Here is a 56,425-nt window from a genome sequence, read left to right as displayed (position 1 = left end):
TTCACGGTCCTTGCGGCGCTCCGCCCCGCTCCGGCCCCCTCCCCGGCGCGCCTGCCGGCCCAGGCGGCGGCCGAGGTCACCCTGGAGCCGGCGGCCTTCGACCCGGCCGGCCTGGATCCCTCCGGCGAGCTGGTCCTCACGAGCCTGAGGCCGCTCACGCTGCGTGCGGTCGAGACCGCCCTGGCGGTGGAGCCGGCCGTGAGCCTGCGCATCCAGCAGGCCGACAGCGAGGGGACCCGTTTCACCATCGCACCGGCGGCGGCACTCGAGCCCAACCGGATTTACCGCTTCCGGCTCGCCCGGGAGGCCGGGCTGGACCGGGACTACCAGTGGTCCTTCCAGACCAGCGCCGAGTTCCGTCTGCTGGGCACGCTGCCCGCGCACCAGTCGACGGGCGTTCCCGTGGAGACGGGCATCGAGTTCACCTTCAGCCATGACGACTACGAGGACCCGTCTGCGTACTTCAGCATCAGCCCCCCGGTGAACGGACGGTGGGAACGGCATAAGCAGACGGCCGTCTTCGTTCCCCAGGATCCGCTGCAGCCCGGGACCATCTACACCGTCACCCTGAAGGAAGGGCTGGGCCGGATCCGGGGCGAGGAGAAGCTGGGCGAGTACACCTTCGCCTTTGAAACCGCACCCGCGGGCTCCGTCAACCCGGTCTTGTCGTTCCACCTGGCCGACGAGGCGGTGGAGTTCCCGACCGACACGGCCCCGTACTTCCGCATGTGGGACGCCGGCGGCGCCCGGGAGTACGCGATTTCGGTCTACCGGTACCCCGATGCCGCCGCCTACGTCGCGGCGCTGCAGGAGATCCTAGGGCTGCCCGCCTGGAGCAGCGCGGCCCGCGACCGCTACCACGAGTCCACCGAGGGCCTGGAGGTGGTCGCGACCCTCTCCGCCAAGCCCATGGAGCTGGAGTATGACCGTTACCTGGTCCTCCCGGAGCCCCTGCCGGCCGGGTACTACCTCGCCGAAGTGCAGCGGGACGGACAGGTCCGGCAGATCCGTTTCCAGGTGACCGACCTGTCCTATTACCTGGCGGAGAGCACCACCGGGGTCCTCGCCTGGCTGAACGACCTGGAGACGGGACGGCCGGCGGCAGGGGCCACGCTCCACCGGCCCGACGGTTCGCCTGCGGCCACGGCCGGCCAGGATGGGGTGGCGCTGCTGGGTCCATCTGCCGGCCCGGGCGGAGAAGAAACCGCCGTCTCCGGCGGGGACGGCGAGCCCCCGCACAGCTTCTGGATTGCCCGGAGCGGGACCAAGGAGGCCGTTCTGCACACCGGGCGCAGCTATGGGTACTGGGGCGCCCAGGAGTCCCGGTCCGAGTTGTACTGGCGTTACCTTTACCTGGACCGCGCCATCTACAAGCCGACGGACACGGTCCACATCTGGGGCATCCTCCATCCCCGCGAGCCCGATGCCCAACCCGTGGACCGGGTCCGGGTGGAGCTCACCCGGGGGTGGTACTGGGGACCCGACAGCAAGCGGGTGGTCCTGGCCAGCGCCGACCTGCCGGTGGAGCGCTCCAGCTTCATCGGCGGCCTGACGCTGCCGAACCTCACGCCGGGCTCCTATCAGATGGGGCTCTGGGTGGGCGATGAGCTGTTCGCCAGCCGCTGGTTCGAGGTGGCCACCTATGCCAAGCCGGTCTACGAGATCACCGTGACGCCGGACCGGGAGGCGCTCTTCGCCGGCGAGACGGTGAACTTCCGGGTGCGGGCCACCTTCTTCGAGGGGACGCCCGTGCCCGACATGCAGTTGACCTACCGGATCGGCGGCGACGCTGGGAGCGTGACCACGGACGCCAACGGCGAGGCGGTGATCTCCTACACCCCGCCCAAGGAGCCGCAGAGCTGGGGATGGGAAAGCTGGCTGACCCTCTACGTCACCGGAGGCGAGCCGGAGACCGGCGAGGTGACCGCGGAGCAGACCATCCGGCTCTTCCACCGGGATGTGATGGCCCGGGCCGAGACGGTGGTGGACGGCGACCAGGCCACGGTGACCGTCCAGATCAACCGGGTGGTGCTGGACCAGCTCCTGGCCGGCACGGGGACCGACGTCACCGGCCCCGCGGTGGCGGGACAGCCGGTGAGGTTCACGCTCTTTGAGCGGAGCTGGATCCGCATCGAGGAGGGGGAGTACTACGACTTCATCGAGAAGGTCGTGCGCAAGCGGTACCGGTACGAGCAGGGGACCCGCAAGATCCTCGACGAGAGCACAGAGACCGACGGGGACGGGCGGGCGGTCTTCCGGTTCACCCTTGACCCGGAGAAGCAGTACGAGGTCCAGTACGGGGTGCAGGACTCCCGCGGCCTGTGGCTTGTGCGCAGCGCGTGGGTTTCGGGCCAGTGGTACGGCTACGGCCCGGACTGGGGCTGGCCGCAGCTGGTCCCCGAGGAGGAGCGGTACCGGGTCGCCGTCGGGGAGCCGGTGGCGTACGTGTTCCGGAAAGGGGAGCGGCGGCTGGATGACCGGCCCGACGGCTTCCTGTTCTTCACCGCCCGCCGGGGCATCCGAGAGTACGCCGTGCAGGACTCGGCCGCCTTCACCGCCGCGCTGCAGGTCGAAGACCTTCCCAACACGACGCTCTACGGCGTCGCCTTCGACGGCCGCCGCTACCTCTCGGCCGGACGCTCCATCGCCGTCGACCCGGAGGAGATGCGGCTGGACGTGACCGTCACCCCCGACCGGGAGGCGTACCGCCCGGGCGATGCGGTGCAGGTGCAGGTGGCGGTCAGGGACCGCAGCGGGCGGCCGGCCGCCGGGGCGGTGGTCAACCTGAACCTGGTGGATGAGGCGCTGTTCGCGGTGCGGGAGCAGTATGTGGACATCCTCGGCGACCTCTACGGAAGCTGGGTCAGCTCCGGTGTCCTGCGGAGCCGCAGTTCCCACGAGCCGCCGCCCCTGAGCGGGGGCGCGGAGAAGGGCGGCGAGGGCGGCGGCGTCCGGCGTGATTTCAAGGACGCCGTCCTCTTCACCCGCGTCATCACCGACAGCGCCGGCCAGGCCAGCGTGCGCTTCCGCGTGCCCGACAACCTGACCAGCTGGCGGCTGACCTACCAGGCGGTCCTGCCCGACACGATGGAGGCGGAGAGCGGCGCCGTCCGGATCCCGGTCAGGCTGCCCTTCTTCGCCGACCTGGTGATGGGCGAGACGTTCCTGGTCGGCGAGCGGCCCGTGTTCCAGGTGCGCGCCTACGGAGAGGCCCTGGAGCCGGACGCCCGGGTGCGCTTCCGGGTTGAGGTGGAGGGGCCGTCGGATTACCGGCACCGGCTGGAGCTGAGCGGCCGCCCCTTCGACGCCGTTTCGGTGCCGCTGCCGCCGCTGGCGGCTGAGGGGACATACACCGTAAGGGTGACGGCCACGGCCGGCGAACTCTGGGATGCGCTGGAGCGCACGCTTGTGGTGCGGGACACCCATCTGGTGCAGCACCGGGTCGACTTCCGGCTGCTGGAGCCCGGCGCCAGGCTGGATGGGGCCGATGACGGGCTGACTCACGTCACCTTCGTGGACTGGGAGCGGGGCCGGTACCTGGACCTGCTCCACCGCAGTCGCTGGTCCTCGGGCAGCCGTCTTGAGAAGAAGCTGGCACGGGCGCTGGCCGCGGAGCTGCTGCAGGCGCACGCCGGGTGGGAGGATCCCTGGCCCGAGCCGGAGCTGGAGACGTTCCGCTATCAGACTGCCGACGGGTCCATTGCCATCCTCCCGTACAGCGACGGCGACCTGAAGCTCTCGGCCCTGGTCGCAGATCTGGCGCCGGAGCGGTTTGACCGGGCGGCCCTGGCCCTGTACTTCCGCCGGGTGCTGGAGGACGAGGGGGAGAGCCGGGAGCGGAAAGCCATGGCGATCTACGGCCTGGCCGGCCTGGGCGAGCCGGTGCTTCTGGCCGCCCATCAGCTGCTGGCCGAGCCGGAGCTGACGCCTGTGGAGCAGCTCTACGCCATGCTGGCCGCCGCCGCACTGGGCGATCTGGAGGCGGTGCGCCCGCATTACCGGAGCTTCGTGGCGGCTTACGGCGAGGAGGTCGCCCTGGATCTGCGGATCGCTGCGGGCGAGGGCCGGGACGAGCAGCTGCAGGCGACGGCGCTCACGGCCGTTCTCGCCGCCAGGCTGGGCGAGCCGGAGGCGCTCCCTCTGCTGGGCTACTTAGCGCAGAATCCGCCCAGGGAGAGTCTGGTGAACCTGGAGCTGGTCCTGGCGGCCCGCAGCGGGCTGGAGGGCCTGAAGGGCGCACCTGTGGGCCTCACCTACCGGCTCAAGGGCGAGGTGTTCCAGAAGACCCTGCAGCCCGGAGAGCGGCTGGCCATGGCCCTGCTGCCCGATGAACTGGCCTCGCTGCAGATCACCGGCGTGCAGGGGAGCGTGGCCGCGGTGGTCACCTACACCGCGCCGGGGCGCCCCACGGTGACGATGGCCGGGGGCTCGGTGGTGCGGAGCTATTCGCCGGCGCCTGAGACCTGGAAGCCGGGCGACATCGTTACCGTCACCCTGACCTACAGCCTGCCGGCCGACGCGCCGGAAGGGGCCTACGAACTGACCGACACCCTGCCCTCCGGTCTGCGCTACCTGGAGCGGCCCTGGGCCTACGGCCAGTACGTCGACTGGTCGGTGTACAGCGGCTGGGCTCTGCACGTCGATGGACAGCGGGTGACCTTCTGGGCGGAGAAGAAAGGGAAGCCGGTTCAGTACCACGCCCGGGTGGTCTCGGCCGGGCAGTACCGGGCTGAGGAGGCCGTGCTGCAGCACCAGAACAGCGGCCTGGTCTATGGCATGAGCGCCGCGGAGGCGGTGAGCATCGGATGGTAGGGCGGCAGGCCATGCGGCGCTGGCTGGCGGCTGCGGCAGCTGCGGCCGTTGTGGCGTGGATGCTGGGGCTTGCCGAGGGTGCCCCGGAGAAGGCCGGAGGGCCGGCTGGAGCCGCCGGCGAGCCGGTGAAGATGGCGGGTGAACAGCCGGAGCCGGGGCCGGAAGCGGTCCGCCGCTTGCCCCGGAGCGAGGTCGCGCAGCCCAACGTCTTTTTCAACCCCAGGTTGTTCTACGACGGCCTGGCGGCGGCCGGCAGATCTGCGCCGAAGGTTGCCGCCGGGCCCCTGGCCGGGGGGCTGGTGCCGCACCACGACCTCGCGGCGGAGCTGCTCTCGGGCTTCTTCCTGATGCTGGAGGCCGAACCGCCGGAGGTGATCTTCCTGGTGGGCCCCAACCACGAGGCCGCCGGGCCCCGGGTCATTACCGGCCGGCGCCCCTGGCAGACCGACTTCGGTCGGGTGGAAGCGGACCAGGAGGCGGTCGACGCCCTGGTGACCGCCGGCCTGGCCACTGTCGAGGAGGAGGTGCTGGCGCGGGAACACGCGATGGGCACCCTGATGCCGTACATCAAGTACCACGCGCCGGAGGCGAGGGTCGTGCCCCTGGTGCTCCACCGCGGCCTCTCCCTGCCTGAGCTGGAGCGGCTGGCCGGCGCCCTGTCCGCGCAGCTCGGTCCCGGCCGGATCCTGGTGGCGTCCGTCGACTTCTCCCACTACCTCACCCGAGCCGAGGCCGAAGCCCGGGATGCGCAGACGCTGGCCGCGATCCGCGCGGGCGACCTGGACCGCCTTCTGGGGATGGGCCCGGACCACCTGGATTCGCCGGAAGCCGTGTCCGTTCTGCTGATGGCGATGGCCGCGTCCGGCGCCGAGGGGCCGACCGTGCTGGGCCACACCAACTCCGGGGTGATCCTGCGGGACGACCTGATCGAGACGACCAGTTACTTCACATTTGTGTTCACGCGGGAGTAGCCTGCGGGTGAGGAGAACCGATCTGCTGTTGTCGCACAGCGGCAGTTGCGGGCGGAGGATGCACCCTGCCCGGGATCGGGAGTGCCTATTTCGCCCGGAAGTCCGGGGGAGACGGGTAGATTCGGGAGAGGCTGCGGGGCAGATGCCCTTTGAGGGCGTGCACACGCATGATCCGCCGAGGCTTGCTGCTCATGCTCGGGCTGACGGCCGCGCGGGCCATCTGGGTGTATGGGGCCACAAGTCGATCGTAGACCCGACCGGTCCCTTTCCGAGGCGGATCGGGGAGATCCAGTCTTCCGGCCGACGGCTAGCCGGCAGAGAGACAGCGGCGCCGCCGCGGGCTCACCGCGCCCGGACTGAACTTGCCGTGGACGTGCAAGGAATTCCTGTTGCACAGAACCCGCGAACATGGTATAGTATCACATGCGCCGCCGCGGCAGTGGCGGCGGAACGCAGCCTCGGAGAGATACCCAAGTGGCTGAAGGGGCGGCTTTGCTAAAGCTGTAGGGGGCGCAAGCCCCGCGTGGGTTCAAATCCCACTCTCTCCGCCAATCGCCGTGCTCGCGCGAGCACGGCATTTTCCGTCTGCCGGCCGCGCCGGAACGGGGTTCATGCGGCGACTGCCGCGCAGGGCAGAAGTGGTCTCGTTGCCTGTGCAACCCGGTTGCAGAGCTGGAGCGGACGTGGTATAGTATCATCTGCACCGCCCGGAGGCGGTGCTTTGCAGGCCCGGAGAGATACCCAAGTGGTTGAAGGGGCGGCTTTGCTAAAGCTGTAGGGGGCGCAAGCCCCGCGAGGGTTCGAATCCCTCTCTCTCCGCCAGGTGCGAACACGGCGACGGCGGTCAGTGCGGCTGCATTGACCGCCGTCGCTTTGTGCGCCCGGCATGGGCGCTGACTTGGCGGTGAGAGTCCGCTGCGGGCGAGGCAGCACGAGCCCGCTAGCCAAAGGCAAGGGTGTCCGTCGCGAGGCGGAATCTGGAGGAAGCCGGAGGCAAAGCCACGACCCGAGGAACACGAACCTCATACGAGGCTGTGCCGCCTGGGTGAGCTGGCGAACCACAGCAAAACCCGAGGCTGCCAAAGGGCGGTGCAGTAGATGGGGCGGGTGCGGGGCGAAGGTCAGCGTCCTTACCCGGGGAGGTCTGCCGGGAACGCCAGCAACGCTGGTAACCCGGGCCGAGAGGCCCGGCTGAACCGGCAGAAGTCAGCAAAGCAGTCCTGTAATGATGTAGGACGGCGTTGAGAAAAGTAAAGGCCTCCTGATACGGTAGGGTGTGAAAGGTAATCACCACTCGTAACAGGAGGTCACGGAACGCAATGCAATTGAAGCAGCGAGCCAGGAAATTGGCCCTGGTCCGAGGTGAACCCACGGTGGTGGTCGGTATCGACATCGCCAAGCGGAAGCACTGGGCCTGGGTGGTCGACGGACGGACCGAGGTGCCCGTGGGCAGCCCCTTCCATTTCCAGAATAGCAGGGAAGGGTTCGACCGTCTACTGGGAAAGATCGCACGAGCGAAGGAGAAGGCTGGCGCTACCCGCGTGGTGGTGGGGATGGAACCGACCGGGCACTACTGGAAGCCGCTGGCGTGGTATCTCCAGCAGGCGGGCTTCACGGTGGTCATCGTCAACCCGGCCCATGTCAAGGCGAGCAAGGAACTGGACGATAACTCGCCCACGAAGAACGACCGTAAAGACGCCTGGCTCAACGCCCAGTTGGTCCTGCAAGGCCGGTTCTCCGTGCCGTATCTGCCAGACGGGGTCTATGCAGAACTGCGGATCCTAACCCAGGCCCGGCAGCAACACCGGAGGAAGCTGAACGCCGCCCTGAATCAGCTGCAGGCGCTCCTGGACGAGTACTTCCCGGAGTACACGGAGGTGTTGGCCGACCCGCTCGGTCAGGCGTCGCTGTATGTGCTGCAGTACCGGCCGTTTCCACAGGATGTGCTGGCGGTGCCAGTGACTCAGCTGGCGGCGGAACTCCGGGCTGCCAGCAACCGGCGGGTTGGGCTCCGGCGGGCCCAGGACCTGCAGGAAGCGGCTCGGCGGTCTATAGGGGTGCCGTACGGGCTGGACGCCGCCCGGCTCCAGCTGCGGCAGATCCTCCAAGAAGTGATCTTCTGGAAGGAACGGTTGGCGGAGACGGAGGCGGCAATGGCCGAGGCGTTGGAGAAGACGGGCCTCGCCCGGTACCTGCTGAGCGTGCCTGGGGTCGGTGTGGTGACCGCTGCTGCCTTCCTAGGCGAGGTAGGCGACCTGCGCCGGTATGCGGACTGGCGGCAACTTCGCAAGCTGGCAGGCTACAACCTGACAGAGAACACGTCGGGGCAGCGGGACCGCAGCCGGACGCCCATCAGCAAGCGCGGCCGGCCTGGACTGCGCCACGTGCTGTACCAGATGGCGATGACGGCGGCCGCCAAGAACCGGGAGTTTCGAGCGCTGTACGAGCACTTCAGGACTCGCCAGCAGAACCCGCTCAAGGGCAAGCAGGCCCTGGTGGCGCTGGCGTGCAAGCTGTTGCGGGTGCTGTTCACCCTGGTCAGGAAGCAGTGTAGCTATGATCCGGCCAGGGCCTTGGGGGCCTGGCGGGCGGAGCAGTTAGGTCTCGCCGCCTGAGAGGGCGGTGTGCCGATAGATGTGCCGCTTTGGGTGGGGGAAGCCGACTATGGCTGGAAGGGCATGACCCTGCAGCAAAGTACTAGCGCCCCACCCGCCCCCATTTAGGCAGGACGAAGGACTTTGAGGGCAAGGACCCCGGGAGACATGATAGGGTGGCCGGGGGCGGAGTACGTGGGACCCGTCCAGGCGGCAGCATACAGGGCATGTCTGAAGAGTCGCACGGGGCTCTTCTCTGCCACCCCGCGTTTGTCTCGCACCAGAAGTCAGAGTCTTTCGTCCAATGGGTGTGTCTGAGCCAAGTGGCAGGACGCGAAATGGTGCGAACCAGCGAGATTGAGAGAGTTTGAGTGCATAACATCGAGATAGGCCATAGTACCGGCAGGGGGACGCCCCGACCGGGAAGGGCCGAACGTCAGGAGAGGGGTGAGCCCGTTGCGTTCGAGCAGCCCGCGACAAACGCAGAAAATCCCGCACGGGGCCTGCTCGCCGGAGGTAGCGGTGAAGCCGCAAGGGACGGCGGGAGGGCGGAGTGGGCAGCCGGCACAAGGCGGAGCGTCACCCCGCGGGGAGCAAGGCAAGCTGATGGAGCAGGTGGTGGCCAGGGAGAACATGCTGGCCGCCCTGAAACGGGTGGAGCGGAACGGAGGCGCCCCAGGCGTGGACGGTGTCCCCACCGAACGGCTGCGGGACCAGATCCGCGCGGAGTGGGAGCGCATCCGTGAAGAACTGCTCCGGGGGACCTACAGACCGCAGCCAGTCCGCCGGATCGAAATCCCGAAACCGGGCGGCGGCAAGCGGATGTTGGGTATTCCCACCGTGATGGACCGCCTGATCCAGCAGGCACTCCTGCAAGTACTGACGCCAATCTTTGACCCGACATTCTCCGAATCCAGCTACGGCTTCCGGCCGGGGCGGCGGGGTCATGACGCGGTCAGGAAGGCACGTCAGTACGTGGAGGAAGGGTACGACTGGGTCGTGGACATGGACCTGGAGAAGTTCTTCGACCGGGTCAACCACGACGTGCTGATGGCCCGCGTGGCACGGCGGGTAACGGACAAGCGAGTGCTGCGGCTGATCCGGCGGTACTTACAGGCTGGGGTCATGCTGAACGGGGTAGTCGTGGCGACGGAGGAAGGGACGCCGCAGGGCGGTCCGCTGAGCCCGCTGCTGGCGAACATCCTGCTGGATGACCTCGACAAGGAGCTGGAGCGCCGCGGGCACCACTTCGTCCGGTACGCCGATGACTGCAACATCTACGTCCGCAGCAAACGGGCGGGAGAACGGGTCTACAGGAACGTGCGCCACTTCCTGCAGGAGCGGTTACGGCTGAAGGTCAACGAGGAGAAGAGCGCAGTAGACCGGCCGTGGAAGCGGCAGTTCCTCGGGTTTAGCTTCTACAAGCACCGGGGAGTGCGCATCCGGCTGGCCCCGAAGAGCCTGAAACGCGTGAAGGACAAGCTCCGCACGCTGACGGACCGCAACCGCAGCCAGAGCATGGAGGACCGAATCCGGCGCCTGAATGCTTACTTGCGGGGCTGGGTTGGGTACTATGCGCTCTCCGATGCCAGGTCAGCCTTTGAAAGACTCGAAGGATGGCTGAAGCGTCGGCTGCGAGCATGCGTATGGAAGCAGTGGAAGCGTGTACGCACGCGCTTTCGGGAGTTGCGCGCCCTCGGTTTGCCCGAATGGGTAGTCTACCAACTCGCCAACAGCCGCAAAGGCCCGTGGCGAATGGCAGGTGGCCCACTAAACAGCGCCCTGGGCAACGCCTACTGGCGTGCCCAGGGGCTGATAAGCCTGACCGAATGCTATGAAGCGACTCGTCAATCCTGGCGAACCGCCGGATGCGGACCCGCATGTCCGGCGGTGTGAGAGGACGGGGGTTAGCCGCCCCCTCCTACTCGATTGCGTAGTCCTTTGGCGCCGCGGCCTGTGCGCGGGGATCCGCTTTCGAGCCGGAAGTTTCTATCCGTAAGCGCTATGCGAGGTTTACAGGGAAGCGCCCTGCCGGGGCGGAAGTGGTCGTCGGAAAACAGACGCTGCCCCCCGGAGGCGATGGAGTCATGCCAGGCAAGACCATCGGGATACTCGGCGGAATGGGACCCGAGGCCACGGCCGACCTCTTCCTGAAGATTATCCGGTCCACACCCGCCCGCACGGACCAGGACCACATCCGCGTCGTCATCGACAGCAACCCTGCCATCCCCGACCGCACGGCTGCCATCCTGGGAAGCGGGCCCGATCCCGTTCCACTGCTCACCCGCACCGCGCGGCTGCTGGAGCAGTGGGGCGTCGACCTGATCGTGATTCCCTGCAACACCGCCCACTACTTCTACGACGAGGTGCAGGCCAGCGTGCGCGTGCCGGTGCTGCACATCATGAAGGAGACGGCCGCCTACCTGCGGGAGCGGTACCCCGCGCTGCGGGACGTCGGGCTGCTCGCCACCACCGGCACCGTCCGCACCGGCCTGTACCAGCGCTTTCTCGCCGAGCACGCGCTGAACACGCTGCTCCCGGACGATGAGGGCCAGCAGGTGGTCATGGACTGCATCTACGGCGAACAAGGGGTGAAGGCCGGCCACACCGGACCCGAGGTGACGGCGCGCCTGGCCGGGGTCGCGGCTTCGCTCATCGCCCGGGGCGCAGGCGCGGTGATCGCCGGCTGCACGGAGCTGCCTCTCGTGCTGCGTGAGGGCGACCTGCCGGTGCCGGTCATCGACCCCACCCGCATCCTGGCGGAAGCCGCGGTCCGGGCCGCGCTGGCCGAAGGTTGAACCGTCTCATGACAAACCCTCTGGAGAGACCGGCGCCGGTCTCCCCAGAGGGTTGTGCTTTCGGCCCGCGGCACTACGCCGTGACCGGCTTGTAGAAGCCGCTCTCGGCCAGGTCCGTGACGACCGCCTGAAGGCCGGCGGCCTCCACGGCCCGCCGCCCCCGCTCCGTGGTGATGAACCGGGTCGAGCGGCCCAGCACGACCCCGTGGTGGGCGACGACCTGCCCCGCCGCGATGGTGGTGCGCACCTCTGCGGCCGCGGCGTCGACCACGGCGATGTCGGCGTCGGCGCCTTCGCCCAGGTGGCCCTTGCCGGGGAGTCCCAGCAGGCGGGCCGGCACGGTGCAGGCCTTCAGCACGAACTCCGCCAGCGTCAGCACTTCCAGCTCGACCAGCCGGAGGCCGGCAGAGACCGTGAAATTGCGCGGGATGCCGCCGCCGTCGGTGGCCAGGGCGTCCACCACGAAGCGGCCGCCGGGCTTCTTGGCTGCGGCCAGCATGAGCCGGGGCAGCGGGGGGTTGACGGGAAAGCTGATGCCCACGTTGGTGCCTGCCGCTTCCCACACCACGACGGCCTCGGGGCCGGTGCGCAGCACCGCCCGGTCGCCCTCGATCACGTTGACCCGGCCGAACCCCTCCAGAATGGCCCGGCGCAGTCCCTCCTCGGTGGCCGGGTAGCCGCCCTGCTGCAGGCAGGCGCGCGTGCGGTCGCTCTCGGGGATGCCATCCTTGCAGATGCCCGACGTGCCGTTGATCACCGCCAGGTACGACTCGGTGACCAGGTTGTCGGCCTCGGTGAGCCATTCGATGGCCTGGAGAGCCTCCAGCTGGGGCTCCTTCACCGTCCCGCGGCAGTAGCTGTTGATGTGGGCGATGTGGAGGTGATTGTCGCCCTTCAGGTCCAGCGCCTCCCGGAGGCCGGTCAGGTCGCTGCGGCTCTCGGTGCTGCCGCAGTGGATCGCGACCCAGCCGCCCAGCCGGTTGGCGATTTCGAAGACACGGCCGGTGGCCTCGGGCGTCAGGGGGTAGTGGCCGCCCATGATCTTGACCCCCAGGGCCCCCCGGTCCATGGCGGCGGCGATGCCGTCCTGCAGCTCACCGGGCGAGGGATCCGCACTCTGCACCATTTCGCCCGGCTTCACCCGATTGAGGCAGGCCAGATGGATGCCGGCCCCGTGATCCCGGGCGATGGCCAGCACGTCGTCGATCGGGCCGGCCATGTCCAGGGCGGTGGTCACCCCGGCGAGGGCCAGCATGCGGTGGGCGACGCGCCCCTGGAATTCCGAGGAGGCGTGAATGTGGATGTCCACCAGCCCGGGAAGCACCAGCAGGCCGCTGACATCCAGCACCTCCGCAGCCTCGGATCTGGCGATTTCGGGGGCAACCCGCGCGATGGATCCCCGGCGGATGGCGATATCAAACCGTCCACTGCGACCGTTGGCGGGATCGACCAGGTATCCGCCCTTGAGCAGCAGATCGTACACAGCATCCAACCCCCAGTCTGACCATTCTGCTTCCCCACTTCGGGATCCGCATGGCCGATTCCCGCCCTGCGGGCCGCAAAGGGCGCGAAGGTCCAGCAAGATCAGTCCCACGGGAGAGCGCGTAGTTACTTTGCCCCATGTCCGGCCGCGGCGCACCGGCCCGAAGTCGGTCGGCCCGCATCAACGCTCGCCGGCTGGCGAACGATAGGGACAAAGGTGAGCGATGGCCAGTGGAGGGGGATTTCGTACGGTGCGTTCACGGTGGATCGCCATGGTGCTCTGCGCCCTGCTGCTCCACGGCTGCATGGGGCAGCCGCAGCCGCAGCAGTCGCCGGAACCCAGCTCGGAGCAGGTGAGGAAGGCCGTCAGGGAGACCCTGAGCGAGCCGGAGATGAAGGATTTCATCCGCACCCAGGTCCGGGAGCAGGCCGGGGTGGAGATGCTGGAGATGGCCCTGGACACGCAGGAAGGGAAGGACGCGCTGAACGACGCCGTGAAAAGCGCCATCAGCTCGGCCGTCGGTGAGCAGATGATCCAGAAGAAGTTTGTGGAGATGCTGCAGGATCCGATCGTGCAGCATCAGCTGCAGCTGGCCGTCCGCCAGACGCTCCAGGACATCCTCTCGAAGGGGACGCAGGGCGGTCAGCAGGGCGGCGGCCAGCAGGGCGGTGGCCAGGGCGGCGGTCAGCAGGGCGGAGGAGGCGCGGGAGGCGGCGGTGGCGGCGGCGGAGCAGGTGGCGGCGGCAGCTAGTCGCCTCCCCGTCGCCGCAGGCGTGCACACACAGAGGCCCCCGGCCGCAGGGACGGCCGGGGGCTGGTGCGCGCCCGCATCAGGACGCCTTTTCCTCGATTCCGGGATAGGAGGAGACGGGCCGCGCCCCGTAGGCCGCCAGCACTCGCCGCCGGTAGGGGTTGGATGCCCACCCTTCGGCCGCCCTGGGGCCGCCGTTGTACACGCTGAGGGCGACATCCACGGAGCCGTACTCCCGGATGAGCGCGGCCAGGTAGAAGGTGCCCATCTCCACCGAGGTGGCGGGATCGCTCAGGTCATAGGTCTCCAGCCCCATCACGCCGGCCAGCCACTCGCCGGTGGAGGGCAGGATCTGCATGAGGCCGCGTTCGCCGTGGGCGCCCACGGCGTCGGGATCCCAGCGGGTCTCCACGGTGATGATGGCCGCGATCAGCCGGGGGTCGACCCCGTGCCTGTCCGCGACCTCCACCACCAGGGGCCGGTACTTCTCCGGCGCCAGGTCCGCGATGTGCTCGGTGAGCGCCTGCAGGCGAGCCCGCTCGAGCTCTTCCGGGTCAGGAGGCAGTTCAGCAGCCGGGTTGAGTTCAGGCTCCGGCTGAACCGGTTCGGCGTCTTCGGCAGGGGCGGCAGCCGTTCCCGGGAACATGGCGGGCACGGCCGCAAGCCCCAGCGCCAGCGCTGCCCAGAGGCCGCGGCGCCGGCGGAGCAGTAGAAGCACAGTGGGTTCCTCCTTCAGACCGCATGCGGTCTAAATGTCGAAATAGTTAGAACTATCGTGTGTTCCGGTATGGCAACGGAACCCACTTTACCAGCATTGCCATCGGACTGTCAACCCTTTGTGCCAGGTATTGGAAGTGCCTGCGATGGGACCGGCGCAAGTGCGGGGAGGAAGGAGGAGCGGCCGGCCGGCGAGAAATCCCCCTGACGTGAGGAAGGTGACCCGCGAACATGCTTGATCCCTCGTTGGTTCCGGAATACCAGCGCCTGCGGGACGCGGTGCGCAGCAAGCTGCTCGCCGGCCTCAACGAGCAGCAGCGGGAGGCGGTGCTGCACGGCCGGGGGCCGCTGCTCATCCTGGCCGGCGCCGGCAGCGGCAAGACCCGGGTGATCGCCCACCGCATCGCCCATCTGATCCTGTTCGGTCCGGACTACGATCCCGGCGCGCCGCCTCCGCCCGACGTGACGGCGGAGGACCTGGAGGACCTCCGGGCCGCGGCTGAAGCGCCGGGACCCGTCGACACCGCCGCCATCGCCCACCTGCTGGGCGGCGGGGTGGACCCCTGGCGGATCCTGGCCATCACCTTTACCAACAAGGCCGCGAATGAGATGCGGGAGCGGGTGGAGCAGCTGGTCGGTCCCAAGGCCCGCGACGTGTGGGCCGCCACCTTCCACTCCACCTGCGTCCGCATGCTCCGGCGCGATATCGAGCGGCTGGGCTACGGCCGCAACTTCGTCATCCTCGATGCCGAGGACCAGCAGGCGGTCATCAAGGACTGCCTGAAGCGGCTGGGCCTCTCCGACCGGCAGTTCCAGCCCGGGGCAGTGCTGGGCACCATCTCCGGCGCCAAGAACGCGATGCTGGACCCCCGCCAGTTCGCCGCCCGCGCCGGCGACTACTGGCGGCAGCAGGTCGCCAAGGTGTACACGCTCTACCAGGACCAGCTCCGGTCCAACAACGCGCTGGACTTCGACGACCTGCTGCTGAAGGCCGTCGAGCTCCTGGAGCGGTTTGACGACATCCGCGAGCACTACCAGCGCAAGTTCGAGTTCATCCTGGTGGACGAGTACCAGGACACCAACCACGTGCAGAACCGGTGGGTTTTTCTGCTGGCCGGCGAGAAGCAGAACCTGGCCGTCGTCGGCGACGACGATCAGGGCATCTACTCGTGGCGGGGGGCCGACATCAGCAACATCCTCGAGTTCGAGGCCCAGTTCCCCCGGTGCCGGTCCATCAAGCTGGAGCAGAACTACCGCTCCACGCAGAACATCCTCTCGGCCGCGTATGCGGTCGTGCGCCACAACACCGGACGCAAGGACAAGCGGCTGTGGACGGCGGCCGGCGCCGGCGATCCCGTCTACCACTACACCGCCGCCGACGAGCGGGACGAAGCCGCCTTCGTGGCGCAGCAGGTGGAGCGGCTGGTGGCCGAGGGCCTGCCCGACGGCACGCGCCTGGACTACCAGGACTTCGCCGTGCTGTACCGCACCCACGCCCAGTCCCGCGCGCTGGAGGAAGCCATGGTGCGCCGCTCCATCCCCTACGGGATCTACGGCGGCCTGCGCTTCTTCGAGCGCAAGGAGATCAAGGACGTCCTGGCCTACCTGCGCCTCATCGCCAACCCGGCCGATACCGTGTCGTTCCGCCGGGCGGTGGGGGTGCCCAAGCGGGGCATCGGGCCCGCCACGGTGGACAAGCTGGTCGACTACGCGGAGCAGTGGCAGGTGCCGGTCGCGCTGGCGGCCCTGGACTGCTCGATGGTCCCGGGGCTCTCCGGCGCCTATCAGAAGCGCATGGAGGCGTTCGGCGCGCTCATCGAGGAGCTGACCAACCTGAGCGCCCAGTGCACGGTGGGCCAGCTGATTGACGCCGTGCTGGAGCGCACGGGGATCCTGGAGGAACTCCGGGCCGACACCTCGCTGGAGGCAGCGGCCCGGCTGGAGAACGTCCAGGAGCTGCGGTCGATGGCGGCCGAGTTCGAGCCGCCGGCGGGCGAGGAACTGGATGGCCTCCGGGACCTGGACAGCTTCCTGGCGACGGTGGCCCTGCTGACCGACGCCGACCAGGTGGGCGAGGGACAGAACAAGGTGACCCTGATGACGCTCCACTCGGCCAAGGGGCTGGAGTTCCCGGTGGTCTTCCTGGTCGGTCTGGAGGAGGGGGTCTTCCCCCACAGCCGGGCGCTCACGGACGAGGTGCAGATGGAGGAGGAGCGCCGGCTCTGCTACGTGGGGATGACCCGGGCGCGCCTGCGGCTCTACCTGACCCATGCCGTCAGCCGGAACCTCTGGGGGCAGCAGAACTACAACGCGGCCAGCCGCTTCCTGCAGGAGATCCCGGCGGAACTGGTGGAGGAGCTGATGCCCGGCGGCGGCTTCGGGGCCGGCGCCCGGGACCGCGACCGCGGCCGATGGGCGGACCAGGGCCCGTGGGACCACGGCGGCCCGGCGCGGGCCTCCGGCCGGCGCGCGTGGGATGACGACGACGACTTCTCGCCGGCTATCGGGTCGGCGGGCTGGGGGAAGACCCTGCAGGCCCGCCGGCTCCAGGAGGCCCTGGAGCCGCCTGCGGAAGAGGCGCCCCGGTTCCGGCCCGGCGACCGGGTGCGCCACGACCGGTTTGGCGAGGGCGTGGTGAAGGCCGTGATCGGTGACACCGTGACCGTGCAGTTCGCCGGGGCGGCGGGCCAGCGGGTGCTGGTGGCCAGCTACCTGCGGCCGGCCGCCGATGCGGAGTGACAGGTGGAGGGAAGCAGGATGGATCGTGCCTGGGCGGAGCAGCGGATGGCGGAGCTGACCGAGACGATCCGCTACCATGAGTACCTGTATTATGTAAAGAATGAACCGGAGATCAGCGACGCCGCCTTCGACGAGCTCATGGAGGAGCTGAAGCGGCTGGAGGCGGCCTTTCCGGACCTCCGGCGGCCCGACTCGCCCACGCAGCGGGTGGGCGGCGCCGCCGCGCCGGACTTCGCCAAAGTGCCCCACCAGCCCCCCATGTACTCGCTGGACAACGCCTTCAGCGAGGAGGACCTGCGGGACTTTGACCGCCGGGTGCGGGAGGGGCTGGGCGGCGAGCCGGTGGCGTACGTCTGCGAGCTGAAGATCGACGGGCTGTCGATCTCGCTGCGCTACGAGGACGGGCTCTTCGTGCAGGGCGCGACCCGGGGCGACGGGGAGACCGGCGAGGACGTCACCGAGAACCTGCGCACCATCGGCTCCATCCCGCTCAGGCTGGACGGGTCCGAAGCTCCGGTCCCGCCCCGGCTCATCGTGCGGGGCGAGGTCTACATGACCAAGCAGGTGCTGGAGGAGCTGAACGCCGCCCTGGCCGCAGCGGGCAAGCCGCTGCTGCAGAACCCCCGCAACGCCGCCGCCGGCGGCCTCCGGCAGAAGGATCCCCGCAAGACCCGGGAGCGGCGGCTCGACGCTTTCCTTTACCAGGTGGCGGACGCGGAGGCGCTGGGAATCACCGATCACTGGTCCGCGCTGGAGCGGCTCGCGGCCTGGCGGTTCAAGGTGAACCCCCACCGGCTCCTGGCCCGGTCGATCGACGAGGTCATCGAGTGGGTCGCGGGCTGGCGGGAGCGGCGGCACGAGCTGCCGTACGAGATCGACGGCCTGGTCATCAAGGTGAACGACCTCGCCCAGCAGCGGCGGCTGGGCTTCACCTCCAAGTTCCCCCGGTGGGCCGTCGCCTACAAGTTCCCCGCGGAGGAGCGGGAGACCACGGTGGTGGGCATCAGCCTGGAGGTGGGGCGCACCGGCGTGGTGACGCCGTCGGCGGATCTGGCCCCCGTGCGGATCGCTGGCACCACGGTGAAGCGGGCGACGCTGCACAACGAGGACTACATCCGGGAGAAGGACATCCGCATCGGCGACACGGTGATCGTCCGCAAGGCAGGCGAGATCATCCCCGAGGTGGTCCGGGTCGTGCTGGAGAAGCGGCCGGCTGATGCACAGCCCTGGACCTTCCCGAAGACGTGCCCCGCGTGCGGCGCGGAGCTGGTGCGGACCGAGGGGGAGGTGGCGGTGCGCTGCACCAACAACCTCTGCCCCGCCCAGCAGTACCGGGCGATCCTGCACTTCGCTTCGCGGGACGCCATGAACATCGAGGGGCTGGGTGAGGCGCTGGTGCAGTCGCTGCTGGACCACGGCCTCATCGAGGACGCCGCCGACCTCTACCGGCTCCGTGAGAAGCGGGATGCGCTGGTGAACATGGAGCGCATGGGCGAGAAATCGGTGGAGAACCTGCTGGCGGCCATCGACGCCACCCGGCAGAATCCGCTGCACCGGCTGATCTTCGCCCTGGGCATCCGCCATGTGGGCGAGCGGGCCGCGCGGCTGCTGGCCGACCACTTCGGCTCCATGGAGGCCATCGAGCAGGCCAGCCTGGACGAACTGATGGCCATCCCCGGCCTGGGGCCGAAGATCGCCGAGTCGGTCCGGAGCTACTTCGCCTCCCCGCGCTCCCACCAGCTGCTGGCGAAGCTCCGGGCCGCGGGGGTCAACATGCAGGGTCAGAAGAAGGCGGGGGCGGCGGAGGGACCCCTGAGCGGCATGACCGTGGTGGTCACCGGCACGCTCACCCGGTGGGGCCGCAAGGAGGTGGAGGAGCTGATTCAGCAGCTGGGCGGCAAGGCCAGCGGCTCGGTCAGCCGGAAGACGAGCTTCGTCGTCGCGGGGGAGGCGGCGGGCTCCAAGCTGAAGAAGGCTCAGGAACTGGGCATCCCGGTGCTCACCGAAGACGAGTTTTACGAGCGCTACGTGGCCCAGGCGTAGCGCGGGGCTGCCGAAGGCGCAGCCGCAGAGCGGCGCGAGCCCGGCCGGGCCGGGCTCGCGCCGCTTTCTCGAATTCGAGCCAGGATGATGCAGCCGCGGCAGGGAGGAATCCTGCTCTGAGCAAGCGAAAAAATCTAAACCAACCGCCTCGTCATAGCGTCTCATGAACGCAGAGCCGCGAGACGAGGACCCGTGTCGACAACACCCGGCTCCATCGGCGGGTATTGGAGAAGGTAGAAGAGGAGTGAGCCTGTGAGCGAGAAGCTGGTCGAAATCCGTAACCTACAGACCCACTATTTTACCGAAGACGGCGTCGTCAAGGCTGTCGACGGGGTGGATCTTTACATTAAGCGCGGTGAAACCCTGGGCGTAGTGGGTGAATCCGGCTGCGGTAAGAGTGTGACCTCTCTCTCCATCATGCGGCTCATTCCCAATCCGCCCGGCAAGATCGTGGGCGGCGAAATCCTGTTTGAGGGCGAGGATCTGCTGAAGAAGTCCGAGGCCGAGATGCGCAAGATCCGGGGCAACGACATCTCGATGATCTTCCAGGAGCCCATGACCTCGCTCAACCCGGTCTACACCATCGGCGACCAGATCGCGGAGGCCATCGAGCTCCACCAGGGCCTGTCGCACAAGGAGGCGCTCGAGAAGGCGATCGAGATGCTGCGGCTGGTCGGCATCCCGCTTCCGGAGCAGCGGGTGAAGGAGTATCCGCATCAGCTGTCGGGCGGCATGCGCCAGCGCGTCATGATCGCGATGGCCCTCTCCTGCAACCCGAAGCTGCTCATCGCGGACGAGCCCACCACCGCGCTCGACGTGACGATCCAGGCGCAGATCCTGGAGCTCATGAAGAAGCTGAAGAAGGAACTGGGTATGGCGATCATGCTCATCACCCACGACCTGGGCGTCGTGGCCGAGATGTGCGAGCGCGTGGTCGTGATGTACGCGGGCAAGGTGGTGGAGGAGGCCGACGCCGTCTCGCTCTTCAAGAACCCCATCCACCCGTATACAGAGGGTCTGCTGAAGTCCATCCCGCGCCTCGACCAGGAAGTCGAGAAGCTGCACGTGATCGAGGGCGCGGTGCCCAATCCGCTGAACCTGCCCGAAGGCTGCCGGTTCCATCCGCGGTGCCCCGTGGCGACGGATCGGTGCCGCGCCGAACAGCCCACCCTTCAGCAGGTGGCGCCCGGGCGCTACGTTGCCTGCTTCCTCGCCGAAGAACGCACCGCGAAGGGGGTTACGGCCTGATGAGCACTGCCGTTGGTACCAAGGCGCAGCAGCGCGACGTCCTGGTCGATGTGCGCAACCTGAAGAAGTACTACCCGGTCACCGGCGGGAGCATCATCGCCCGCACGGTGGGCTGGGTCAAGGCGGTGGACGGCGTCTCTTTCCAGATCCGCCGCGGCGAGACCATGGGGCTCGTGGGCGAGTCCGGCTGCGGCAAGACCACGCTGGGCAAGGTGCTCCTGCGGCTGCAGGAGCCCACGGAAGGCCAGGTCTACTTTGAGGGCCAGAACATCTACGACCTCAACCGTGAGGAGATGCGCCGCCTCCGTCGTGAGATGCAGATCATCTTCCAGGACCCCTACGCCTCGCTGAACCCCCGCATGACGGTGGGCGACATCATCGGCGAGCCCCTGGAGATTCACGGCGTGGCCAGGGGGCAGGCCAAGACCAAGCGGGTCCACGAGCTGCTGGACGTCGTCGGGCTGGCGTCCTTCCACGCCCGCCGGTACCCTCACGAGTTCTCGGGCGGTCAGCGGCAGCGCATCGGCATCGCCCGCGCCCTGGCGCTCAACCCGAAGCTGATCGTGTGCGACGAGCCCGTCTCGGCCCTGGACGTGTCCATTCAGTCGCAGGTGCTGAACCTGCTGGAGGACCTGCAGAAGGAGTTCGGGCTGACCTATCTCTTCATCGCCCACGGCCTGGCCGTGGTGAAGCACGTCTCCGACCGGGTGGGCGTGATGTACCTGGGCAAGATGATGGAGATCTCGCCGGCGAACGAGCTGTACAGCAATCCGCTGCACCCGTACACCGAGGCGCTCATGTCCGCCATCCCGATTCCGGACCCGACGCTCCGGCGGGAGCGCATCGTGCTGGAGGGTGACGTGCCCTCGCCGGTCAACCCGCCCACGGGCTGCCGGTTCCACACCCGGTGCCGGTACCAGCCGCAGGTCGGCGACATCTGCAAGGAGGAAGAGCCGCCGCTGGTGGACGTGGGCAACGACCACTGGGTCGCCTGCCACATGCGTACGAAGTAACCGGGAGAGAACAGCCCCGCCCACCTCAGGGCGGGGCTTGGCAATGGCGCCGCGAGCAGTCCCTGCCAATCACGTTGCCGGGTTGGGACACCATGTGTTAGAATCAGGTAGTTGCGCACACGCTCCGGCTCAATCGGTTGTGCGAATTACTGGATGGTGGTGATCGACAGTGGCGATTACGCGGGATGAGACTGAGCACGTTGCCCGCCTGGCCCGCCTGAGCCTCACCGAGGAGGAGATTCAGGCCTTCGCGGAACAGCTCAGCCGCATTCTGGAGCATGTGGAGCGCATGAACCAGCTGGACGTGGCGGATGTGCCTCCAACCTATCACGCGGTCACCTTGCAGCATCCCTTCCGGGAGGACAAGCCTCAGCCCTCCCTGGACCGGGACGCGGTTCTGGCGCTGGCCCCGGAGACCGAGGCCGGCTGCTACAAGGTGCCGAAGATTACGGAGGGCTAAAGGATGTCTGGGATCACGCATAAGCTGAGCGCCGCCCGGCTGAACAAGCTCTTTCTGGCCGGTGAGCTGTCGGCGGTGGAGATCGCGGAATCTGCGCTGAACCGCATCGCCCAGGTCGAACCCGCCGTCGGCGCGTTCATCCACGTCGCAAGGGAGCACGTCCTGGAGCGGGCGAAGAAGCTGGACGCCCGGCGCAAGGCCGGCGACGCGGAACTGGGCCCGCTGGCCGGCGTGCCCGTCGCGGTGAAGGACAACATCTGCACCTGCGGGATGGAGACCACCTGCGCCTCCCGCATGCTGAAGGGCTACGTCTCGCCCTATGACGCAACCGTGGTGGAGCGGCTGCGGGCTGCGGGCGCGATGATCATCGGCAAGACGAACATGGACGAGTTCGCCATGGGCTCCTCCGGCGAGACGTCCGCGTTCGGCGTCACCCGCAACCCCTGGGACCTGGAGCGGGTGCCCGGGGGCTCGTCCTCGGGCTCGGCCGCGGCCGTGGCCGCCGGGGAAGCCCCGCTGGCGCTGGGTACCGACACGGGCGGCTCCATCCGACAGCCGGCCGCCTTCACCGGCATCGTCGGTCTGAAGCCGACCTACGGCTACGTCAGCCGCTACGGGGTGGTCGCCTTCGCCTCGTCGCTGGACCAGGTCGGTCCCATGGGCCGGGACGTCGAGGACGTCGCCCGTCTCTTCGAGGTGATCGCCGGGCCCGACCGGCGCGACGCGACCAATGCCGGCCGCACCCCCCCGCCGGTGAAGTTCGGCGGCGACCCGTCGCTCGCCGGCCTCCGGCTCGGCGTTCCGAAGGAGCTGTTCGGCGAGGGCATCGACGCCGGGGTGAAGGCCCGCGTCCAGGAGGCCATCGCCCAGCTGGAGGCGCTCGGGGCGGCGGTGGAGGAGTGCTCGCTGCCCTCCACCGAGTACGCCCTGTCGGCGTACTACATCATCGCCGTCGCCGAGGCCTCGTCCAATCTGGCGCGGTTTGACGGCGTGCGCTACGGATACCGCGCCGCCCAGACCGGCGGGCTGCACGACATGTACAGCAAGACCCGGGGCGAGGGCTTCGGCAGCGAAGTGAAGCGCCGCATCATGCTGGGGACCTACATGCTCTCCTCGGGCCACTACGACGACTACTACCGCAAGGCGCAGCAGGTGCGGACCCTGGTCATCCGGGACTTCAACCGGGCCTTTGAGCGGTTTGACGCCCTGGTCACCCCCACCACCCCGTTCACCGCGTGGCGGGTGGGCGAGAAGGTCGCCGATCCGGTGGCCATGTACCTGGGCGACATCTGCACCACTCCCATCAACCTGGCGGGTCTGCCGGCGCTGACCGTCCCCTGCGGCTTCGTGGACGGGCTCCCGGTCGGGATGCAGCTCATCGGCCGCCACTTCATGGATACGCTGCTGCTGCAGATCGCGTGGGCGTACCAGAAGGTGACCAAGCATCACGAGGCCCGCCCGGCCCTGAATGAGGAAGGAGGTCGGTAGCCGTGTCCACCAGGTGGGAAACCGTTATCGGCCTCGAAGTCCACGTGGAGCTGTCGACCGAGACGAAGATCTGGTGCGGCTGCAAGAACGAGTTCGGGGCCGAGCCCAACACCAACGTCTGCCCGGTCTGCCTGGCGCTGCCAGGCGCCCTGCCGGTGCTCAACGCCAAGGCCCTGGAGTACACCATCCGGGCGGGACTGGCCCTCAACTGCAAGATCCAGCGGCACACCAAGTTCGACCGCAAGAACTACTTCTACGCCGACCTCCCGTCGGGCTACCAGATCAGCCAGTTCGACCTGCCGCTGTGCTACGACGGCTACGTCGACATCACCAAGAAGGACGGCACCACCCGGCGGATCCGCATCCAGCGCATCCACCTGGAGACCGACGCGGGCAAGCTGCTGCATGCCGGCGACGATGTGGCGGCGGCGGACTACTCGCTGGTCGACCTCAACCGCGCCGGGGTGCCGCTGATCGAAATCGTCACCGAACCGGACCTGCGCTCGGCCGAGGAGGCCGGCCTCTTCCTGCAGAAGCTGCGCACCATCCTGAAGTACTCCGGCGTCAGCGACGTGAAGATGGAAGAGGGCTCGATGCGCTGCGACGTGAACCTGTCGGTGCGGCCGGCGGGCTCCACTGAGTTCGGGGTGCGGACGGAGCTGAAGAACGTCAACTCCTTCTCCGCGGTCATGCGGGGCATCGAGTATGAGGAGAAGCGGCACATCCGCATCCTGGAGGAGGGCGGCCAACTCGAGCAGGAGACCCGTTCCTGGCGCGATGCCCAGGGGATCTCGGTGCTGCTGCGCTCCAAGGAGGATGCCGAGGATTACCGCTACTTCCCCGAGCCCGATCTGCCGCCGCTGGAGGTGTCGGCCGCGGAGATCGAGCGCATCCGCGCCACCCTGCCGGAGCTGCCCGACGCCCTCATGCAGCGGCTGATGAACGAGTACGGCCTCTCCGCCTACGACGCGTCGGTCATCGTCGCCGAGCGGGAGTACGCCGAGTGGTTCCTGCAGGCGGTGCAGCTGGCCGGCGCCGGCCAGGCCAAGACGGTCGCCAACTGGCAGATCAACGAGCTCTACCGGGTGATGAACGAGAAGGGGCTGGGCCCGGACCAGATTCCCGTCACCCCCGAGCAGCTGGCGGGCATGCTGAAGCTGATCGACAAGGGCACCATCACCGGCAAGATCGCCAAGACCGTCTTCGACAAGATGGTGGAGACCGGCAAGGACGCCGAGACCATCGTGAAAGAAGAGGGGCTCACCCAGGTGGCCGACGAGGGCGAACTGCTGGCCATCGCCCGGGAAGTGGTGGCGGCCAACCCCAAGGTCTTCGAGGACTGGAAGTCCGGGAAGCAGTCGGCCGCCCAGTGGTTCGTGGGTCAGATCATGAAGCGGACCCGCGGCCGGGCCAACCCGCAGCTGGCCCTGAAGCTGGTGACCCAGGCGCTCGAGGAGCAGGCGCAGAAGTAGCCCGGGCGTCCGGAGCGCCCCCCGGGAAGGAAGTCGTCCCCCGCCGTAGGAACTGCGGCGGGGGCGTCTAATTTTTTTGGTATAGCTTGAAGGGAGGCGGGGTCCGTGGACCTGGTAACCGGCGCCACCGGCTTTATCGGCTCACAGCTGGTGCCTTATCTCCTGCAGCAGGGGCGGAAGGTGCGCATCCTGGTTCGTTCCCGTGAGAAGGCGGAGGCGGTCTTCGGCCCGCTCCTCCCGTCGCTGGAGGTGGCCGAGGGCGACCTGGGCGACCCGGCTTCCCTCGCGCGGGCGGCGGCGGGGGCGGAGCGCGTCTACCACCTGGCGTCGCGGATCAACTTCCAGGGGTCGCTGCGCCGGATGCGGGCGATCAACGTCGAGGGCACCCGCCGGCTGCTGGACGCCTGCGCGGCCGCCGGCGTGAAGCGGGTGGTGCACATGTCCTCCATCGCCGCCGGCGGACCGGCGGTCCGGGACGAAAACGGCCGCTACAGGCCGCGCACCGAGGAGGATGTGCCGGCGCCCCTGCCGGACGCGTACGGCATCACCAAGCTGGAGCAGGAGCGGCTGGCACTCTCCTACCGGGACCGGGGGCTGGAGGTGGTGGTGGTCCGGCCCAGCGCCGTCTTCGGCCCGGGGGACCCCGACGGCATGAACACCCTGATCTGGATGGTGAAGACCGGCCGGCTGCCCTTCTACCTGGGCTCCGCCCAGACGGTGGCCAACCTGGTCTTCGTACGGGATGTGGTGCGCGGCACCGCCCTTGCGATGGAGCGGGGACGGGACGGCGAGGTGTACCACCTGGTGGGGCCCAACCTGACCCAGGAGCAGCTGTTCGCCCTGCTGGCGCACGTCTGCGGCGGCCGTCCGCCCCGGTGGGCGATGCCCGTGCCGGTCCTCATGGGCGCGGCCCGTCTGGTCACGGCCGGCGCGCGGCTGGCGTTCCGGCGGCGCTCGCCGGTGCACCCCAACGAGATCCGCAGCTGGACCGCACCGTGGATCGTCAGCGACGAGAAGGCCCGGAAGGAGCTGGGGCTGGTCCCCACCGACACCGCAGCGGCCTTCCGGGAGACGCTGCACTGGCTGCAGGCCTACAAGGCCGGCCAGGCCGAGGCGGGGGCCGCACGCGCAGGCTCGTGAGGCGGCGGAGAGCGCGGCGGCGCCTGCCGCCCGCGTCTGCACGCGTCCGGCCCGGATGTGGTACACTCTGCCTATGAGCACGCAGGAGACGGTGAAGCCCCCGGTCCGTCCGGGGCAGGAGATTGCAGTGACGGTGCACGGCCTCGGCAGCGGCGGCGAGGGCGTGGCCCGCTATGAGGGATTTACGATCTTCGTACCCGGCGGCGCCCCCGGCGACCGCCTGCTGGCGCGCGTGCAGGAGGTGAAGCGGAACTACGCCCGGGCTGCCGTCGTGGCGGTGGAGGCCCCATCCCCGGACCGCGTGGAGCCTGCCTGCCCCGCGGCGGGGGAGTGCGGCGGCTGCCAGCTGCAGCACATCGCTTACGAGGCGCAGCTCAGGCTGAAGCGGCAGCAGGTGGTCGACGCCCTGGAGCGGCTGGGGAAGCTGACCGGGGTGACGGTCCATCCGACCCTGGGGATGGCGGAGCCCTGGGGCTACCGGAACAAGGCGCAGTTTCCGGTGGGCTGGCGCTCGGGCCGGGTGATCGCCGGCTTCTTCGCCCCGGGGACCCACCGGATCATCGATATCGAGCGGTGCGCCATCCAGCATCCGCTGGCCAACCGGATCATGGCCGAGGTGAAGGAGCTCGCCCGGCGCTACGGCGTGCGCATCTACGACGAGCGCAGCCACACGGGGGTGCTGCGCCACGTGCTGGCCCGGGTGGGGCGGGGTACCGGCGAGGCGATGGCGGTGCTGGTGACCAACGGGCCCCGCTTTCCCCACGGCAAGGAGATCGCCCGGGAGCTGATGGCCCGCATCCCTGAGCTGGTCAGCGTGGTGCAGAACATCAACCCGGCCCGCACCAACGTGGTGCTGGGCCGGGAGAGCCGCGTGCTCGCGGGGCGGGATGCGATCACCGACTACATCGGCGACCTGCAGTTCAGCATCTCGCCGGTCTCCTTCTTCCAGGTGAACCCGGCGCAGACCGAGGTGCTGTACGGCAAGGCCCTGGAGTACGCCGGCCTCACCGGTTCGGAGACGGTGATCGACCTCTACTGCGGCATCGGCACGATCTCGCTGTTCCTGGCGCGCCAGTGCCGGGAGGTCATCGGCATCGAGTGGGTGGAGGAGGCGGTGGCGGACGCCCGGGAGAACGCGGCCCGCAACGGCATCGGGAACGCGCGCTTCATCGCCGGCGACGCGGCGGTGGAGATGCCCCGGCTGGTGGACGAGGGGGTGCGGGCGGACGTGATCGTGCTGGACCCGCCCCGCAAGGGCTGCGACGAGCCGGTGCTGGAGGCGATCGCACAGGTGGCGCCGCGGCGGGTGGTCTACGTGTCGTGCAATCCCGCCAGCCTGGCCCGGGACCTGGGCCGGCTGGCGGAGATGGGGTACCGCACCGCCGAGGTGCAGCCGGTGGATATGTTCCCGCACACGGCGCACGTGGAGTGCGTCGCGCGGGTGGAGCCAACCCGTCTCATCTGAGAGCAAAGTACCCGGCGAAGATCACCAGGTTTTCACGGATCTGCCAAACGTTCGCCAGCACCAGAGAGACAGCCCGATAAGCAGATCCTTCCGATGCCTCCGCTTGCGCCATGATCTCTGCGGGGGCTTCCGTTACGTCGATCGGTCTCGGTCCCGTCCCGTCAGTCGATGTGGGAAGCCATCCCCAGAGCCGAGGCGATTGTCAGAAAAACACTGGCGAGATCAACTGGCAGCTCGATCCGGTATTCGACGGAGCCGAACGCGTGGATACGCGACTCCGAGGCCTGCCCGTTCCGTTCACCCGCGCGCTGCGCCGCCCCGCCGGTCAGGTAGCCCGCTCTGGCTCCTCAGCAGCGCCAGCGGGTAGAAGGTTCCCCGCCAGGCGATGCCGCCCCGGCGCAGGGTGAGGCAGGTGGCGCGGGCGATGGCATAGGCAAAGAGGAGCGCGGCAACGGGGTACGCGAGGGCGAGCTGGTACATCCGGGGCGCATCCGCTCGGTTTGTCAGGACGTAGAGCGCCAGCTGCAGCAGGATAGACCCGGCGTAGAGGGCGAGGGTCCAGCCCTCGGTGAGGAAGAGGGCCACGTACGGCCAGACCATGATCGCCAGGATGCCCACCACGGAGGCGAAGGCCGTGCCGAGGTTGTACTCCATGCCTGCGAAGGCGTTCTTCTCCAGCCCGCGTATCGCCTCCGACAGCGAGGTGTACCACTCGACGGAGACCAGCCCCCGGCCCATGGCCACGCGGGACGAGTGCCCCATCCGCTTCAGCCGCTGCCCCAGGCGCAGATCGTCATCGGGCCGGAGCGAGATCGCCCGGTGCGTGCCAATCGCTTCGTAGGCCGTCCGCCGGATCATGTTGAAGGCGCCGATCCCCGTCCCGACCTTCGAGCGCGGGTCATTGGCCCGATACGGGGTTTTGTAGGCGAGGAAGGCCATGACGAAGAAGGCGACCCAGGCCTCCAGCCAGTAACCCCGGACCGTCAGATCAGGGGCGAGGGTCAGATGGTCGAGCCGGCGCTGCTCCATAAAGGCGACCGCCCGCCTGACGGTGGTCGGGTCATAGTGGACGTCGGCGTCGGTGAAGAGGAGGATCTCGCCCGAGGCGTCCCGGGCTCCTACCCAGAGGGCGTGATTCTTCCCCAGCCATCCCTCGGGGAGGCGGTCGATGTGGACCACGGTCACCTGCGGAAACTCCCTGGCAAGCCGGTCCATGATCGCGCCGGTCTCATCGGTGGAGCGGTCGTTGACCAGCACCACCTCCAGATTCGGGTAGTCCTGCCGGAGCAGGGAGCGGACGGCGCTCTCGATCGACCGGGCCTCGTTGCATGCCGGAACGATCGCAGATACCCGGGGCGGCGGGTTGGATCCGAGGGAGGCGTTCGGGGGCACCTCGCGGGCCAGGCTGGGCACCGCTCGGATGGCGTAAAGCCCTTCCAGAAGCTTGGCCAGGCTGGCGCCGAAGATGAGGACGGCCAGCCAGAAGAACAGCGACTGCATCTGTGAGGTCACCTCGGTCGATCGGGCTTGCCGCCCTGCATCCGCCGAAACTCCAGCAAGGGCTGAAGCGCGCGGAGCCGCTCCGGTTCCAGGAGCGACCAGTCGATTTCGGTGGGCTGCGGGTGAGCCCGCCGGACGGCGATGGTTCGGGTGGGGGTGACGATGTAGTCCACCGAGATGTCATGCGGGTCCCACGGAAGCGCCACCCCGAGCGGGTGGTCCGGCGCATCCACCACCTGCAGGTCGTGGACGGCGGTCACCACCGGGGTGTCGGGCCGGAGCTTTCCCAGCCGGCAGAGCAGGGCGAACTCCATGTCGCCGTACCCGGCCCCCTTCCCGATCCGCACCCCCGTAGACTGGCTGACGGCCACCGTCCCGGCGACGACGAGATCGATCGGGTCGATCTCCTCCAGCCGCACCTCCCGGCCGAAGCGCCGGAAGTTGGACAGGCTGGTCGCCTCCCGCTCCCGTCCGGGTTCCACGCCCTCAAGGACGACGAAGCCGCCCGTCAGCCGCGGCGTCGGCATGTAGAGCTTCTTGCCGTGACGCAGGACCATCGCACGGATGGGATGGAGCGGGGAGTCCGGGCCGACCTTGACCACCCTGGCCCGCTGGTAGACCTCCAGCTCCCGCAGGCGCGCCGCGGCGGCCGCGCTGCCCACGAAGTTCGGGATCCGCCCGTGAACCGGCTTCGGAAAGGCGGTCTGGCCGCGACGGGTCAGCTCATCCCACACCCACTGGCGGATCTGTCCTTTGTCCATCCTGGCACCTCCCTTCTGCTGACCGCCGCCCCCGCGAACCGATCGTCAAGAGTGTTCCGCTTTGCCGGCGGCTTTCCTCCAGCCCAGACGGGGATGGCAGGCTGGACGGGCGGCTCCGGCCGGGCTCGAGGCACTGGGAATGGGCCCGGCCGTAGACGAAGCCGGTCCCGATCCGGTGCTGGACGACCCGACTCCCCTGCTGCAGGTCCTGGCGCAAGCCGAGTGGCGCCCCGCGCCGGGTGACCTGACGGGCATCCGCCTGGACCTCGTGTGGGAGTCGGGCTGGTGGCGTGAACCCACGCTCTATGTCCCCTCGCGGGGCGGTGAGGATTCCCTCCTCGTGGTGAAACAGTCCTTCCTGGCCGGGCGGGCGACCCGGCGAGCGGCGAGTGATGAACGGGAGGCTGCTGCTCCATACTGGTTCCATCAGACGCCCTCAGGAGGAAGATCCATGAACGAGCTGTTTGTTCCCCGCGTTGGCGGAGTCCTCAGCGCAGACATCGCGGTTCCCGAACACGAGCGAGAGGTTCGTTTCTACTCCCGCGTGCTCCGGACGGGCGAAAACCCGCTCTGGCGGGAAGACCTGATGAACAACCTGGGCCTGCCGATCATCGGCCTGGGGCCGCGGTCCCCTGAGTATGCCGAACTCCCGCTCCAGTGGATGCCCCATATCCAGGTTGCGGACGTCGCTGCCAGCGTGCGCCGCGCGCTGGAGCTGGGCGGGCGTGAGATCATGCACCAGAAGGACGAAAACGGCAACAGCCAGTGGGCCGTGCTGCTGGACCCGAACGGGGCGGCCTTCGGGATGATCCCGGTCGTTCCGCAGGAGGCGATTCCATCGTTTCCCGCGGACGGCGAGGCCGCTTCCGGCGGCGGTGCTGCTCCGGGCGGGGCCGCCGCCGGTGCGGTCGGCCGCATCGCCTGGCTCGACCTGACGGTTCCCGACGCAGGCGCCACCCGTGATTTCTACCGGGAGGTCATCGGCTGGACGGTACAGGACATCCCGATGGAGGACGGCGGCGAGCGCTATGCAGACTACGCCATGCTGGGCGGCGACGGGAAAGCCGCGGCGGGCATCTGCCACGCCCGCGGCGCGAATGCGGACCTGCCGCCGGTCTGGCTGCTCTACCTCACCGTTGGCGACATCGCGGAAAGCCTCCGCCGGGTCGAGGCGGAGGGCGGCAAGGTGATCAAGAAAGTGAAGGACAGGGATGGCGCGTACGTGTACGTGGCCATTCAGGATCCGGTGGGCGTCTACGTGGGGCTCGTGCCGGGATAGGCGGTGATCAGCTTCAGCAGGTTGCCTTTCACTGATTCCACCCGCTCCACCGTCAGGCCCGCCAGGCGGACGTTCTCCACCGTCCGGCGGTTGATGTGGCAGCCGACCAGCCCCGCGATCACGGGGGCCGCCAGGTCCATGAGGGTCCCGACGACGGGCCGGTCGATGCGCACGTGTTCCAGGAGCAGGATGCGCCCGTCGGGTCGGCAGACCCGCGCGGCCTCCCGCAGCGCCGTGATCGGGTCGGGGATGGTGCAGAAGACGTAGCTGGCCACCACCGTGTCGAAGCTGGCGTCGGGGAACGCCAGCTTCTGGGCGTCCATCTCCAGCAGCGTGACGGGCACCCGGCAGGGCCTGGAGCGGGCGCGGTCCAGCATCCGGGGGCTGAGATCAATCCCCACCAGTTCCGTGGTGATCGCCGGGTCGTAGAGCGGCAGGTTCCTGCCCGTGCCGACCCCGATTTCCAGCACATGGCCCTTCGCCTGGCGGATCAGCCGCTCCCGCCACGGGGCCTCTCCGGTCCGCTCCCCCACATCGAACCAGCGGGCGTTCCGGTCGAACTTCCGCCGCACCGCCTCGGTCTCCCGCTCCCGGATCATCCCCTGCTCCTCCTCCTGTGGCAGATACGTACGGCAATTCTACCCCCAGAGGTATCCTTCCTGCCGGGGCAGACCGCGCAAGGGTCCTTTCGCAGTCGGAAGGACCCTTGCGCTTTTCACAGAATTCATCCTTCTGCTATCAGAAACCGCATCGACACGACCTGAAAGGTGGGAGCGGCTTGGGGAGCCTCATGGAACGCGGAATTGCGCTCTGGCGGCGGCACTGGCGGGGGCTCTTTCTGGCCTGCCTGGTGGCGGCAATGGTGCCGGGACTCACCGCCGCTGTGGTGGGCACGGGGCTGGGGATCCTGCCGATGGAGACGTTGGATGGGCTGCGCCTGCTGCTGCCCGGGCAGACTCTGGAGCAACCGGTGGGCCTGGTCCTGGGGGGCGGGCCATCGGGCTGGTGGGTACCCGCCCTGATCTATCTGGCGCTGCTCCTGCTGGGCGCGGCAGGCCTCCTGGGCATCCTGCGGCCCATCGTGCACGACGGGCGACCGCCGAAAATGGCGGACTTCATCGAGGGCATAAGACGGTACACCGGCCGTCTGCTCGTGGTCCGGGTGCTGTGCAGTCTGGTGCTGGCCGCGGGCGGGCTGGTCGCACTCCTGGTGCATGTGCCCGGGGCGGCTACGGCGCGATGCGGATCCTGAACCGGATCGACTGGAATCTGATCCGGCAGAACCCCAAGTTCTTCTGTGGCTTCTCCGACATCACGGCGCTCCACCTGGCCCTGCAGCGGGAGGCCGGCCTGGTCACCTTCCACGGCCCGATGGTCGCCGCCTTCGGCGGTGCCGAAAGGTACAACGCCGCGGGATTGCGCCGGGCGCTGCAGGAGACGGGGCCGCTCGGCGAGGTACCGTGGCCGGACCCGGCGGAGGCGGGCGCGCCCCGTCCTCGGACGATCCGGCCCGGCGTGGCCGAAGGCCGGCTGACCGGGGGGAACCTCACCCTGATCGTCTCGCTGCTGGGCACCCCGTGGGAGCCGGACTTCACCGGGCGGATCGTCCTCCTGGAGGATGTGGACGAGGCCCCGTACCGGATGGATCGGATGCTGGTCCAGCTGCTGCTGGCGGGGAAGCTGCAGCGGGCGGCAGGCATCCTCATCGGCGACTCGCCCACCTGCGTGCAGGAGCCGCCGGACCGGCCCTCGCTGACGCTGCCCGAAGTCCTGGAGGAGCTCCTGGGCCCGCTGGGCATCCCCGTCCTGTACGGCTTCCCGTGCGGACACGGACCCCACCGGGCGACCCTGCCGCTGGGCGTGCGGGCCCGGCTGGATGCGGAGGCCGCCGCGCTGACGATCCTGGAGCCGGCGGTGGAAGCATAGGTCGGGCCTGTCCGGCGGCGGACGGGAGACCGCCGGCGGCCCGGTGAACATAAGCTGGGGGTAAAGCGCTGAAAGGAGTATGGATGTGTACAGTCAGGCGCCATACCCCTATCCCTGGTACGTGATACCGCAGTACGGGTGGCCGGGCGGCCGCGGGACCGGCAGCCCGTGGATCGGCACGCCCCGGTTCGGCAGCCCGTGGGGTGCGCCCGGCCCCGGGCCCGCGATCCGGGATCACGGACCCCGGCCGTATGTCGTGAACATCGCACAGGCGGCCAGGCAGAACCGCAACTTCCGCACCGCGCTCTGGACCGGCGAGCACTTCCAGGTCACCTTGATGAGCATCCCCGTGGGCGAGGACATCGGCCTGGAGGTCCACCCGACGACGGACCAGTTCATCCGGATCGAAGAGGGGCAGGGGCTCGTGCAGATGGGGCCCGGCCGGGACCGCCTGGAGTTTGAGCAGATGGCGTACCCCGGGTCCGCCGTCATGATTCCGGCGGGGATGTGGCATAACCTCACCAACACGGGCAGTCGCCCGCTGAAGGTGTACGTGATCTACGCCCCGCCGGAGCACCCCCGCGGCACCGTCCACCGGACCAAGGCCGATGCCGAGTAGCGGGGAGAGGCCCGAGCCGCGCTGCAGAGGGAACAGGAGTACCTTCCGGGGAGGGAGGTACTCCTTTTTCACGGGGTTCGGCGGGCCGCCCGGCGTGATGGATACCCTCGCGGGGCAGGCAGCCGGTGAGCCGGCTGGACAGTCGACCCGTCGCACCAGGTCTGTTTTCATGCTAAGGTGGAGGTATCAACCGAGATGGCGAGAGTCATCTCGAGAAGGTGGGATGACGAATGAGGAGACTGGCTGCCCGCCTGGCCGCGGGGGTGCTGAGCGCGGTCCTCGTCTGCCTTTGGGCGATGCCGGCGGCCCTGGCCGTAGATCCCTTCACCGACATCGCAGACAGCTACGCCCGCGAGGCGATTCTGGCCCTCCACGCAGAGGGCAAGGTGCAGGGGGTGGGCGACGGGCTGTTCGCGCCCCGGGCACAGATGACCCGCGAGCAGTTTGCGGCGATTCTGGTGCGGGTCATGGGCCTCGACGAGGTTGCCGGCCCCGCACCCTTCACGGACAACGCCGACCCGGCCGCGTGGTACTACGGCGCCGTGAACACCGCGTGGGCGCACGGCCTCATGATCGGGCTCGACGACAGCACCTTCGGGGTGGGCCAGCCTATCAGCCGGGAGCAGGCTGTGGTCACCCTCGTGCGGGTGGCCGGCCTGGAGCCGCAGGTGGACCCCCAGGCCGCGCCCGGCTTTGCCGACGCCCACCAGCTTTCCCCATGGGCCAGGGGCTACGTGGCCCTGGCGCAGGCGAAAGGGCTCATCGTCGGCATGGGCGACAACACCTTCGCAGGCAGCCTGGAGATGACCCGCGAGATGGCCGTCCAGACGCTCTACCGGGCGCTGACCCATCTGGACGAAGGGGCCCGGATGGAAAGGGCGATCGGGCCGCGTGCCGCCGCCGTGCTCCACGCCCTGGAGCAGGCCGACCTGGCGGGCCTTGCCGACCTGGTGCACCCGGTGAAGGGCGTGCGCTTCTCCCCGTATGCGTTCGTGGACGTGGACCGCGACCAGGTCCTCCTGCCGGAGCAGCTGCGGGAACTGGACCCCGCGCAGGTCTTCCTGTGGGGGTACTACGACGGCAGCGGGCACCCTATCGAGATGACTTTTCCGGAGTACCTGCGAAGCGAGTTCGTGTGCGGCCGGGACTACATGAACGCGCCCGAGGTGGCCTTCGACCAGGTGCTGGGCAGGGGCAACACGATCAACAACATCCGTGAGGCGTACCCCGAGGGACACTTTGTCGAGTACCACTTCCCGGGGACGCCGGAGATGGACGGGATGGACTGGTCCAGCCTGCGCCTGGTGTTCGAAGAGGTCGGCGGCCAGTGGTACCTGGTCGGCGTGATCGGTGATCAGTGGACGATTTAGGCGGTGTCGCAAGTCACTCGTACCGCAGCGCATCCACCACATCCAGCCGTGCGGCCCAGCGGGCCGGCAGCAGCCCGGCCAGCGGCGCCAGCAGCAGGGCCACCGCGGCGGCCATGGCCAGCGAGCCCCAGTCCACCACCCACTCGGTGGCGGCGCCGTTGATATACTGGCTGGCCGCCACCATCACCCGCTGGAGCGTGAGCCCGGCCACAGAGCCGATCAGGCCGCCCACCAGGCCGATGCTCAGGGCCTCGCCCAGCACCACCTGCAGCACCTCGCCGCGACGGGTGCCCACGGCCCGCAGCACGCCGATCTCCCGCTTGCGCTCCAGAATCGCGGCGAAAAGCGTGTTGGCGATGGCCAGGCCCGAGACCAGGACGGCGATCCAGGTCAGCGCCTCGTTCAGCCCGTAGAAGCTGTCGTATGAGACCTTCAGCTCCTGCCAGAACTCGTGGTTCAGCCTGATGGCGAGCGGCATCGTGTCGCCCCACCGGTCCAGGATGCGCTGCCTGACTGCCTCCGGCGAGTGGCCCGGCTCCACCAGCACCGCCACGTTGGAACTGGTCGCGTCGTTCCAGTAGCGCAGGTAGTCCCGCCGGTCGATGTTGAGCGTGCCGCCGTACGGGGTGATGTCGGTCATGATGCCGGCGACCGTGAGCGTGAGCGTGCCGCCGGGAGAGGGCAGCTCCAGCGTGTCGCCCAGGCCCAGCCCGAGGCGCGCGGCGACGGCCGGGGAGATGATCACGTGGCCTCCCTGCTCCATGAGGTCCGCGGCCTCGGGCCAGCTGCCTTCCTCCAGCGGCGTCTCGGAGTACTGGCGCAGCAGGCGATGGTCGAAGACCTGCATGAAGGCCTGCTCGCCGTCGCTGAGGATCACCCGCAGCATCTTCTGGGGGCTGACCAGCCGGACGCCTTCCACCTCCGCCAGCTGCTGCACGAAGCCGTCGTCCATCTCCACCAGTGCGCCGATGCCCGAGTAGGAACTGGAGACGTTCATATCCCACCCGATGTTCTTCTCGAACCACCGGTTGAAGGCGGCCATCTGGCTGGCCTCCACGCCGCCCATGGCGACCATGTAGGTGAGGGCGACCATCAGCGCGCTGACGGTGGCCGCGGTGCGCCGGGGCATGCGAATCAGATTGTCGGCGGCCAGGCGGCCCGTCACCCCCAGCACGCCCGTGAGCAGGGGCCGAAGCACCGCCCGGGTGAGCAGGTTCAGCAGGAGCGGCAACAGGAGCACAGCCCCGAGCAGCAGCACCGCCAGCATCAGTCCCCAGAGGCGGAGCACCGGCGGCGAGACCATCTCGTTCTGCGGCCAGGTGAGCCAGATGGTCAGGCTTCCTGCCAGCATGAGCGCCAGCCCGGCGGCCCCGCGGCGCCAGTCGAGCCGGGCGCGGTCAATTCCGGGACTCTCCGTCGGGCGCATCGCCTCCATGGGGCTGACCATCACCGTCTCCCGCGCGGGGCCGAACGCCGCAACCAGGGCAGCCCCGATCCCGACCGCCAGCGCCGCGGCCAGGGCGGCGGGGTCCATGGTGACGGCGGCCCGCTGCACGCCGTAGGCGTTCAGGAACTGATCGGTCATCTGCTCTGCCATCACCCAGGCCATGCCGAAGCCGTTGGCGAGGCCCGCGAGCGCGCCCAGGCAGCCGAGGAGACCCGCCTCGGTCAGCACGACGGCCATGACCTCGCCCCGCCTCATGCCCAGGGCCCGCAGGATCGAAAGCTCGCGCCGCCGCTCGGCCACGCTCATCGAGACGTTGGTGTAGATGATGAAGGTGCCCGCGAAGAGCGAGACCGAGCCGGCCACGGTGAGCAGGAAGACGACGGCGTCCAGCAGCTTCTCCATGTCGCGGGAGCGCTCCGCAGGGGTGGTCACCCGCACCTGGGGGTCCAGGGCGTCCGCCAGCCGCTCGCGCAGGGCGGCCAACGATTCGCCCGGGGCCGCGATCACGTCGATGTCGTCGAGCCTCCCCGCCTTGCCGAACGCCTCCTGCGCCGCCTCCAGCGTGAGCACGCCGAAGGGGCCCAGCGCGCCGCGCACCGTGCCCCGCGCGTCGAATACGCCCACCACCCGGAATTCCTTCAACCCTTGCGTCGTCAGGAGGCGGAAGCTGTCGCCCTCGGCGAGGCCCAGGCCCTCGGCCAGGTCCGTGGTGACGGCGGCCTCGCCGTCCGCGGCCGGCAGCCGCCCGGCGGTGAGCCGGTAGTCCCGCACCTTCTGGTCCAGCTCCACATCGATGCCGTAGAAGGTGGCCCCCGCCTGCCGATCGCCGGCGAAGACCGGCGCGGCGGAGGAGATGACCGGGGCCGCCGCGCCGACGCCGGCGGTCTCCCGGACCGCGGCCAGCAGCCGCTCGTCGAAGCCGAAGCCGGTGGTGGCCGACACCTGCAGGTCGGCCCGCCCGGCCGCGGCGGTGAGCAGGTTCTCGTAGCTGCCCAGGATCGCCTTGTTGAGGAGGAGGACGGCCACCACCATGGTCACGCCCAGCGCGATGCCCGCGAGGGTCATGAAGGCGCGGCCCTTCCGGCCCCACAGGTAGTGGCGGGCCATCTGGAGGGGCTGGGACACAGAGCCGAGTGGGGTGCGCATCAGGCTCCCTCCCCTGTCACCTGGTCGTCGATCACCCGGCCGTCCTGCATCCGGATGAGCCGGTCCCCGTAGGCCGCAGCCTTGGGGTCGTGGGTCACCATGACGATGGTCTGGCCCCGCTCCGCCTGCATCTGCTTCAGGAGGAGCAGCACCTCCTCGCCCGAATGGGAGTCCAGGTTGCCGGTAGGTTCGTCCGCGAAGAGGAGGGGCGGGTCGGTGACCAGCGCCCGGGCGAGGGCCACCCGCTGCATCTGGCCGCCTGACAGCTCCTCGGGCTTGTGGCCTTCCCGGTCGCTGAGACCGACAGTCGCCAGGGCCTCCCGGGCCCGCGCCTCGGCCGCGCTGCGCTTCACCCTGGCCAGCAGAAGCGGCAGGGCCACGTTCTCCAGCGCGGTCAGGGTCGGCAGCAGGTTGAAGAACTGAAAGACAAAGCCCACCTGCTCCCGGCGGAGCAGGGTCAGCTCGTCATCCGAAAGTCGGGAGAGGTCGCGGCCCAGAAGGTGTACCTTCCCGGAGGAGGGCTGCTGGAGCCCGCTCATGAGGTGGAGCAGGGTCGATTTGCCGGAACCCGACTTGCCCATGACGGCCACGAACTCGCCCTGGGCAACGCTGAGGCTCACCCCGTCCACCGCCCGGACGGTGGCGCCGCCCCGCCGGAACTCCTTGACAACCTGGTCCAGACGGATCATCTCTCTCGTCACGCTTCCATGCCTCCCCTCGCCCGCAGACGGGCCTCACAGTTGTCCAGCCACTTGAGCTCCGCCTCCACGTGGAGCAGCGCCGCGTCCAGCATCATCTCCTGCCGGAGGCGCTCCGGGCCCCGCTCCTTTGCCAGCTGGATCTTGGCCCGGGTCAGTTCCGCCATCTGCAGGTGGTAGACCCGGCGCTGCGACTCCAGGAGGTCCAGGGCCCGGCGCAGGTCCTTCTCCACCAGCAGGCCGAGCCGGACGTAGATCTCGTTGCGCATGGGGCGGGCCTTCAGGGGCGGGCGTGCCAGCCAGCGCTCGAGTTCGGCCAGCCCGGCTTCCGTGATCCGGTACGTCTTGCGCTCTTCATCGGCCCCTTCCGCCCCGGCCAGCTCCACCAGGCCGTCTTTCAGCATGCGGTCCAGGGTTGAGTAGATCTGCCCCACGTTCAGCTCCCAGAGTCCGCCCGTCAGGCTCTCGAACCGGGTCTTCAGTTCGTAGCCGTGGCAGGGCTGCTCGGCCAGGATGCCGAGGATGCCGTGTTTGACCGCCAGGCTGGTTCCCCCCTTTCATCGCCCCGCAATACGAGTATAGTATACGAGTATATACGGGGTAAACGGGGGCGTGGCAGGTCAACGATTCCATTGAAGAATGGCACGAATGCCCCCGGTGTGTGTCTCTATTTTTGGACTAGCTAACCTTGACAGATTAAGTTGTGCTATTCCATTATCGTAGTCAGGTGTGTTCATGGGTGGCCTGGGCTGGGCTCTCGGGCCCACCGGGGGGTGACGGATTGGGCGGGCTCATCGTGGTGGCGCTTTGGATCGCCTCCATACCTGATTTTCCTGTGGATTTGGGACGATGCCACGCGAAGGCACGGGAAGAACATCGGCTGTCTCTGGGCCCTCGCGGTGCTGGCTCTGGGGCCGATTGCGATCATCGCCTACTTTCTCTTCGGGCGGTCTGAGGATTGACACCGAAACCCCCGCTCCGCGCTGGAGCGGGGGCCCATTATTCAGCCGCGAACCCTTGCCGGCGGCTTCGGTCTCCAGCACAACATCACAGCGGCTGCCAGGACTGCAGGTACGCACCCCGTGACTGCAGGATCGGCAGGTCACACGGGATGCGGCGCCGAAGAGACACAGCGTACACGAGGAAGGAGCCGATCACTCCCATGCCGCAGGCCAGAGTTACCGAAGCCCTTTCTGCCGTGAGGGGCGTTCAGGCCATCGCGCTCGGCGGCTCCCACAGCCGTGGCGAGGCGGGCCCTCACTCCGATTACGACTTCGGCATCTATTACGACGAAGCAGATCTCGACCTTACCGCGCTCGAGCAGGCCCTCACCGCCCTGGACGATGACCACCGCACCGGGCTGCTCCACCCGCCGGGGGCCTGGGGTCCCTGGATCAACGGCGGGGCCTGGCTTACGGTGGGCGGCGTGCCGGTCGACATCCTGCTCCGGGAGATCGGGAAGGTGGAGCAGACGATTCGCGACTGCCTGGCCGGAAAGGTGACGATCGACTTTCAGTCGGGCCATCCCTTCGGCTTCGTCAACACCATCTACGCCGCCGAGACCCACTACTGCCGCCCGCTCTGGCAGTCGGCGGCCGCGCCGCTGGACCGGCTGAAGGCCCTGCTCTACTCTGAAGGTCCGTACCCGCCCCGCATGCGGGAGGCCACCGTCAGCCGGTTCCTCTGGGAGGCCTGGTTCTCCCTGGCGTGCGCCCGCAGGGCGGCCCACAAGGGCGACTTCCACTACGCCGAAGGGTCGCTCTTCCGGACGGTCTGCGCCTGGGTACAGGTGCTGTTCGCCCTCAACGGCCGCTACCTGATGAACGAGAAGGGCGCCCTGGCCCGGGTACGGGAGCTGTCGCGCCGGCCCGACGAGATGGAGGACCGGGTGCGGGAGGCGTACCGGCTGCTGGCCGACGGCGAGGCGGCGGAGGCCTATGCACGCCTGGACGCCCTGCATGGGGAGATTCAGGCCCTGGCGCAGGGGTTCGGGGCGGTGCAGACCGAGATCCGCTGAGTCGCTGGTGCAGTCGTCGGCGCCGTCCGAGTCGCTGGGCCGGGTCTTTGCCCTGATGACCGCGGTCATGTCGCTGGTGACCCCGGTCGGGCTCTTCGTCGCCGGTCCCGCTGCCGAGGCGGTGGGCGTGGCAGCCTGGTTCTGCATCTCCGGCCTGCTCATCCTGGCGGCCGGGATCTGGACGCTTCTGAGGTCGAGAGTGATCCGATCGTGACGAAAAGGCCGGCCTCCCGCTATGGGGGCTGGCCTTGTTCTCCTTATTGATCGTCCGTATCGGTTTGATTCCGTTTTTTTTCTTGGCACGGCCCGGGGTGCACCATTATACTAACAGCCTAAAGGCGTAAAGTGAGCAAGGTCACGAATGGGGGGAGAAGAGATGGGCGGCGCGCAGAATCCGTTTTTGATTGCCCAGCAGCAGGTTCGGAATGCGGTGGCGGCGTTGGGTGAGAGCGAGGAGCTGTACGAGCTCCTCAAGGCGCCGGCCCATTTCGTCGAGGTGCAGATCCCGGTGCGCATGGACGACGGCACGGTCCGCGTCTTCACCGGGTACCGCAGCCAGCACCTCACAACCCTCGGGCCCGCGAAGGGAGGCATCCGGTTCCACCCGCAGGTGACGGCCGATGAGGTGAAGGCCCTCTCCATGTGGATGACCTTCAAGACATCGGTGGTCGGCCTGCCCTACGGCGGCGGCAAGGGCGGCGTCGTCGTGGATCCGCGCAAGCTGAGCACCGGGGAACTGGAGCGGCTCTCCCGCGGCTACGTCCGGGCGATCTGGCCCTTCCTCGGGCCGGACAGGGACATTCCGGCTCCGGACGTCAACACCAACGCGCAGATCATGGCCTGGATGACGGACGAGTATGAGACCATCGTGGGCGGCAGCTGTCCGGCGGTGTTCACCGGCAAGCCGCTCGCCCTGGGCGGGTCGCTGGGCCGCACCGAGGCCACCGGCCGGGGCACGGTCATCGCCATCCGCGAGGCGCTGAAGGTCCTCGGGCTGCCGCTGGCCGGCGCCCGTGTGGCGGTCCAGGGCTTCGGCAACGCGGGGCAGCACGCCGCGCGGCTCCTGGAGGAGCAGGGCGCCGTACTGGTGGCGGTCAGCGACAGCCGCGGCGGCATCCTCTGCCCCGGCGGCGCCCGCACCGCCGACCTCATCGCCTACAAGCAGGCGACCGGCAGCGTGGTGGGCTTCCCGGGGAGCCGGCCGACGGACCAGTACGGCGTGCTCACGGCCGACTGCGACATCCTGGTGCCTGCCGCCCTGGAGAACCAGATCGACGCCGAGGTGGCCCGGTCGGTGCGGGCGCGGGTGATCGCCGAGGCGGCCAACGGCCCGACGACACCCGATGGCGACCACGTGCTGGCGCAGCGAAAGGTCTTCGTCATACCCGACATCCTGGCCAACGCGGGCGGCGTGACCGTCTCCTACTTCGAGTGGGTGCAGAACCGGAACCAGTTCTACTGGACGGAGGAGGAGGTCAACGCCCGGCTCGAGCAGCGCATGGTGGCCTCTTTCCACCAGGTGCTGGACATGGCCGGGCGGTACGGCGCCTATACCCGCACCGCGGCCTATATGTACGCCATCCACCGCATCGCCGAGGGGCTGCGGATGCGCGGCCTGCTGCAGGCCCCGGCCCGGCCCGTACGCCGGGCAGCGGCCGGGTAGCCGGGCGGTTCGGAGAAGAGGGGGCTGCTTGCGGCGGCGCCTGCTGCCGCGGCAGCTCTCTTTTTTCTGCGGCCGTGACGGGATTCAGCGCATCGGGCGGAGAATGAGTGTATGGGCGGAATCACCCGGAGGAGGTGAACGCGCGTGCCGGACATCCCGTCCTGTGCCAGAGGCGTCCCGATTTTTCAGGCCCTGTCGGCGGCAGGCATGGAGGAACTGGGCAAGGCCATGCACCACAGGGCGTTCGGCCGGGGAGAGATGGTGGTCGCGGCCGGCGACCCGGTCCGCCATCTGATCGTGGTGGCCAGCGGCCGCCTGAAGCTTGTGCACACCACCGCACGGGGCCGGGAGCAGGTGGTGCGGCAGCTCGGGCCGGGCGAGTTTCTCGGCGAGATGGCCCTGTTTACCGAGGCCCGCCACGAAGGCGACCTGATCGCCATGGAGGAGACGCAGGTCTGCATGATCGCCCGGGAGGGCGTGCAGGCGATTCTGCGGAAGTACCCCGAGGTGGCCCTCGCCGTCGTGGAAGCCCTGGCCTGGCGGCTGGCCGAAGCCGAGCGGCTCATCGGCGACCTGGGCCTGCGGGACGTGGGCCAGCGGCTCGCCGCCGAACTCTTGCGGCTGGCGGGGCCGGAGGCGCAGGACGGTGTCGAACTGCGGCTGCCCGTGCCCTGGGCGGAGCTGGCCGTGCAGCTGGGCACGACGCCGGAGAGCCTGAGCCGCCGCCTGAAGGCCCTGGTGCAGCAGGGGCTGGTGGAGCAGCGGGGCAGCCGCACGGTGCGGCTCCCCGATCTGGAGCGCCTGCGCCGGGTGGCGGATGGATAAGGGCGAAGTTGCGAAGGAAGGGGGAACTGGAATGGAAGCGAGGCATGAACCGGTCGCAGCCATTCCCGAGCGCAGCGTACGGGCGCTCCCGGGCTGGATCGGTCTGGTGACCGTGCTGTTGCTCCTGGGCCTCTCTGTCTGGGTCTTCGTGTCGGGCCTGCCCACCAGCGTGTGGGAGGATCCGTCGCCGTTTCTCCTGGTGGGCGGTTCCGTACTGTTTGTCCTCGCGATCGTGACGGCCAACGGCCTGTTCATCGTGCAGCCGAACCAGGCGCGGGTCCTGGTCCTCTTCGGACGGTACATGGGTTCGGTCAAGTCGGACGGGTGGTACTTCGTCAACCCGCTGGCCGCCAAGAAGCCGATCAGTCTGCGGGTCCGCAACTTCACGTCCCCGCAGCTGAAGGTCAACGACGCCAACGGCAACCCCATCGAGATCGCCGCGGTGGTGGTCTGGCGCGTGGTCGACACCGCCCGGGCGCTGTTCAGTGTGGAGGACTACAATGCCTTCGTCGAGGTGCAGTCCGAGACAGCCATCCGCCACCTGGCCAGCCAGTACCCGTATGACGACGGCCTGAACGAGGGCGAGTCCTCACTCCGGGGCTCGGCGGAGGAGGTTGCACAGGCGCTGCAGAAAGAGCTGCAGGAGCGGCTGGAGATGGCCGGCATCGCGGTGATCGAGGCGCGCATCTCCCACCTCGCCTACAGCCCCGAAATCGCCGGTGCGATGCTGCAGCGGCAGCAGGCGTCGGCCATCATCGCCGCCCGGCAGAAGATCGTGGAGGGCGCGGTCTCCATGGTGGAGATGGCCCTCGACATGCTGGACCAGCACCAGAAGGTGGAGCTGACGCCGGAGCGCAAGGCCGATCTCGTCGCCAATCTGCTCGTGGTGCTCACCAGCGACCGCGCCGCCCAGCCCACGCTGCCGCTGACCCGTTAGGGCCGGCTCCGGGGCTGCCCGCCGGGAACGTCCGGGCGGGGTGCCGGCGGCCGGGCGGGCCACACTAGGCTCGAGGTGAGCCTGCGTTGAACGAGCACCCCGCGATTGCGACTCCGTGCTATGATCATCTGGGCGGACGGCTGGGCGAGCGGCTCGCCCGCCGCCTGATCGAGCTGGGCTGGGTGACCGGCGAGCCAGACCCGGGCATCACGCCGGTGGGCTGGGCCGGGTTCGCCGAGCTCGGCCTGGACCTCTCCCCGCTGACGGCGGGCCGCCGGAAGCCCGTGGCCATGTGCGGCGGCCACCTCGGCGCCCACCTGGGCTATCTGCTGCGCCGCCACCTGCTGGAGTCGGGCTGGCTGGCGCGCACGCCGGACGGGCTGGACCTGACCGAGGCAGGCGAGGCTGCCCTCAGACGACTCGGGGTTGACCTGGAGGCCTGATCATGAACCGGATTCTGCACGAAACCCTGGCCATCGTCGGCTGGAGTTTCCTGAGTTCGGTGGCGATCGGCGTTGTCGCCGCGCTGCTGCTCAGGTGGCCCATCACGGTGACTTACATGCTCAGTGTGCTGACCATCGGGCCGACCCTGGCGATTCTGCGCGGCCGCGACCGCAGCCGGGACCGGCTGGAACTGGGCGAGCGCGCCGGCGTGGAACTGCTCGCCATCCTCATCCTCCTGGCGATCGGCTGGCTGGCCGGACATTACCTGGGCGCCTAGGCAATGATCGGCAGAGCGGGGTTTTTCCGCCGCGGCATGTGCCTCCCGGCACACGGGCACCCTATGGGCGTGCCCTGTCGAGAGGAGGTTTGGCGAGCATGCAGTACCAGACGGGCAGAATGACCCCGCTCACCGAGAAAGACCTGGCGTACATGAAGGACATGATGTCCTGGGAGCTGTTGGCGGCCAAGAAAGCGTATCACTACGCCAACGAGACCCAGGACGCGGAGTGCCGGCAGGCGATGATGCAGATCGCCGAGCAGCATCAGCGCAACCTGGAGCGGCTGCTCACGCATCTCCAGGAGCACGTGAACCAGGCCACGCAGATCACCGTGTCGGGCGCCGGCAGCCCGACCACCGTCATGTGAGGAGGGGGAGCCATGCAGCAGAAGGGCGTTCAGCCCCAGTTCAGCATGCAGGGCGGCCACCTGATCATGGCGCACCAGGAGCAGACCGGCCTGCCGAAGGTGAAGGATGCGTCGATGAACGACCGCGACCGCATGCAGGATCTCCTGGCTCAGGAGAAGTACGTGACCTCCGGTTACCACATGGCCATGATCGAGGCGAGCCACCAGGCGCTTTTTGATGTCATCAAACAGAACTGCGACGACTGCTTCCGGCTGCAGCGGCAGGTCTACAACCTCATGTTCAAGAAGGGCTGGTACAAGCTGCCCGTGGCCAGCGCCCAGTCGGTGCAGCACGCGTTCCAGCAGTTCGCCCAGTACCAGACCCAGTTCCCGTTCCCCCCGAGCCCTGAGGTCGCCCGGATGGCCGCCGAGACGTCCGGGCAGACGGGCGGCCAGTCCGCAGGCCAGACGTACGGCCAGGCGGGCACGCAGACGGTGGGCCGGCCGTACGGCCAGACCGGCAGCCAGACCGTGGGGCAGACGTTCGGCCACACCAGCGGACAGACCATGGGCCAGTCGTTCGGGCAGACGAGCGGCACGCAGGCCCGTCAGTAGACAGACGGCAGCACAACGGCGGCGGAGCTTGCTCCGCCGCCTTTTCTGAGGAGGGATTCCATGCGCGCACCCATCACCCTGGCCGTGGTCGGGCTGGGAAACATCGCCCGCAAGGCCCATCTGCCGGTGCTCACCAGCCACCCGGAGGTGGAGATCATCGGCCTGGCCAGCCGCACCGGGCGGAAGGTGGACGAACTGGCCGCCCAGTACCGGCTGCGCCTCCGCGCCCGCACCTTCGAGGAGGTCCTGGCCGTGCGGCCCCGTGCGGCGTACCTGCTCAGCGCCACGGCGGCGCACAGGGAACAGGCGGTGGCGCTGCTCACGGCCGGCATCGACGTGTTCATGGAGAAGCCCCTGGCCTCCACCCTGGCCGAGGCGGAGGCGATCGCGGACGCAGCCGGCCGCACGGGCCGGCTGCTGATGGTCGGCTTCAACCGCCGCTACGCCCCCGCCTACCGCAGGGCGAAGGCCCTGTTTGCCGAGGCGGGGAAGAAGATCGAGTACATCCTGGTCCAGAAGCACCGCACCGGCGGCGGCGCGACATGGCCGCTCCGCCATTACGTGACCGATGACGTGATCCACATCATCGACCTCGCCCGCTTCTTCGCCGGCGACCTGCAGCTGCGCACGGTCTGCGCCCGCACCGGGCTGGTGGCCGCGCAGATGGAGTCGGCGTCCGGCACCCTGGTGCAGCTGGCCCAGTGCTTCAGCGCCGGTGCCGTGACCGAGCGGGTCGAGCTGCAGGGGGGCGGGCTGACGGTGATCGTGGAGGAGATGGAGCGGGTCATCGTGCGGGAGGACGGCCGCGAGCGGGTGGAGCCGCTCTTCGGCTCGTGGACCTCGACCCTGGAGAAGCGGGGCATCGCGCCCGAGCTGGAGCACTTCCTCGCCTGCCTGCGGGAGGGGCGGACCCCCGAGACTTCCGCGGCCGAGGCCCTGGCCACGCAGCGGCTGGCGGAGGAGATCCTCACGTCCGCGGGAGCGTAAGTGGAGGGCTAGGCCGCCGCGGCAGATTCCTTCTCGCCCTTGGTCACCATGAGCATGCAGAGGGCGGCCAGGGCCATGAACAGGATGCCCAGCGGGAAGAAGAAGCGGTAGCCGTAGTGGTCGAAGACCCAGCCGAACAGGGGCGGGCCGGCGATGTTGGCCAGCGAGGAGAAGAGGTAGTACATGCCGGTGTACGCGCCGATCTGGCCGGGACTGGCCATCTGGGTGATCATCGGGTAGGAGTTGATGTTCACCCAGGACCAGGCGAAGCCGACGAAAGCGAACAGGTACCAGGCGGATTTCAGGTTGGTCTGCAGATCCAGGAGGAAGAAGGCCAGGATCATCATGAGGAGGCCGCCGATGATGGTCCGCTTGCGGCCCAGGCCCTTGAAGCGGCCCGCGCCGTCGGCCAGGAAGCCCGAGGGGATGGCGAAGAGCAGGAACGCGCCGCCGGAGAACGTGAGCAGGCCGGCGACGTCGGCCTCGTGCATGCCCAGGAACTCGCGGCCGTAGGTGGTCACCCACGTCTCCAGGGAGTTGTAGGCGACGAACCAGCAGAAGATGGCCAGGAGCATGAAGATGGCGCTGCGGTCCCGGATGAGGGCGAACTGGAACCGCTCGGCTTTTTCGGTGCTGTGCTCCGGCTCCCGGATGAAGAAGTAGAAGATCGCCGTGATCACCAGCAGAAGCAGGGCCGAGCCGACGAAGGGCAGACCGGGGTAGATGCGGTAGAGGATCGCCCCGCCGAACATCGCCACGATGTAGGCCAGGCCGCCCATGAAGTTGATGATGCCGTTGGCCTTGGAGCGCAGGGGCGGCGGGGTGACGTCGGGCATGAGCGCCACGATGGGCGACCGCCACGAGGCCATGGAGAGGTTCATCAGGATGGCCGCCCCCAGCAGGACCCAGAGGCCGGTCTCCCACCCGACGGGGATCAGCATGAGGAAGAGGGCGGAGAGCGGGGCGAAGACCAGCAGGTACGGAATCCGGCGCCCGAAGCGGGTGCGCGTGCGGTCGCTGAGGAAGCCGACCAGCGGCGTGAGGGTGAGCGCGAGCCAGTTGTCGATGGTCATCAAATAGCCGATGACGGTCTTGGACTCGATGAACTTGGAGTAGAGAATGGGCATGTATGCGTTGTAAAGCGGCCAGACCAGACCCACACCAAAGAAGCCGAGTCCGATAATAAAGGTATTCTTCCAGTTCAATCTCAGTTGTGTCATCGCCGTGCTCGCCTCCGTTCGCTATTGTCTCAAGGATTCGTTTCACTGTCAGAGAATCCCTGCCAAGAGGAAATGCGCGACAGGTTAACGAATTGGGCTGACATACAGACCGAACGGAGGAGACGCCATGAGGGAGAGAAGCGGCACCCTGACCGGGGTCGGCGGGCTGAAGCTGTACTGGCGCTGCTGGGAGCCCGAGGTGGTTCAGGGCAGCCTGGTGCTGGTGCACGGCGCCGGCGAGCACGTCGGACGGTACGAGCACGTCGCGGCCTGGTTCGCGGCCCGGGGCTTCGCCGTCTGGGGCATGGACCACCGGGGGCACGGGCGGTCCGAGGGCAGGCGGATGTATGTGGACCGGTTCGACGACTATCTGGCGGATCTGGCGGAGTTCGTGCAGCTGGTCACGGAGGCCCACGGCCGGCCGGTGATGATCGGCCACTCCATGGGCGGCCTCATCGCCTACCGGTACGCGGCGGCGCATCCGGAGACGATACCGGCCCTCGTGCTCTCTTCGCCCTGGTTCCTGAGCCGGGCCAAGGTGAGCCGGCTGGAGCAGGCGCTGGCGCCACTTCTGGCCGTCGTCGCCCCGCGGATGCAGGTGAAGTCGGGCATTCCGCCGGAGATCTGCACCCGGAATGCCGAGCGGATCGCCCTGGACAGGCAGGATCCTCTGCGCGGCCAGACGGCCACGCCCCGCTGGTTTGTGGAGTGTACCCGCGCGGCGGAGGCGTGCCGCACCACCGTCACCTTCCCCGCCGGGCTCCCGGCCCTGTTCCTGGTAGCCGGCGCGGACCAGCTGGTGGATCCGGACGCCACCCGGGCGGTCTTCGACCGGATCGAGCACCCGGACAAGCAGTTCAAGCTGTACCCCGAGAAGTACCACGAGATCTTCAACGACCCGGGCCACGAGGCGGTCTTCGCCGAAATCCTGACCTGGCTGCGCGCCCACGGCCTGGCGCCGCAGGCGGAGTGAGGGGGTTCGGCCTGCCATGTTCCCGAACCCGATGCGTACGATTGCCGATTTCCAGGCCTTTCACCGGTGGCTGGACGCGCAGAAGGGGTGGGGCCCGGATCTGAAGCTGAACATGGTGCTGCTCACCGGCGAGGTGGGCGAGGTGGCCAACGAGCTGCGCAACATCTTCTGGCGGCAGAGTCTGCTGGAGCCCGAGCTGGGAACGGCGGCCGCCTGGGAGGCCGCCCTGGCGGAGTACCGGGAGAACCTGGGCTTCGAGCTGGCAGACTGCCTGGCCTACATCTTCAAGATCGCCAACAACGCGGGGATCGACCTGGAGGCAGCCTACAAGGCGAAGATGGCCCGGAACGTTCAGCGCCAGTGGACCGCGCCGCCTCCGGGGAACGGGAATCAGGAATAGGCGCGGCCGCTCCCTGCCTGTGGCAGGGGAGCGGCCGCCGGCTTGTATACAGAAAAAAGTCCGGCGGGGTGAAAGAAAACCGCGGAACCCCCGGTAGATAAGAGGGGAAGGAGGGAAAGGGGTGACCGAGCAGGAGTGGATCCGGCGGGCGCAGGGCGGCGATGCCGAAGCCTTTGCTGCGCTGGTCCGGCTGCACCAGGAAGGCGTCTACGGCTTCTGCCTGCGGATGACGGGGAGGCGGGAAGACGCGCTGGACCTCACCAGTGAGGCCTTCCTCCGCGCCTACCGGTCGCTCGCGGGTTTCGATGTCACCCAGCCCTTCCGGCCCTGGCTCCTGCGCATCGCCGCCAACCTCTGCCGCGACCATCTGCGGGCCCGGCGGCAGCATCCCGCCCCCGTGGAGGACGCGGTGCTGGCTCACTTGCCGGATCCTGCCCCCCCGCCGCCCGGCCAGGTCCTCGCGGCCCACGACCGGGCCGCCGTCCGGCAGGCGGTGGCAGAGCTGCCCGAGCCCTACCGGACCACGATTACCCTGCACTATTTCAACCAACTGTCGTACCAGGAGATCAGCGAGGTCCTGAACATCCCGGTGGGAACGGTCGGCACACACCTTTACCGTGCCAAACGACTCCTCCGGAAACGTCTGGTGGAACAGGAGGTGGTCACGTGAACGCCAGGGGCTGCTGGGACGACCTGACGCTGGATCTCTTCCGTATGGGGCTCCTGGAGGTCGCGGAGGCCGAGGCGGTCCGCAGCCATGTGCAGGAGTGCCCGGCGTGCCAGGCCCGCCTGGGCGCGCTCGATCTGGAGGACCTGCGGCTGGAGGCCGCCCTCGCGCTGACGCGGGAGGAGGCAGACGTCCTGCTGGCCGCGGACCTGCCGGGTCGGCTGGCCGCCCAGGTCAGCGGCGGCCGGCAAGGGGCCTGGGGGCTGGCGGCGGGGCTGGTGGGCCTGGGCTTGGCGGCTGCGGCCGGGCTGCAGGGCGCGGTTCTCCCCTGGCTGCAGGGTGCGCCCCTGGCAGGGTGGATGCGCGCGGGCCACTGGGCGCCCCATCTCGCCAGCCGCCTCCTGCGGTGGGTGCAGTCGCTGCTCTGGTCGCCGCGGGAGCTGCAGCTCGACGTCCTCTTCCCCCTGCTGGCTGCCGGCGTGGTCATCATCCTCCTCAACCTCCGGCAGCACCGGCGCGGGCTGTCTCCTTTTCATCACTGAAGGCAGGTGAACGGTATGCGCCGATGGAGAATCCTGGTTGTACTGACCGCGGCCTTGCTCGCCGTCGCGGCGTCGGGCGCCTGGGCGGCCGCCTCCGCCGGCCGGCCCGGGGCGGGCCGGCCTCCCGTCGCCGCGGGCCCGGAACCGGTCATCATCCCGGCGGGCGAGACGCTGGAGGATGACCTGATCGTCACCTCGGACCAGGGGGTGGCGGTGCACGGCACGCTGGCCGGCGACCTCATCCTCCTGGGCCCCGAGGCGGTGATCACCGGTACGGTGGAGGGCGACGTGATCGGCATCAGCGAGCGTGTGCGGATCTCGGGTCAGGTCCTGGGAGACGTGCGCGTGCTGTCCCTGGACTCGGTGGTCATCGAGGGCCGGGTCGGCCGCAGCGCCCTCACGGTGAGTCAGCGGGCGGTCCTGAGCCCGGGGGCGGAAATCGGGACGACGTGGATCGCCCTGAGCGGCCACGCGGAGCTGAGCGGCACGGTCCGCCGCAGCCTGTTCGCCGCGGCCACCACCTTCACGGTCGCGGGCGAGGTGGGCGGCGACCTCAGCATCCATGCTTACGAGAAGGCCCGGGTGCTCCCGGGCGCCGTGGTGCGCGGGGACGTCGTGGCCACGGGCGCCGAGCCGCCGGTCATCGACGACGGGGCGAGCGTCGGCGAGGTGCGCTTCACGCCGTCGCAGGCGGAGGTGCGCCCCCGGCTGAGCATGGATGGCTTTGCGCTGGGGCGGCTGGCCGGCTTTGCGGCGGTCGGACTGCTGGTCACGTGGCTGGCGCCGGGGCTCCTGAGCTCGTTTCACCGCCGGCTCAACGGCCACTTCTGGGCGACGCTGGGCGCCGGCGTCGGGCTCCTCGCAGGCGTGCCGCTGCTGGCCCTCGTGCTGATGCTCACCGTGGGCGGCATCCCCGCAGCCCTCATGGTCGTGCTGCCGCTGTACGCGGCGGCCGTCTACCTGGGCCAGGTCTTCGTCGCCGGCTGGCTCGGCCGCGCGATTCTGGCCCGGGTGCGGGGCGACGGGCAGGTCCCGCGCTTCGGCGCCTTCCTGCTGGGGCTGGTCTGCCTCACCCTGCTGACCCGCCTGCCCTACGTGCGGTACGTGGGCTCGTTCCTCTCGGTCAGCCTGGCCCTCGGCGGGCTGAGCCTCACGGTGGCTCCGTGGATCAGACGCATGGCTCGAGAAGACTAGGCGAGAGCGTACACATCTGTTGTAAGGAGTGAAGGACAACATGAAGCGTTGGATTGCGGCTGGCGTGATCGTCGCCATCACCGTGCTGTCGCTCGTCGTGGCCTTCTGGCAGGGGCCGAACCCGCGCGGGGGGCGGCAGGCGGGGACCTCCGGCGGGCAGGTGGCCCTCGTGCGGGTCGAGGGGTCGATCGTGTCGGGTGGCAGCGGCACCAGCTTCCTCAGCGGCGCCGCCGCGGGTTCAGACGACATCGTGAAGCACCTCGACCGGGTGGCGGAGGATCCGTCGCTGAAGGCCGTCGTCCTCCGGGTCAACTCCCCCGGCGGGAGCGTGGTCGCCTCCTGGGAGATCGCCGAGGCGATCAGGCGGGTGCAGGCGGCCGGCAAGCCGGTGGTGGTCTCGATGGGCGAGAGCGCCGCCTCGGGCGGGTACTGGATCTCGGCCGGGGCGGACCGGATCATCGCCAGCCCGGACACGCTGACCGGCTCCATCGGGGTGATCATGCAAATTCAGAACCTGTCGGAGATCTATGAGAAGATCGGCTATAAGACAGACACCTTCAAGAGCGGTCCCTACAAGGACATCGGCAACCCGGCGAGGGAGATGACGGACGCGGAGCGCGAGCTCATGCAGCAGCTGGTGGATGAGACGTACGAGGCGTTCGTCCAGGTCGTGGCCGAGGGGCGCGGCTTGAGCCGCGCGGAGGTGCTGCAGATCGCCGACGGGCGGGTCTTTTCGGGACGGAAGGCCCTGGAGCTGGGGCTGGTGGATGAGCTGGGCGACCTGAAGCGGGCGGTGCAGGTGGCCGGCGAGCTGGCCGGACTCACCGGGGAGCCCGCCGTCCGGGAGATGAACCGTTCGGACTGGCTTCTCGGCACCCTGCTGGGCCGGCTGTTCGCACCGCCGGTTTCCGGGGGGACGGCGGCGGGCCTGTACGCCGTGGACCCGAACCCTGCAATCCTACGCTAGTGTAAGTGGAGGGCTGAACCGATGACCGAGCATATGACGGACCCCCGTCCGGAGACCGGGCGCACCTCAGTCTGGGAGCTGATGCTGGACGTGTTCGTCGCGCCGGGCAGGGCGATGGCCAGGATCGCCGACGAGCGGCCCGTGGGGGCGGCCGCCGTGCTGGTGACCGGGCTGGCGGCCTTCACCGGCATCCTCGGCGTCGCCGGCGCTCGGGGCGCCGGGGCGGTGGACCCGAGCCTGCTGCCGTCTGATCTGCCCCCGGAGGTTCTCGATCTGATGAACGCCTTCATGGGGCCCGCGGCGGTCTTCGGCGCCGTTTTCGGGGTCCTGGGCAGCCTGCTCTGGTGGTTTGCGCGGGCGGCCATCTACGGGCTGATCGGCGAGCTGGTGGGGGCACAGCGCGACGGCCGGGCGCTGCTGGCCACGCTGGGCTTCGCGGCGCTTCCGATGCTGCTCCGGGCGCCGGTTGACCTCATGCTGAGCCGCCTGGGCGCCACCTGGCCCGCCATCCTGGTCGGGCTGGTGTTCTGGGTCTGGACGCTCATCCTCACCGTGCTGGCCATCCGGGCGGCTCTGCGCACGGAGACGGGCTGGGCGATCGTGATCTACCTGATCCCCGTGGGCGTCGGGATCGCCCTGGCGATGGTGGCCGGCCTGGCGTTCTTCATCGCCATCGTCAGTGCGGCCAGCCAGATGCCGCTGCCCTGACGGGCCTTCGGGCGGATGCCGGCGCGCAGCGGAAAACGCAGGAGGAGCCAGGGGTTGCCCTGGCTCCTCTCCCGCTACATCTGCGCAAAGACCTCATCCGCGATCTGCAGCGTTTCCTCCAGGTCGGCCCGGGTGTGCTGCACCGTGAGCATCCACGCCTCATACCGGCTGGGGGCGAGCGCAACGCCCCGGTCCAGCAGCCCCCGGAACATGGCGGCGAACTGCCCGGGATCCGACCGCTGGGCCGTCTTGTAGTCGACCACGGGCGCATCGCAGAAGAACAGGGTGAACATCGAACCGGCGCGGCCCAGCTGCACCGGGAATCCGTGCCGCCGGGCGGACGCCACCAGCCCGTCGGCCAGGTACGCGGCGTCGGCCTCCAGCCGCTCGTAGACGCCGGGGCGGCCCAGGACGTCCAGCGCCGCCAGGGCGACCTGCATGGAGAGCGGGTTGCCGGCCAGGGTGCCGGCCTGGTAGGCGGGCCCCAGGGGCGCCACCCAGTCCATGATCTCCGCCCGCCCGCCGTAGGCCGCCAGCGGCAGGCCCCCGCCGATGATCTTGCCCAGGGTGGTCAGGTCCGGTTCGACCCCCAGCACCGTCTGGGCGCCGCCGTAGGCCACCCGGAATCCGGTGATGACCTCGTCGAAGATCAGCAGCGCCCCGTGCTGGTGGGCGAGCCGCCTGACCCCCTCCAGGTAACCCGGCCCGGGCTGGACCACGCCGAAGTTGCCCACGATGGGCTCCAGCAGCACCGCGGCCACCTCCGGGCCCCAGGCGTCCAGCGCCTCGCCCAGGCTGTCCAGGTCGTTGTACGGTACGGTGATGACGTCCCGGGCGACCCCCTCGGTGACCCCGGCGGAATCCGGCGTGCCCAGCTGCGACGGGCCCGAGCCCGCGGCGATGAGGGCGAAGTCCGAGTGGCCGTGGTAGCAGCCTTCCATCTTGATGATCTTCGGCCGCCCCGTGAAGGCCCGGGCGACCCGCACGGCGGACATGACCGCCTCGGTGCCCGTGGTGACGAAGCGGATCCGCTCCATGGACGGGAGCGCCCCGTGGATGCGCTCGGCCAGTTCCACCTCCCAGGGGTTGGGGGTGCCGTAGATCGTGCCCCCCTCAGCCGCCCGGGCGATGGCGGCGACGATCTCGGGGTGGCCGTGGCCGAACATCCCCGCGCCGAAGGCGCCGATGTAGTCGATGTACCGGTTGCCGTCCACGTCGAACAGGTAGGGACCCTGACCGCGGGTCATGAAGACCGGCGGGCCGCCGCCCACCGACTTGAAGGACCGGGCGGGCGAGTTCACGCCGCCGACGATGCGGGCCACGGCTCGTTCGTAATAGGCTGCGGACTGTTCATACCGTGCTGTCATCGGGCACCCTCCTGGGTGGTGGATTGCGCCGCCGGCGCGCCGCTGGGCGGCCCGCCGGCGACCAAATGATGTAAGCCTGTTCAAGGGGGATCGGGTGCATGGCGATCGTGTACGCGCTGGCGGCGGATCTGTTCTTCGCCGAGCGGCTGGAGCGGGCCCTGCGGGAGCTGGGCCACGCGCCCCGCGTCGTTGATCTCAGCACAGGCGGGGAGGGCCTGGCCGGCCAGGAGATCCCGCCCGAGGGCGCGGGCCTGGCGATCGTCGACCTGGAGGCCGGCGAAGCCGCACTGGCGCAGATTCAGGCGGCCCGGCAGCGGGGGATCCCGGTGCTGGCCTTCGGGCCCCACGTGGATGTGGAGGCCCGGCGGGCCGCCGAGGCCGCCGGCGCCCGGGTGGTGACGAAGGCGCAGCTCACCCGGTCTTTCGCCGAACTGGTCGGGGCCCTGGTCGGGCCGTCCGCCTGAGGCTCATACCCCCCAGCGCGCGGCCACGGCGTCCGCGGCCCGGCGCACGAACTCGTCGGGATCCTGGCGCAGCCGGGCGACGGCCTGCTGCACGTGGGCGTCGACCCCGGGCAGGCGGTTCAGGGCCAGGATGACGGCCCTGCGGACGTCCGGGCTGGGGTCGGTCAGGCGCGCCGCCAGGTCTGCGGCGACGTCGGCGTAGGCTCCCATCGCGCCGAGGCAGTAGGCGGCCATCTTCCGGGCCGTGGGCTCGGGGGATCGCAGGGTCTTTCTGACCACGTCCACGCAGGCGGGGTGCGACCGGCCCAAGGCCCGGGCCAGGTCCGCAGCCGCCCACCGGGTATCCCGGTCGGGGGCGCCCATGGCCTGGGCCAGGGCTTCGCCCACCTCTTCCGACCAGAGGCCGAGCCGGGCCAGCACGAAAGCCGCGCCCCAGGCCCGCCGTGAATCCGGCGGGCTGAGCGCCGCCTTCAGGGCCGGCAGCACCGCCGTCGACTGGTAGGCGAGGAACTGCAGGCAGTTGGCGCAGTGAACCTGCACCCCCTTTTCGGCGTCGCCCAGGCCCGCGACGAGGTGGGGCAGCAGGGCAGCGACGACGGGCGCCCAGTCGGTCTCGCCGGCGTCCAGCCGGGCCGACATCAGCGCCTCCATCTCCCGGGCGGCGGCAATCCGGGTCGTTCCGTCCGGCGAAGCCAGCCCCTCCCGGATCCTGGCCACAGCGGCGTCCATCGCCCGACCCCCTTTCGCAGCATCGGCGCTCCGTTGTTTCGACGTCGCCTGAGGGCGGCGCGGAACGTGCGCACAGAAGTTCGGCCCCAGGCGGGCCGGGACAGGAGTGACAGCATGGCATCGAGGCCCGTGGACACCGAGACCATCCTGAAGAAGCTGCAGGAGATGTACCCCGACGCCAAGTGCGCGCTCCATCACCGCAACGCGTTCGAGCTCCTGGTGGCGACCGTGCTCTCGGCCCAGTGCACCGACGCCCGGGTGAACATCGTCACCGCCCGCATCTTCCCCAAGTACAACCGGCCGGAGCACTTCGCCGCGCTCTCGGTAGAGGAGATCGGCGAGATGATCCGCGACTGCGGGCTGTGGCAGAGCAAGGCGAGGAGCATCCAGGGGCTCAGCCGCATGCTGCTGGAGAAGCACGGCGGCGAGGTGCCTTCGACCCTGGAGGAGCTGACCGAGCTGCCCGGCGTCGGCCGCAAGACGGCCAACGTGGTGCTTTCCAACGCCTTCGGGATCCCGGCCATCGCGGTGGACACCCACGTGTTCCGCGTGGCCAACCGGCTCGGGCTGGCCGACGCGAAGACGCCCGAGGAGACCGAGCGGCAGCTCATGCAGCGGATCCCGCGGGAGTACTGGTCGCCCGCGCACCACTGGCTCATCCACCACGGCCGCCAGGTGTGCCACGCCCGCAATCCGCAGTGCAGCCAGTGCCCGCTCCTGCCCCACTGCAAGTTCGGCCAGGAGGCCGGCAGGCCGGCGCAGACCGCGAAACCGGCGAAGCGGGCTGCGGCGGGGCGCCGCGCAGCAAAGCGCTGAAACCGCTGGATTCCAGCATTCCCCTCCGCAACCCGACAGGAGATTCTGGGGCTGTTCGCCAAAGACCTGAAGACCGGCGCAGGCGAGCGCATCATCCCTGCGTTTTCTTCCTGCGCGCTCAGGAGGCGACAACCCACGTGAGCAGAGTGAAACAGCGCTTCTTCACCGCCGAACTGAAGCTGGAGGTGGGGGAGACGATGGCGGCCGCCGTGGGCTATGAGACCTACGGGCGGCTCAACGCCCGGCGGGACAACGCGGTGCTGCTCTGCCCCCCGCTCGCGGAGAGCAGCCATGCGGCCAGCCGTCCGGAAGATCCCCGCCCGGGC

Annotated in this window: 51 protein-coding genes and 2 tRNA genes (2 of these 53 only partly in view); 42 read left to right on the top strand and 11 right to left on the bottom strand. The window is 69.1% G+C overall.

From position 1 onward, the window contains the following. The 7 genes from ACZ5UM_RS01870 to cuyB form a co-directional block, all read left to right on the top strand. Positions 1-4,812: the 3' portion of an Ig-like domain-containing protein gene (locus ACZ5UM_RS01870; protein WP_464846658.1), read on the top strand. 51 nt of this gene lie to the left of the window's left edge; the window shows 4,812 of its 4,863 coding nt (coding positions 52-4,863); its start codon lies beyond the left edge, outside the window; it ends in the stop codon at positions 4,810-4,812. A gap of 11 nt (positions 4,813-4,823) precedes the next feature. After that, positions 4,824-5,783: an AmmeMemoRadiSam system protein B gene (gene amrB / locus ACZ5UM_RS01865; RefSeq protein WP_464846657.1), complete on the top strand. Its 960-nt coding sequence runs from the start codon at positions 4,824-4,826 to the stop codon at positions 5,781-5,783. 460 nt (positions 5,784-6,243) lie between these two features. Continuing rightward, a tRNA-Ser gene (locus tag ACZ5UM_RS01860) sits at positions 6,244-6,334 on the top strand. A 180-nt stretch (positions 6,335-6,514) separates the two neighbouring features. Then, positions 6,515-6,605: transfer RNA gene (locus ACZ5UM_RS01855), tRNA-Ser, on the top strand. 497 nt (positions 6,606-7,102) lie between these two features. Further along, entirely contained in the window at positions 7,103-8,398 is a 1,296-nt protein-coding gene (locus tag ACZ5UM_RS01850) for an IS110 family RNA-guided transposase (protein WP_464846655.1), read from the top strand. A 585-nt stretch (positions 8,399-8,983) separates the two neighbouring features. Further along, positions 8,984-10,273, top strand: a complete 1,290-nt coding sequence (gene ltrA, locus ACZ5UM_RS01845; RefSeq protein WP_464846653.1) for a group II intron reverse transcriptase/maturase — start codon at positions 8,984-8,986, stop codon at positions 10,271-10,273. A 191-nt stretch (positions 10,274-10,464) separates the two neighbouring features. Next, the gene (cuyB, locus tag ACZ5UM_RS01840) at positions 10,465-11,175 is read left to right on the top strand and encodes a cysteate racemase (protein ID WP_464846652.1); all 711 of its coding nucleotides are present in this window, start codon (positions 10,465-10,467) and stop codon (positions 11,173-11,175) included. Positions 11,176-11,248: 73 nt separating this feature from the next. Here the strand turns inward: cuyB and ACZ5UM_RS01835 are convergent, their stop codons facing one another. Continuing rightward, positions 11,249-12,658 carry an amidohydrolase family protein gene (locus ACZ5UM_RS01835; RefSeq protein WP_464846651.1) on the bottom strand — a complete coding sequence of 470 codons (1,410 nt, stop codon included), beginning with the start codon at positions 12,656-12,658 and terminating at the stop codon, positions 11,249-11,251. A 250-nt stretch (positions 12,659-12,908) separates the two neighbouring features. Between ACZ5UM_RS01835 and ACZ5UM_RS01830 the strand changes: the two genes are divergently transcribed. Continuing rightward, on the top strand, positions 12,909-13,409 hold the full coding sequence (locus ACZ5UM_RS01830; protein WP_464846650.1) for a hypothetical protein: 501 nt from the start codon (positions 12,909-12,911) through the stop codon (positions 13,407-13,409). Between the two features lie 79 nt (positions 13,410-13,488). Here ACZ5UM_RS01830 and ACZ5UM_RS01825 read toward each other — a convergent pair whose 3' ends face one another. Next, positions 13,489-14,127: a lytic transglycosylase domain-containing protein gene (locus tag ACZ5UM_RS01825; protein WP_273381867.1), complete on the bottom strand. Its 639-nt coding sequence runs from the start codon at positions 14,125-14,127 to the stop codon at positions 13,489-13,491. A 230-nt stretch (positions 14,128-14,357) separates the two neighbouring features. Between ACZ5UM_RS01825 and ACZ5UM_RS01820 the strand changes: the two genes are divergently transcribed. The 9 genes from ACZ5UM_RS01820 (at position 14,358) to rlmD (ending at position 27,194) form a co-directional block, all read left to right on the top strand. After that, on the top strand, positions 14,358-16,865 hold the full coding sequence (locus ACZ5UM_RS01820) for an ATP-dependent helicase (protein ID WP_464846649.1): 2,508 nt from the start codon (positions 14,358-14,360) through the stop codon (positions 16,863-16,865). Between the two features lie 18 nt (positions 16,866-16,883). Beyond that, positions 16,884-18,908: an NAD-dependent DNA ligase LigA gene (gene ligA, locus ACZ5UM_RS01815; protein WP_464846648.1), complete on the top strand. Its 2,025-nt coding sequence runs from the start codon at positions 16,884-16,886 to the stop codon at positions 18,906-18,908. Positions 18,909-19,160: 252 nt separating this feature from the next. After that, positions 19,161-20,156, top strand: a complete 996-nt coding sequence (locus ACZ5UM_RS01810; RefSeq protein WP_464846647.1) for an ABC transporter ATP-binding protein — start codon at positions 19,161-19,163, stop codon at positions 20,154-20,156. Next, a complete protein-coding gene (locus tag ACZ5UM_RS01805) occupies positions 20,156-21,169 on the top strand; it encodes an ABC transporter ATP-binding protein (protein WP_464846646.1) in 1,014 nt (337 codons plus the stop codon). The genes ACZ5UM_RS01810 and ACZ5UM_RS01805 overlap by 1 nt, the downstream gene beginning before the upstream one ends. Positions 21,170-21,338: 169 nt before the next feature. Beyond that, positions 21,339-21,629, top strand: a complete 291-nt coding sequence (gatC, locus tag ACZ5UM_RS01800; protein ID WP_464846645.1) for an Asp-tRNA(Asn)/Glu-tRNA(Gln) amidotransferase subunit GatC — start codon at positions 21,339-21,341, stop codon at positions 21,627-21,629. A 3-nt stretch (positions 21,630-21,632) separates the two neighbouring features. Beyond that, positions 21,633-23,117 carry an Asp-tRNA(Asn)/Glu-tRNA(Gln) amidotransferase subunit GatA gene (gene gatA, locus ACZ5UM_RS01795; RefSeq protein WP_464846643.1) on the top strand — a complete coding sequence of 495 codons (1,485 nt, stop codon included), beginning with the start codon at positions 21,633-21,635 and terminating at the stop codon, positions 23,115-23,117. Between the two features lie 2 nt (positions 23,118-23,119). Next, positions 23,120-24,589, top strand: coding sequence for an Asp-tRNA(Asn)/Glu-tRNA(Gln) amidotransferase subunit GatB (gatB, locus tag ACZ5UM_RS01790; protein WP_464846639.1), 1,470 nt, complete (start codon positions 23,120-23,122; stop codon positions 24,587-24,589). Between the two features lie 105 nt (positions 24,590-24,694). Next, a complete protein-coding gene (locus tag ACZ5UM_RS01785) occupies positions 24,695-25,729 on the top strand; it encodes an NAD-dependent epimerase/dehydratase family protein (protein WP_464846637.1) in 1,035 nt (344 codons plus the stop codon). 73 nt (positions 25,730-25,802) lie between these two features. After that, positions 25,803-27,194 (top strand): 23S rRNA (uracil(1939)-C(5))-methyltransferase RlmD, encoded by a 1,392-nt coding sequence (gene rlmD / locus ACZ5UM_RS01780; protein ID WP_464846635.1) that lies wholly within the window; start codon positions 25,803-25,805, stop codon positions 27,192-27,194. A 297-nt stretch (positions 27,195-27,491) separates the two neighbouring features. On the opposite strand, the gene ACZ5UM_RS01775 is transcribed toward rlmD, so the two are convergent. Both ACZ5UM_RS01775 and ACZ5UM_RS01770 read right to left on the bottom strand, forming a co-directional pair. Then, a complete protein-coding gene (locus ACZ5UM_RS01775; RefSeq protein ID WP_464846633.1) occupies positions 27,492-28,694 on the bottom strand; it encodes a glycosyltransferase family 2 protein in 1,203 nt (400 codons plus the stop codon). An 8-nt stretch (positions 28,695-28,702) separates the two neighbouring features. After that, positions 28,703-29,455: a 5-formyltetrahydrofolate cyclo-ligase gene (locus ACZ5UM_RS01770; protein ID WP_464846632.1), complete on the bottom strand. Its 753-nt coding sequence runs from the start codon at positions 29,453-29,455 to the stop codon at positions 28,703-28,705. 139 nt (positions 29,456-29,594) lie between these two features. Between ACZ5UM_RS01770 and ACZ5UM_RS01765 the strand changes: the two genes are divergently transcribed. Then, positions 29,595-30,734, top strand: coding sequence for a VOC family protein (locus ACZ5UM_RS01765; RefSeq protein ID WP_464846631.1), 1,140 nt, complete (start codon positions 29,595-29,597; stop codon positions 30,732-30,734). Here ACZ5UM_RS01765 and ACZ5UM_RS01760 read toward each other — a convergent pair. Then, the gene (locus ACZ5UM_RS01760; protein WP_464846629.1) at positions 30,710-31,333 is read right to left on the bottom strand and encodes a class I SAM-dependent methyltransferase; all 624 of its coding nucleotides are present in this window, start codon (positions 31,331-31,333) and stop codon (positions 30,710-30,712) included. The two genes, ACZ5UM_RS01765 and ACZ5UM_RS01760, sit on opposite strands and share 25 nt — an antisense overlap. 191 nt (positions 31,334-31,524) lie before the next feature. On the opposite strand from ACZ5UM_RS01760, the gene ACZ5UM_RS01755 reads away from it, so the two are divergent. The 4 genes from ACZ5UM_RS01755 (at position 31,525) to ACZ5UM_RS01740 (ending at position 34,649) form a co-directional block, all read left to right on the top strand. After that, positions 31,525-31,986: a hypothetical protein gene (locus tag ACZ5UM_RS01755; RefSeq protein WP_464846627.1), complete on the top strand. Its 462-nt coding sequence runs from the start codon at positions 31,525-31,527 to the stop codon at positions 31,984-31,986. Further along, positions 31,974-32,660: a S66 peptidase family protein gene (locus ACZ5UM_RS01750; RefSeq protein WP_464846625.1), complete on the top strand. Its 687-nt coding sequence runs from the start codon at positions 31,974-31,976 to the stop codon at positions 32,658-32,660. The genes ACZ5UM_RS01755 and ACZ5UM_RS01750 overlap by 13 nt, the downstream gene beginning before the upstream one ends. Before the next feature lie 79 nt (positions 32,661-32,739). Continuing rightward, positions 32,740-33,279, top strand: a complete 540-nt coding sequence (locus ACZ5UM_RS01745; protein ID WP_464846624.1) for a cupin domain-containing protein — start codon at positions 32,740-32,742, stop codon at positions 33,277-33,279. Between the two features lie 230 nt (positions 33,280-33,509). After that, complete coding sequence (locus ACZ5UM_RS01740) at positions 33,510-34,649, top strand: S-layer homology domain-containing protein (protein WP_464846622.1); 1,140 nt, start codon at positions 33,510-33,512, stop codon at positions 34,647-34,649. Between the two features lie 13 nt (positions 34,650-34,662). On the opposite strand, the gene ACZ5UM_RS01735 is transcribed toward ACZ5UM_RS01740, so the two are convergent. Genes ACZ5UM_RS01735 through ACZ5UM_RS01725 form a run of 3 tightly spaced genes read right to left on the bottom strand, consistent with a single transcriptional unit; the run spans position 34,663 to position 38,452 of the window. Next, on the bottom strand, positions 34,663-37,242 hold the full coding sequence (locus tag ACZ5UM_RS01735; RefSeq protein WP_464846620.1) for an ABC transporter permease: 2,580 nt from the start codon (positions 37,240-37,242) through the stop codon (positions 34,663-34,665). Then, positions 37,242-37,943: an ABC transporter ATP-binding protein gene (locus ACZ5UM_RS01730; RefSeq protein WP_464846616.1), complete on the bottom strand. Its 702-nt coding sequence runs from the start codon at positions 37,941-37,943 to the stop codon at positions 37,242-37,244. Before ACZ5UM_RS01730 ends, ACZ5UM_RS01735 begins: the two co-directional genes overlap by 1 nt. Next, a complete protein-coding gene (locus tag ACZ5UM_RS01725; RefSeq protein ID WP_464848255.1) occupies positions 37,940-38,452 on the bottom strand; it encodes a PadR family transcriptional regulator in 513 nt (170 codons plus the stop codon). Before ACZ5UM_RS01725 ends, ACZ5UM_RS01730 begins: the two co-directional genes overlap by 4 nt. A 650-nt stretch (positions 38,453-39,102) precedes the next feature. Here ACZ5UM_RS01725 and ACZ5UM_RS01720 point away from each other — a divergent pair. From ACZ5UM_RS01720 to ACZ5UM_RS01675, 10 genes are all read left to right on the top strand, one after another. After that, positions 39,103-39,957 carry a nucleotidyltransferase domain-containing protein gene (locus ACZ5UM_RS01720; protein WP_464846612.1) on the top strand — a complete coding sequence of 285 codons (855 nt, stop codon included), beginning with the start codon at positions 39,103-39,105 and terminating at the stop codon, positions 39,955-39,957. Between the two features lie 7 nt (positions 39,958-39,964). Then, positions 39,965-40,171 (top strand): hypothetical protein, encoded by a 207-nt coding sequence (locus ACZ5UM_RS01715; protein WP_464846607.1) that lies wholly within the window; start codon positions 39,965-39,967, stop codon positions 40,169-40,171. Positions 40,172-40,333: 162 nt separating this feature from the next. After that, the gene (locus tag ACZ5UM_RS01710; RefSeq protein WP_464846603.1) at positions 40,334-41,620 is read left to right on the top strand and encodes a Glu/Leu/Phe/Val family dehydrogenase; all 1,287 of its coding nucleotides are present in this window, start codon (positions 40,334-40,336) and stop codon (positions 41,618-41,620) included. A gap of 144 nt (positions 41,621-41,764) precedes the next feature. Beyond that, a complete protein-coding gene (locus ACZ5UM_RS01705) occupies positions 41,765-42,445 on the top strand; it encodes a Crp/Fnr family transcriptional regulator (RefSeq protein ID WP_464846600.1) in 681 nt (226 codons plus the stop codon). Positions 42,446-42,476: 31 nt separating this feature from the next. Then, entirely contained in the window at positions 42,477-43,382 is a 906-nt protein-coding gene (locus ACZ5UM_RS01700) for an SPFH domain-containing protein (RefSeq protein ID WP_464846598.1), read from the top strand. A gap of 86 nt (positions 43,383-43,468) precedes the next feature. Further along, on the top strand, positions 43,469-43,825 hold the full coding sequence (locus tag ACZ5UM_RS01695) for a hypothetical protein (protein ID WP_464846595.1): 357 nt from the start codon (positions 43,469-43,471) through the stop codon (positions 43,823-43,825). Between the two features lie 2 nt (positions 43,826-43,827). Further along, positions 43,828-44,103 (top strand): hypothetical protein, encoded by a 276-nt coding sequence (locus ACZ5UM_RS01690; protein WP_464846590.1) that lies wholly within the window; start codon positions 43,828-43,830, stop codon positions 44,101-44,103. A 98-nt stretch (positions 44,104-44,201) separates the two neighbouring features. Then, entirely contained in the window at positions 44,202-44,471 is a 270-nt protein-coding gene (locus tag ACZ5UM_RS01685; RefSeq protein ID WP_464846587.1) for a hypothetical protein, read from the top strand. A 12-nt stretch (positions 44,472-44,483) separates the two neighbouring features. Next, positions 44,484-45,065, top strand: coding sequence for a spore coat protein (locus ACZ5UM_RS01680; RefSeq protein ID WP_464846586.1), 582 nt, complete (start codon positions 44,484-44,486; stop codon positions 45,063-45,065). Between the two features lie 60 nt (positions 45,066-45,125). Next, a complete protein-coding gene (locus ACZ5UM_RS01675) occupies positions 45,126-46,052 on the top strand; it encodes a Gfo/Idh/MocA family protein (RefSeq protein ID WP_464846584.1) in 927 nt (308 codons plus the stop codon). 8 nt (positions 46,053-46,060) lie between these two features. On the opposite strand, the gene ACZ5UM_RS01670 is transcribed toward ACZ5UM_RS01675, so the two are convergent. Then, positions 46,061-47,272, bottom strand: a complete 1,212-nt coding sequence (locus ACZ5UM_RS01670) for an MFS transporter (protein ID WP_464846583.1) — start codon at positions 47,270-47,272, stop codon at positions 46,061-46,063. A 127-nt stretch (positions 47,273-47,399) separates the two neighbouring features. Here ACZ5UM_RS01670 and ACZ5UM_RS01665 point away from each other — a divergent pair, with 127 nt between their 5' ends. The 7 genes from ACZ5UM_RS01665 (at position 47,400) to ACZ5UM_RS01635 (ending at position 52,723) form a co-directional block, all read left to right on the top strand. Then, the gene (locus ACZ5UM_RS01665; RefSeq protein WP_464846582.1) at positions 47,400-48,245 is read left to right on the top strand and encodes an alpha/beta hydrolase; all 846 of its coding nucleotides are present in this window, start codon (positions 47,400-47,402) and stop codon (positions 48,243-48,245) included. 16 nt (positions 48,246-48,261) lie between these two features. Next, positions 48,262-48,645, top strand: a complete 384-nt coding sequence (locus tag ACZ5UM_RS01660; protein ID WP_464846581.1) for a MazG nucleotide pyrophosphohydrolase domain-containing protein — start codon at positions 48,262-48,264, stop codon at positions 48,643-48,645. Between the two features lie 121 nt (positions 48,646-48,766). Beyond that, entirely contained in the window at positions 48,767-49,315 is a 549-nt protein-coding gene (locus ACZ5UM_RS01655) for an RNA polymerase sigma factor (RefSeq protein WP_464846580.1), read from the top strand. Then, on the top strand, positions 49,312-49,854 hold the full coding sequence (locus tag ACZ5UM_RS01650; protein ID WP_464846578.1) for a hypothetical protein: 543 nt from the start codon (positions 49,312-49,314) through the stop codon (positions 49,852-49,854). The genes ACZ5UM_RS01655 and ACZ5UM_RS01650 overlap by 4 nt, the downstream gene beginning before the upstream one ends. A 15-nt stretch (positions 49,855-49,869) precedes the next feature. Next, positions 49,870-51,048, top strand: coding sequence for a bactofilin family protein (locus ACZ5UM_RS01645; RefSeq protein ID WP_464846577.1), 1,179 nt, complete (start codon positions 49,870-49,872; stop codon positions 51,046-51,048). 40 nt (positions 51,049-51,088) lie between these two features. Next, a complete protein-coding gene (sppA, locus tag ACZ5UM_RS01640) occupies positions 51,089-52,015 on the top strand; it encodes a signal peptide peptidase SppA (protein WP_464846574.1) in 927 nt (308 codons plus the stop codon). A gap of 21 nt (positions 52,016-52,036) precedes the next feature. Beyond that, complete coding sequence (locus tag ACZ5UM_RS01635; RefSeq protein WP_464846570.1) at positions 52,037-52,723, top strand: Yip1 family protein; 687 nt, start codon at positions 52,037-52,039, stop codon at positions 52,721-52,723. A 74-nt stretch (positions 52,724-52,797) separates the two neighbouring features. On the opposite strand, the gene ACZ5UM_RS01630 is transcribed toward ACZ5UM_RS01635, so the two are convergent. Beyond that, the gene (locus ACZ5UM_RS01630) at positions 52,798-54,090 is read right to left on the bottom strand and encodes a glutamate-1-semialdehyde 2,1-aminomutase (protein WP_464846565.1); all 1,293 of its coding nucleotides are present in this window, start codon (positions 54,088-54,090) and stop codon (positions 52,798-52,800) included. Positions 54,091-54,188: 98 nt separating this feature from the next. On the opposite strand from ACZ5UM_RS01630, the gene ACZ5UM_RS01625 reads away from it, so the two are divergent. Further along, positions 54,189-54,554 carry a hypothetical protein gene (locus ACZ5UM_RS01625; protein WP_464846563.1) on the top strand — a complete coding sequence of 122 codons (366 nt, stop codon included), beginning with the start codon at positions 54,189-54,191 and terminating at the stop codon, positions 54,552-54,554. A 3-nt stretch (positions 54,555-54,557) separates the two neighbouring features. Here the strand turns inward: ACZ5UM_RS01625 and ACZ5UM_RS01620 are convergent, their stop codons facing one another. Beyond that, positions 54,558-55,283, bottom strand: coding sequence for a HEAT repeat domain-containing protein (locus ACZ5UM_RS01620; RefSeq protein ID WP_464846560.1), 726 nt, complete (start codon positions 55,281-55,283; stop codon positions 54,558-54,560). Positions 55,284-55,397: 114 nt separating this feature from the next. Here ACZ5UM_RS01620 and nth point away from each other — a divergent pair, with 114 nt between their 5' ends. Continuing rightward, positions 55,398-56,099, top strand: a complete 702-nt coding sequence (nth, locus tag ACZ5UM_RS01615; RefSeq protein ID WP_464846557.1) for an endonuclease III — start codon at positions 55,398-55,400, stop codon at positions 56,097-56,099. A 137-nt stretch (positions 56,100-56,236) separates the two neighbouring features. After that, positions 56,237-56,425, top strand: the start of a protein-coding gene (locus ACZ5UM_RS01610) for an alpha/beta fold hydrolase (RefSeq protein ID WP_464846555.1). The gene runs 891 nt beyond the window's last position; 189 of the gene's 1,080 nt are visible here — the first part of the coding sequence; it begins with the start codon at positions 56,237-56,239; the stop codon falls past the right edge of the window.

It is taken from the genome of Symbiobacterium ostreiconchae (genome assembly GCF_055396975.1).
The sequence above is the reverse complement of the archived record's forward strand: the minus strand, read 5'-3'. Positions and strand labels throughout refer to the sequence as shown.

What these genes read in the sequence shown, in the direction of transcription:
- ACZ5UM_RS01625 (WP_464846563.1), top strand. Translation starts at nt 54,189, where the DNA reads ATGGCGATCGTGTACGCGCTGGCGGCGGATCTGTTCTTCGCCGAGCGG.
- cuyB (WP_464846652.1), top strand. Translation starts at nt 10,465, where the DNA reads ATGCCAGGCAAGACCATCGGGATACTCGGCGGAATGGGACCCGAGGCC.
- ACZ5UM_RS01685 (WP_464846587.1), top strand. Translation starts at nt 44,202, where the DNA reads ATGCAGTACCAGACGGGCAGAATGACCCCGCTCACCGAGAAAGACCTG.
- ACZ5UM_RS01670 (WP_464846583.1), bottom strand. Translation starts at nt 47,272, where the DNA reads ATGACACAACTGAGATTGAACTGGAAGAATACCTTTATTATCGGACTC.
- ligA (WP_464846648.1), top strand. Translation starts at nt 16,884, where the DNA reads ATGGATCGTGCCTGGGCGGAGCAGCGGATGGCGGAGCTGACCGAGACG.
- ACZ5UM_RS01735 (WP_464846620.1), bottom strand. Translation starts at nt 37,242, where the DNA reads ATGCGCACCCCACTCGGCTCTGTGTCCCAGCCCCTCCAGATGGCCCGC.
- ACZ5UM_RS01755 (WP_464846627.1), top strand. Translation starts at nt 31,525, where the DNA reads ATGGAACGCGGAATTGCGCTCTGGCGGCGGCACTGGCGGGGGCTCTTT.
- sppA (WP_464846574.1), top strand. Translation starts at nt 51,089, where the DNA reads ATGAAGCGTTGGATTGCGGCTGGCGTGATCGTCGCCATCACCGTGCTG.
- ACZ5UM_RS01820 (WP_464846649.1), top strand. Translation starts at nt 14,358, where the DNA reads ATGCTTGATCCCTCGTTGGTTCCGGAATACCAGCGCCTGCGGGACGCG.
- gatA (WP_464846643.1), top strand. Translation starts at nt 21,633, where the DNA reads ATGTCTGGGATCACGCATAAGCTGAGCGCCGCCCGGCTGAACAAGCTC.
- ltrA (WP_464846653.1), top strand. Translation starts at nt 8,984, where the DNA reads ATGGAGCAGGTGGTGGCCAGGGAGAACATGCTGGCCGCCCTGAAACGG.
- ACZ5UM_RS01805 (WP_464846646.1), top strand. Translation starts at nt 20,156, where the DNA reads ATGAGCACTGCCGTTGGTACCAAGGCGCAGCAGCGCGACGTCCTGGTC.
- rlmD (WP_464846635.1), top strand. Translation starts at nt 25,803, where the DNA reads ATGAGCACGCAGGAGACGGTGAAGCCCCCGGTCCGTCCGGGGCAGGAG.
- amrB (WP_464846657.1), top strand. Translation starts at nt 4,824, where the DNA reads ATGCGGCGCTGGCTGGCGGCTGCGGCAGCTGCGGCCGTTGTGGCGTGG.
- ACZ5UM_RS01775 (WP_464846633.1), bottom strand. Translation starts at nt 28,694, where the DNA reads ATGCAGTCGCTGTTCTTCTGGCTGGCCGTCCTCATCTTCGGCGCCAGC.
- ACZ5UM_RS01635 (WP_464846570.1), top strand. Translation starts at nt 52,037, where the DNA reads ATGACCGAGCATATGACGGACCCCCGTCCGGAGACCGGGCGCACCTCA.
- ACZ5UM_RS01660 (WP_464846581.1), top strand. Translation starts at nt 48,262, where the DNA reads ATGTTCCCGAACCCGATGCGTACGATTGCCGATTTCCAGGCCTTTCAC.
- ACZ5UM_RS01645 (WP_464846577.1), top strand. Translation starts at nt 49,870, where the DNA reads ATGCGCCGATGGAGAATCCTGGTTGTACTGACCGCGGCCTTGCTCGCC.
- ACZ5UM_RS01675 (WP_464846584.1), top strand. Translation starts at nt 45,126, where the DNA reads ATGCGCGCACCCATCACCCTGGCCGTGGTCGGGCTGGGAAACATCGCC.
- ACZ5UM_RS01745 (WP_464846624.1), top strand. Translation starts at nt 32,740, where the DNA reads ATGGATGTGTACAGTCAGGCGCCATACCCCTATCCCTGGTACGTGATA.
- ACZ5UM_RS01740 (WP_464846622.1), top strand. Translation starts at nt 33,510, where the DNA reads ATGAGGAGACTGGCTGCCCGCCTGGCCGCGGGGGTGCTGAGCGCGGTC.
- ACZ5UM_RS01665 (WP_464846582.1), top strand. Translation starts at nt 47,400, where the DNA reads ATGAGGGAGAGAAGCGGCACCCTGACCGGGGTCGGCGGGCTGAAGCTG.
- ACZ5UM_RS01750 (WP_464846625.1), top strand. Translation starts at nt 31,974, where the DNA reads ATGCGGATCCTGAACCGGATCGACTGGAATCTGATCCGGCAGAACCCC.
- ACZ5UM_RS01630 (WP_464846565.1), bottom strand. Translation starts at nt 54,090, where the DNA reads ATGACAGCACGGTATGAACAGTCCGCAGCCTATTACGAACGAGCCGTG.
- ACZ5UM_RS01710 (WP_464846603.1), top strand. Translation starts at nt 40,334, where the DNA reads ATGGGCGGCGCGCAGAATCCGTTTTTGATTGCCCAGCAGCAGGTTCGG.
- ACZ5UM_RS01690 (WP_464846590.1), top strand. Translation starts at nt 43,828, where the DNA reads ATGAACCGGATTCTGCACGAAACCCTGGCCATCGTCGGCTGGAGTTTC.
- ACZ5UM_RS01770 (WP_464846632.1), bottom strand. Translation starts at nt 29,455, where the DNA reads ATGGACAAAGGACAGATCCGCCAGTGGGTGTGGGATGAGCTGACCCGT.
- ACZ5UM_RS01700 (WP_464846598.1), top strand. Translation starts at nt 42,477, where the DNA reads ATGGAAGCGAGGCATGAACCGGTCGCAGCCATTCCCGAGCGCAGCGTA.
- ACZ5UM_RS01760 (WP_464846629.1), bottom strand. Translation starts at nt 31,333, where the DNA reads ATGATCCGGGAGCGGGAGACCGAGGCGGTGCGGCGGAAGTTCGACCGG.
- ACZ5UM_RS01620 (WP_464846560.1), bottom strand. Translation starts at nt 55,283, where the DNA reads ATGGACGCCGCTGTGGCCAGGATCCGGGAGGGGCTGGCTTCGCCGGAC.
- ACZ5UM_RS01720 (WP_464846612.1), top strand. Translation starts at nt 39,103, where the DNA reads ATGCCGCAGGCCAGAGTTACCGAAGCCCTTTCTGCCGTGAGGGGCGTT.
- ACZ5UM_RS01850 (WP_464846655.1), top strand. Translation starts at nt 7,103, where the DNA reads ATGCAATTGAAGCAGCGAGCCAGGAAATTGGCCCTGGTCCGAGGTGAA.
- ACZ5UM_RS01680 (WP_464846586.1), top strand. Translation starts at nt 44,484, where the DNA reads ATGCAGCAGAAGGGCGTTCAGCCCCAGTTCAGCATGCAGGGCGGCCAC.
- nth (WP_464846557.1), top strand. Translation starts at nt 55,398, where the DNA reads ATGGCATCGAGGCCCGTGGACACCGAGACCATCCTGAAGAAGCTGCAG.
- ACZ5UM_RS01765 (WP_464846631.1), top strand. Translation starts at nt 29,595, where the DNA reads ATGGGCCCGGCCGTAGACGAAGCCGGTCCCGATCCGGTGCTGGACGAC.